The organism is Mycobacterium colombiense (genome assembly GCF_001953985.1).
In the GTDB taxonomy this organism is placed as follows: Bacteria; Actinomycetota; Actinomycetes; order Mycobacteriales; family Mycobacteriaceae; genus Mycobacterium; species Mycobacterium colombiense_B.
On the sequence record NZ_MBEI01000078.1, the window covers coordinates 56,909 to 113,396 of the forward strand.

General features: G+C 68.1%; 57 protein-coding genes and 2 pseudogenes (2 of these 59 cut by a window edge). 23 read left to right on the forward strand and 36 right to left on the reverse strand.

Annotated elements, in window-relative coordinates:
• Together A5732_RS23725 and eccCb are read right to left on the reverse strand one after the other, a co-directional pair.
• Positions 1–192: the 5' end (the start) of a type VII secretion-associated protein gene (locus A5732_RS23725; protein ID WP_076103457.1), read on the reverse strand. It extends 1,050 nt beyond the left edge of the window; the window shows 192 of its 1,242 coding nt (coding positions 1–192); the start codon lies at positions 190–192; its stop codon lies off the left edge, out of view.
• The gene (gene eccCb, locus A5732_RS23730; protein ID WP_076103458.1) at positions 189–3,872 is read right to left on the reverse strand and encodes a type VII secretion protein EccCb; all 3,684 of its coding nucleotides are present in this window, start codon (positions 3,870–3,872) and stop codon (positions 189–191) included. Before eccCb ends, A5732_RS23725 begins: the two co-directional genes overlap by 4 nt.
• 93 nt (positions 3,873–3,965) lie before the next feature.
• Between eccCb and eccD the strand changes: the two genes are divergently transcribed.
• Both eccD and mycP read left to right on the forward strand, forming a co-directional pair.
• Positions 3,966–5,372: a type VII secretion integral membrane protein EccD gene (gene eccD / locus A5732_RS23735; RefSeq protein WP_076103497.1), complete on the forward strand. Its 1,407-nt coding sequence runs from the start codon at positions 3,966–3,968 to the stop codon at positions 5,370–5,372.
• A complete protein-coding gene (mycP, locus tag A5732_RS23740; protein ID WP_076103459.1) occupies positions 5,369–6,682 on the forward strand; it encodes a type VII secretion-associated serine protease mycosin in 1,314 nt (437 codons plus the stop codon). Before eccD ends, mycP begins: the two co-directional genes overlap by 4 nt.
• Here mycP and eccB read toward each other — a convergent pair.
• Positions 6,647–7,993 carry a type VII secretion protein EccB gene (eccB, locus tag A5732_RS23745; protein WP_076103460.1) on the reverse strand — a complete coding sequence of 449 codons (1,347 nt, stop codon included), beginning with the start codon at positions 7,991–7,993 and terminating at the stop codon, positions 6,647–6,649. The genes mycP and eccB overlap by 36 nt on opposite strands.
• 121 nt (positions 7,994–8,114) lie before the next feature.
• Between eccB and A5732_RS23750 the strand changes: the two genes are divergently transcribed.
• Positions 8,115–9,050, forward strand: a complete 936-nt coding sequence (locus A5732_RS23750; protein ID WP_436971838.1) for a cutinase family protein — start codon at positions 8,115–8,117, stop codon at positions 9,048–9,050.
• Positions 9,051–9,092: 42 nt separating this feature from the next.
• Positions 9,093–9,728, forward strand: coding sequence for a cutinase family protein (locus tag A5732_RS23755; RefSeq protein ID WP_065075396.1), 636 nt, complete (start codon positions 9,093–9,095; stop codon positions 9,726–9,728).
• Here the strand turns inward: A5732_RS23755 and truA are convergent.
• From truA to infA, 8 genes are all read right to left on the reverse strand, one after another.
• Positions 9,725–10,609, reverse strand: coding sequence for a tRNA pseudouridine(38-40) synthase TruA (gene truA / locus A5732_RS23760; RefSeq protein WP_076052088.1), 885 nt, complete (start codon positions 10,607–10,609; stop codon positions 9,725–9,727). The two genes, A5732_RS23755 and truA, sit on opposite strands and share 4 nt — an antisense overlap.
• The gene (gene rplQ / locus A5732_RS23765) at positions 10,563–11,195 is read right to left on the reverse strand and encodes a 50S ribosomal protein L17 (RefSeq protein WP_076103462.1); all 633 of its coding nucleotides are present in this window, start codon (positions 11,193–11,195) and stop codon (positions 10,563–10,565) included. The genes truA and rplQ overlap by 47 nt, the downstream gene beginning before the upstream one ends.
• Before the next feature lie 60 nt (positions 11,196–11,255).
• A complete protein-coding gene (locus tag A5732_RS23770) occupies positions 11,256–12,299 on the reverse strand; it encodes a DNA-directed RNA polymerase subunit alpha (protein WP_064883660.1) in 1,044 nt (347 codons plus the stop codon).
• 75 nt (positions 12,300–12,374) lie between these two features.
• On the reverse strand, positions 12,375–12,980 hold the full coding sequence (rpsD, locus tag A5732_RS23775) for a 30S ribosomal protein S4 (protein WP_008260255.1): 606 nt from the start codon (positions 12,978–12,980) through the stop codon (positions 12,375–12,377).
• A gap of 15 nt (positions 12,981–12,995) precedes the next feature.
• Positions 12,996–13,412 carry a 30S ribosomal protein S11 gene (gene rpsK / locus A5732_RS23780; protein WP_008260256.1) on the reverse strand — a complete coding sequence of 139 codons (417 nt, stop codon included), beginning with the start codon at positions 13,410–13,412 and terminating at the stop codon, positions 12,996–12,998.
• 6 nt (positions 13,413–13,418) lie between these two features.
• On the reverse strand, positions 13,419–13,793 hold the full coding sequence (rpsM, locus tag A5732_RS23785) for a 30S ribosomal protein S13 (protein WP_007773477.1): 375 nt from the start codon (positions 13,791–13,793) through the stop codon (positions 13,419–13,421).
• Positions 13,794–13,961: 168 nt separating this feature from the next.
• The gene (gene rpmJ / locus A5732_RS23790; RefSeq protein ID WP_003879483.1) at positions 13,962–14,075 is read right to left on the reverse strand and encodes a 50S ribosomal protein L36; all 114 of its coding nucleotides are present in this window, start codon (positions 14,073–14,075) and stop codon (positions 13,962–13,964) included.
• Positions 14,076–14,128: 53 nt separating this feature from the next.
• Positions 14,129–14,350: a translation initiation factor IF-1 gene (gene infA, locus A5732_RS23795; protein ID WP_003418601.1), complete on the reverse strand. Its 222-nt coding sequence runs from the start codon at positions 14,348–14,350 to the stop codon at positions 14,129–14,131.
• Between the two features lie 251 nt (positions 14,351–14,601).
• On the opposite strand from infA, the gene A5732_RS23800 reads away from it, so the two are divergent.
• The 8 genes and pseudogenes from A5732_RS23800 (at position 14,602) to A5732_RS23835 (ending at position 23,946) form a co-directional block, all read left to right on the forward strand.
• Positions 14,602–16,266 carry an FAD-dependent oxidoreductase gene (locus A5732_RS23800; protein ID WP_076103463.1) on the forward strand — a complete coding sequence of 555 codons (1,665 nt, stop codon included), beginning with the start codon at positions 14,602–14,604 and terminating at the stop codon, positions 16,264–16,266.
• Complete coding sequence (locus A5732_RS23805; protein ID WP_076103464.1) at positions 16,263–17,804, forward strand: ATP-binding protein; 1,542 nt, start codon at positions 16,263–16,265, stop codon at positions 17,802–17,804. Before A5732_RS23800 ends, A5732_RS23805 begins: the two co-directional genes overlap by 4 nt.
• 28 nt (positions 17,805–17,832) lie before the next feature.
• Entirely contained in the window at positions 17,833–18,681 is an 849-nt protein-coding gene (locus A5732_RS23810; protein WP_076103465.1) for an LLM class F420-dependent oxidoreductase, read from the forward strand.
• 20 nt (positions 18,682–18,701) lie between these two features.
• Positions 18,702–19,568: pseudogene (locus A5732_RS23815) on the forward strand (LLM class F420-dependent oxidoreductase).
• 26 nt (positions 19,569–19,594) lie between these two features.
• Positions 19,595–20,590 (forward strand): dTDP-glucose 4,6-dehydratase, encoded by a 996-nt coding sequence (gene rfbB, locus A5732_RS23820; protein WP_076103466.1) that lies wholly within the window; start codon positions 19,595–19,597, stop codon positions 20,588–20,590.
• A 1-nt stretch (position 20,591) separates the two neighbouring features.
• Positions 20,592–21,197 (forward strand): dTDP-4-dehydrorhamnose 3,5-epimerase, encoded by a 606-nt coding sequence (gene rfbC / locus A5732_RS23825; protein WP_064950313.1) that lies wholly within the window; start codon positions 20,592–20,594, stop codon positions 21,195–21,197.
• 330 nt (positions 21,198–21,527) lie between these two features.
• Positions 21,528–22,721: an acyltransferase family protein gene (locus A5732_RS23830; RefSeq protein ID WP_076052028.1), complete on the forward strand. Its 1,194-nt coding sequence runs from the start codon at positions 21,528–21,530 to the stop codon at positions 22,719–22,721.
• 88 nt (positions 22,722–22,809) lie between these two features.
• The gene (locus tag A5732_RS23835) at positions 22,810–23,946 is read left to right on the forward strand and encodes an acyltransferase family protein (protein ID WP_076103498.1); all 1,137 of its coding nucleotides are present in this window, start codon (positions 22,810–22,812) and stop codon (positions 23,944–23,946) included.
• A gap of 70 nt (positions 23,947–24,016) precedes the next feature.
• Here the strand turns inward: A5732_RS23835 and A5732_RS23840 are convergent, their stop codons facing one another.
• The 6 genes and pseudogenes from A5732_RS23840 to A5732_RS23865 form a co-directional block, all read right to left on the reverse strand.
• A complete protein-coding gene (locus A5732_RS23840; RefSeq protein ID WP_076052026.1) occupies positions 24,017–24,421 on the reverse strand; it encodes a hypothetical protein in 405 nt (134 codons plus the stop codon).
• Entirely contained in the window at positions 24,418–25,347 is a 930-nt protein-coding gene (locus A5732_RS23845) for a metallophosphoesterase family protein (protein ID WP_076103467.1), read from the reverse strand. The genes A5732_RS23840 and A5732_RS23845 overlap by 4 nt, the downstream gene beginning before the upstream one ends.
• Complete coding sequence (locus A5732_RS23850; protein WP_076052024.1) at positions 25,344–25,742, reverse strand: cupredoxin domain-containing protein; 399 nt, start codon at positions 25,740–25,742, stop codon at positions 25,344–25,346. The genes A5732_RS23845 and A5732_RS23850 overlap by 4 nt, the downstream gene beginning before the upstream one ends.
• A gap of 30 nt (positions 25,743–25,772) precedes the next feature.
• Positions 25,773–26,480, reverse strand: a complete 708-nt coding sequence (locus A5732_RS23855) for a Rieske (2Fe-2S) protein (RefSeq protein ID WP_076103468.1) — start codon at positions 26,478–26,480, stop codon at positions 25,773–25,775.
• Positions 26,477–27,025 (reverse strand): RNA polymerase sigma factor, encoded by a 549-nt coding sequence (locus A5732_RS23860; RefSeq protein WP_076103469.1) that lies wholly within the window; start codon positions 27,023–27,025, stop codon positions 26,477–26,479. Before A5732_RS23860 ends, A5732_RS23855 begins: the two co-directional genes overlap by 4 nt.
• A gap of 150 nt (positions 27,026–27,175) precedes the next feature.
• Positions 27,176–27,472: pseudogene (locus tag A5732_RS23865) on the reverse strand (NAD(P)-binding protein); the annotation flags it as partial.
• A 103-nt stretch (positions 27,473–27,575) separates the two neighbouring features.
• Here A5732_RS23865 and A5732_RS23870 point away from each other — a divergent pair.
• The 4 genes from A5732_RS23870 to A5732_RS23885 are packed head-to-tail and all read left to right on the forward strand — an operon-like array spanning position 27,576 to position 31,573.
• On the forward strand, positions 27,576–29,096 hold the full coding sequence (locus A5732_RS23870; RefSeq protein ID WP_076052021.1) for a CoA-acylating methylmalonate-semialdehyde dehydrogenase: 1,521 nt from the start codon (positions 27,576–27,578) through the stop codon (positions 29,094–29,096).
• Positions 29,097–29,108: 12 nt separating this feature from the next.
• On the forward strand, positions 29,109–30,275 hold the full coding sequence (locus A5732_RS23875) for an acyl-CoA dehydrogenase family protein (protein WP_076103470.1): 1,167 nt from the start codon (positions 29,109–29,111) through the stop codon (positions 30,273–30,275).
• Between the two features lie 23 nt (positions 30,276–30,298).
• Positions 30,299–31,180 carry a 3-hydroxyisobutyrate dehydrogenase gene (gene mmsB / locus A5732_RS23880; protein ID WP_076052019.1) on the forward strand — a complete coding sequence of 294 codons (882 nt, stop codon included), beginning with the start codon at positions 30,299–30,301 and terminating at the stop codon, positions 31,178–31,180.
• Between the two features lie 24 nt (positions 31,181–31,204).
• Positions 31,205–31,573: an STAS/SEC14 domain-containing protein gene (locus tag A5732_RS23885; RefSeq protein ID WP_076103471.1), complete on the forward strand. Its 369-nt coding sequence runs from the start codon at positions 31,205–31,207 to the stop codon at positions 31,571–31,573.
• Positions 31,574–31,617: 44 nt separating this feature from the next.
• On the opposite strand, the gene A5732_RS23890 is transcribed toward A5732_RS23885, so the two are convergent.
• The 5 genes from A5732_RS23890 to A5732_RS23910 are packed head-to-tail and all read right to left on the reverse strand — an operon-like array spanning position 31,618 to position 36,591.
• Positions 31,618–32,124 (reverse strand): MarR family transcriptional regulator, encoded by a 507-nt coding sequence (locus A5732_RS23890; protein ID WP_064950267.1) that lies wholly within the window; start codon positions 32,122–32,124, stop codon positions 31,618–31,620.
• Between the two features lie 8 nt (positions 32,125–32,132).
• Entirely contained in the window at positions 32,133–33,194 is a 1,062-nt protein-coding gene (locus A5732_RS23895) for a pyridoxal phosphate-dependent aminotransferase (RefSeq protein ID WP_076103472.1), read from the reverse strand.
• Positions 33,194–34,213: a 3-oxoacyl-ACP synthase III family protein gene (locus tag A5732_RS23900; protein ID WP_076103473.1), complete on the reverse strand. Its 1,020-nt coding sequence runs from the start codon at positions 34,211–34,213 to the stop codon at positions 33,194–33,196. Before A5732_RS23900 ends, A5732_RS23895 begins: the two co-directional genes overlap by 1 nt.
• 7 nt (positions 34,214–34,220) lie before the next feature.
• Entirely contained in the window at positions 34,221–34,868 is a 648-nt protein-coding gene (locus tag A5732_RS23905) for an SRPBCC family protein (RefSeq protein WP_076103474.1), read from the reverse strand.
• Complete coding sequence (locus A5732_RS23910) at positions 34,849–36,591, reverse strand: thiamine pyrophosphate-binding protein (RefSeq protein WP_171975090.1); 1,743 nt, start codon at positions 36,589–36,591, stop codon at positions 34,849–34,851. Before A5732_RS23910 ends, A5732_RS23905 begins: the two co-directional genes overlap by 20 nt.
• Before the next feature lie 79 nt (positions 36,592–36,670).
• Between A5732_RS23910 and A5732_RS23915 the strand changes: the two genes are divergently transcribed.
• Positions 36,671–37,366 (forward strand): ABC transporter ATP-binding protein, encoded by a 696-nt coding sequence (locus A5732_RS23915; RefSeq protein WP_076103476.1) that lies wholly within the window; start codon positions 36,671–36,673, stop codon positions 37,364–37,366.
• A complete protein-coding gene (locus A5732_RS23920) occupies positions 37,363–39,879 on the forward strand; it encodes an FtsX-like permease family protein (protein WP_076103477.1) in 2,517 nt (838 codons plus the stop codon). Before A5732_RS23915 ends, A5732_RS23920 begins: the two co-directional genes overlap by 4 nt.
• On the opposite strand, the gene A5732_RS23925 is transcribed toward A5732_RS23920, so the two are convergent.
• From A5732_RS23925 to secY, 8 genes are read right to left on the reverse strand one after another with little or no spacing between them, the layout of a single operon-like run.
• The gene (locus A5732_RS23925) at positions 39,866–40,492 is read right to left on the reverse strand and encodes a class I SAM-dependent methyltransferase (protein ID WP_076052011.1); all 627 of its coding nucleotides are present in this window, start codon (positions 40,490–40,492) and stop codon (positions 39,866–39,868) included. The genes A5732_RS23920 and A5732_RS23925 overlap by 14 nt on opposite strands.
• Positions 40,489–41,055, reverse strand: coding sequence for a DUF4389 domain-containing protein (locus tag A5732_RS23930; protein ID WP_076103499.1), 567 nt, complete (start codon positions 41,053–41,055; stop codon positions 40,489–40,491). Before A5732_RS23930 ends, A5732_RS23925 begins: the two co-directional genes overlap by 4 nt.
• Before the next feature lie 23 nt (positions 41,056–41,078).
• Positions 41,079–42,296, reverse strand: a complete 1,218-nt coding sequence (locus A5732_RS23935) for an FAD-dependent oxidoreductase (protein ID WP_076103478.1) — start codon at positions 42,294–42,296, stop codon at positions 41,079–41,081.
• 14 nt (positions 42,297–42,310) lie between these two features.
• Positions 42,311–43,030: an anti-sigma factor family protein gene (locus A5732_RS23940; protein WP_076103479.1), complete on the reverse strand. Its 720-nt coding sequence runs from the start codon at positions 43,028–43,030 to the stop codon at positions 42,311–42,313.
• Positions 43,031–43,060: 30 nt separating this feature from the next.
• Positions 43,061–43,606, reverse strand: coding sequence for a sigma-70 family RNA polymerase sigma factor (locus tag A5732_RS23945; RefSeq protein WP_076052008.1), 546 nt, complete (start codon positions 43,604–43,606; stop codon positions 43,061–43,063).
• Between the two features lie 59 nt (positions 43,607–43,665).
• On the reverse strand, positions 43,666–44,469 hold the full coding sequence (gene map, locus A5732_RS23950; protein WP_076052007.1) for a type I methionyl aminopeptidase: 804 nt from the start codon (positions 44,467–44,469) through the stop codon (positions 43,666–43,668).
• 2 nt (positions 44,470–44,471) lie between these two features.
• The gene (locus A5732_RS23955) at positions 44,472–45,017 is read right to left on the reverse strand and encodes an adenylate kinase (RefSeq protein WP_076052006.1); all 546 of its coding nucleotides are present in this window, start codon (positions 45,015–45,017) and stop codon (positions 44,472–44,474) included.
• The gene (gene secY / locus A5732_RS23960) at positions 45,014–46,339 is read right to left on the reverse strand and encodes a preprotein translocase subunit SecY (protein ID WP_076052005.1); all 1,326 of its coding nucleotides are present in this window, start codon (positions 46,337–46,339) and stop codon (positions 45,014–45,016) included. Before secY ends, A5732_RS23955 begins: the two co-directional genes overlap by 4 nt.
• Before the next feature lie 279 nt (positions 46,340–46,618).
• Between secY and A5732_RS23965 the strand changes: the two genes are divergently transcribed.
• Both A5732_RS23965 and A5732_RS23970 read left to right on the forward strand, forming a co-directional pair.
• On the forward strand, positions 46,619–47,533 hold the full coding sequence (locus tag A5732_RS23965) for a class I SAM-dependent methyltransferase (RefSeq protein ID WP_076103480.1): 915 nt from the start codon (positions 46,619–46,621) through the stop codon (positions 47,531–47,533).
• 23 nt (positions 47,534–47,556) lie between these two features.
• The gene (locus tag A5732_RS23970) at positions 47,557–48,477 is read left to right on the forward strand and encodes a class I SAM-dependent methyltransferase (RefSeq protein ID WP_076103481.1); all 921 of its coding nucleotides are present in this window, start codon (positions 47,557–47,559) and stop codon (positions 48,475–48,477) included.
• On the opposite strand, the gene A5732_RS23975 is transcribed toward A5732_RS23970, so the two are convergent.
• Complete coding sequence (locus A5732_RS23975) at positions 48,474–49,142, reverse strand: GNAT family N-acetyltransferase (protein ID WP_076052002.1); 669 nt, start codon at positions 49,140–49,142, stop codon at positions 48,474–48,476. The two genes, A5732_RS23970 and A5732_RS23975, sit on opposite strands and share 4 nt — an antisense overlap.
• Before the next feature lie 9 nt (positions 49,143–49,151).
• A complete protein-coding gene (locus A5732_RS23980; RefSeq protein ID WP_076103500.1) occupies positions 49,152–50,513 on the reverse strand; it encodes a xylulokinase in 1,362 nt (453 codons plus the stop codon).
• 30 nt (positions 50,514–50,543) lie between these two features.
• On the opposite strand from A5732_RS23980, the gene A5732_RS23985 reads away from it, so the two are divergent.
• Together A5732_RS23985 and A5732_RS23990 are read left to right on the forward strand one after the other, a co-directional pair.
• On the forward strand, positions 50,544–51,524 hold the full coding sequence (locus A5732_RS23985) for an NAD(P)-dependent oxidoreductase (RefSeq protein WP_076103482.1): 981 nt from the start codon (positions 50,544–50,546) through the stop codon (positions 51,522–51,524).
• On the forward strand, positions 51,521–52,174 hold the full coding sequence (locus A5732_RS23990; RefSeq protein ID WP_076103483.1) for an L-fuculose-phosphate aldolase: 654 nt from the start codon (positions 51,521–51,523) through the stop codon (positions 52,172–52,174). The genes A5732_RS23985 and A5732_RS23990 overlap by 4 nt, the downstream gene beginning before the upstream one ends.
• A gap of 21 nt (positions 52,175–52,195) precedes the next feature.
• On the opposite strand, the gene A5732_RS23995 is transcribed toward A5732_RS23990, so the two are convergent.
• Entirely contained in the window at positions 52,196–53,422 is a 1,227-nt protein-coding gene (locus A5732_RS23995) for a cytochrome P450 (RefSeq protein ID WP_076103484.1), read from the reverse strand.
• Entirely contained in the window at positions 53,419–53,982 is a 564-nt protein-coding gene (locus tag A5732_RS24000) for a TetR/AcrR family transcriptional regulator (protein WP_076103501.1), read from the reverse strand. Before A5732_RS24000 ends, A5732_RS23995 begins: the two co-directional genes overlap by 4 nt.
• 81 nt (positions 53,983–54,063) lie before the next feature.
• Between A5732_RS24000 and A5732_RS24005 the strand changes: the two genes are divergently transcribed.
• Positions 54,064–55,098, forward strand: a complete 1,035-nt coding sequence (locus A5732_RS24005) for an NAD(P)H-dependent amine dehydrogenase family protein (protein WP_076103485.1) — start codon at positions 54,064–54,066, stop codon at positions 55,096–55,098.
• On the opposite strand, the gene A5732_RS24010 is transcribed toward A5732_RS24005, so the two are convergent.
• Positions 55,095–56,327: a zinc-dependent alcohol dehydrogenase gene (locus tag A5732_RS24010; protein ID WP_076103486.1), complete on the reverse strand. Its 1,233-nt coding sequence runs from the start codon at positions 56,325–56,327 to the stop codon at positions 55,095–55,097. The genes A5732_RS24005 and A5732_RS24010 overlap by 4 nt on opposite strands.
• Positions 56,324–56,488: the end of an SDR family NAD(P)-dependent oxidoreductase gene (locus A5732_RS24015; RefSeq protein ID WP_436971839.1), read on the reverse strand. It continues 600 nt past the right edge of the window; 165 of the gene's 765 nt are visible here — the last part of the coding sequence; the start codon falls outside the window, past its right edge; its stop codon occupies positions 56,324–56,326. Before A5732_RS24015 ends, A5732_RS24010 begins: the two co-directional genes overlap by 4 nt.

Sequence of the window (56,488 nt, forward strand, 5' to 3'; positions counted from 1 at the left end):
ACGCAACGCGCCTTCCCACAGTGCATCGACGGTCACCGGCCGTTCCCCTACCAGCGCCACCCGGTCGTCGACCGCGTCCAGCGCCGCCCGAACGATGTCGGCGATCTCGTCGTCGGCGACGGCGCTTGTGGCGCAACATAACCGCCGGATCGTGCCGGGCCCGGCTTCAACGATGGCGGGATGTTCACTCACGGTGGGCTCCAGGCAACCTGGACAAGTTCGTCGTCACCGGTCCGAGTGATCAGGATGCCGCGTCCCGGCGGCAATCGCAGTGGCGCACCCGTACCGAACGATGCGCCCTCTGCCGGGCATCCGCTCATCATCAGCGACGTGCAACCGAGGTCGCGCAGACTCGCCAGCAGTGGCTCGAACATCGCGCGCTCGAGCCCACCGCTGCGGCGTGCGATCACCAGATGCAACCCCAGATCCGCCGCGTACGGCAGGAATTCGACGATCGGCGCCAGCACATTGCCCGCCGGGCCGGCGACAAGGTCGTAGTCATCGACGATGACATGGTGGTCCGGTCCGGACCACCAGGAGCCACTGCGTAACTGGGCCTGGCTTGCGTCGGGCGGCGGCATCCGCGCCTGCAGAGACTCGAGCAGGTCGGGCAGCAACACGGCCAGGGCCGCGGGCGACATGGCGTAACCGCCGAGATGTTCCGACTCGACGACACCGAGCAGCGCGCGCCGGAAGTCGACGATCCACAGCCGGGCTTGGGTGGGCGTCTTGGTGCGGACGATCTCCCGGCATAGGGTCCGCAGGGTCGCGGTCTTTCCGCACTCGTTGTCGCCGAGCACGAGAAGATGGGAATGACGTTCGAAATCGAATGCGATTGGCCGCAGTCCGCGCTCGCCCAGGCCGAGCAGTATCCGCGTGTCCAACTCGGCGCCCGACCGGCGTAGCACGGTCTCGCGGTCGACGTGTATGGGCAGCAGCGGTATCGGCGGCGCGGCCGATTCACCGGCGGGCACCTCGGCGACGGGCAAGGCGATCACCATGTGCAGGCCCTCGTGGGAAAGACCCCGGCCCGGATTGTCACGAGGCACATGCCGCGCGGTCTTTCGATCGATTTCGGAGTCCGCGGGATCGCCCAGCCGCAACTCGATGCGTGTGCCGATCTGGTCTCTCAGCGAGGGCCGCACCTCGGCCCACCGCGACGCCGACAATGCTACGTGCACGCCGTACGAAAGCCCTTGCACCGCAAGCATGCTGATCGACTCTTCCAGAGTGCCGAATTCTTGACGCACGCTTGCCCAGCCGTCAATGACGAGGAACACGTCACCGAACGGATCATCGGCTGCGTCGATGTCCCTGCGCCGCTTGCGGTATTGGACGATCGACGAGATGCCATGCTCTCGGAACAAAGCTTCACGGCGACGAACGACCGACTCGCATTCGGCGACTATCCGGCCGACGAGACGAGGATCCGCTCGGCCGGCGACGGCACCCACATGCGGCAGCGTGCGCATCGTCGACAGCGCCCCACCGCCGAAATCCAGGCAGTAGAACTGCACCTGGCCAGGATCATGCGTGGCCGCCAGGGCGGTGATGAGCGTGCGCAACGCCGTCGACTTTCCCGATTGGGGTGCACCGATGACCGCCAGATTGCCTGCGGCTCCGGACATGTCGACGATCAGCGGCGCCCGGCACTGATCGAGGGGCCGGTCGACGGTGCCGATGGGGACAACCAGGCCCCCCGGCGCGCATGCGACGTCGACCAGCACGGTGCGCAGCGCCGGCGCCGGCCCGAGCGGGGGCAGCCACACCCGATGCGCGGCTGGCCCCTGGCCCGATAGCCGGTCCAGCACAGCGCTCGAGATGGTCCGTTCGGCGGCCCCGCTGTCCTCGACGGCGCGGCTGACCGCCCCCGCGATCCGGGTGTCGAACACGCGGACCGAACCCTCCCCCGCAGTGGCCGCGCGGGCCGGCGAATTCGTCGACAGCGGCGCCGACACCAGCGCCGCTTGGAAGCGAATCGGTTCGCCGCCGCCGATGCGCAAGAAGCCGGCGCCGGGGGTGCTCGGCAATCGATATGCCTCGAGGCTACCGAGTACGGTTTGGGATTCAGTGGCGGACAGCGTTTTCAGGCACATCCGGTACGACAGGTGGGCTTCCAGTCCGCGCAGCCGTCCCTCATCGAGGCGCTGACTGGCCAGCAGCAGGTGCATGCCCAGCGACCGGCCGAGACGGCCGATCGCGACGAACATGTCGGCGAAATCCGGATGCTGGCTGAGCAGTTCGGAGAACTCATCGACGATGATGAACAGGGTGGGCAGCGGGGGCGACGACGCCCCACCCTCGCGCGCCCGTTCGTAGGCCGCGACGCTGACGCAGCCCGCCGTCCGCAGCAGCTGCTGACGACGGTTAATCTCACCGGCCAGGGCATCGCGCATCCGGGCCACCAGCGGCGCATCGTCGGCCAGGTTGGTGATCACCGCGGCTACGTGTGGGGCCCGCGCATAATCAAGAAAGGTTGCGCCGCCTTTGAAGTCGACGAGCAGCAGGTTGAGCGTTTCCGGCGAGTTATGGGCCATCATGCCCAGTGCGATGGTGCGAAGCAGCTCCGACTTGCCCGACCCGGTGGCGCCGACGCACAGCCCATGTGGACCCATCCCGTCCTCGGCCGGCTCTTTGATGTCGAGCTCGAGTGGAACACCATCTAGGGTGGTTCCGATCGGCACGCGGAGTCGGTCGCGGTGTCGTTGGCGACGCCACAAAGCGGCCGGGTCGAAGTGGTCCAGAACGGAAAGCCCGCTCAGCTCCGGCCAATTGGGGTCGGAGCTTCCCGAGCGGTCCGTGTTGGCGTGGTATACGGCCAGCCGGCGCGCGCATGTCAGCGCGTCGATGGAGGTCATCTGGTCTGGACGCCAGCTCGGTACCGTCAGTGCGGGCGTTCGAAATTTCAGCGACGCGCCCCCGCCGGTGCCGGCCCCGATAGTGGTTGCGCCGACTAACGGATCGGCCCCCTCGGAAAGCTCGGTGACCACGACCAGTTGGGGACCTTGCACAGCGGCGAGTGCTCGCTGCGCCTGCGCGGTGCTCGAGTAGATCATCCGCACCGGACCCGCCTCGTCGACATCGACCGGATGTTGGTTGTGCGGAAGCCATTTGAGCCAATCCCAATGGCCACGATTCTCGTCGTCGACGGCGGCCGCGATCAGCATTCGGTCGGGCGCATGCAGCACGGCGAGTTGGCAGATAATGGCGCGCAATAATCCGCGTACCTCGCCCGGATCGCCGTCGATCGTCGCGGGCGTTCCCGCACGCACGTCGATCGTGACCGGGGCCTGGATCGTCGAATGCACCTGCAGGAAGCGCCGCAGTGCCGTGACGGTGACCGGATCGCGGAGCCCCTCCGACGGAAGCTGCGGGGCCACCAGGCGGCGGGCGAGTGGCTGGCTTCCCATGCCGATGCGGGCGAGGCCGAAGTCGGCGTCGGCTGGCCGCCGCTCCCACATTCGTGGGCCGCCGACCAGAGTCCACAGCGTGTCCGGATCGGGGTGCCGGTCGATCGACGACCGGCGCTGTGCCACAGCCATTTCGGACACGGACCGACTGAGGGTGCCGAGATAGTCGAGATATTGATCGCGGTCGGCATCGAGCCCGTCGCCTCGCCGACGAGCACGACCGGCCAGCCCCGTCACCACGGTCGAAACCAGCATCATCGCCGGCAGCGCCAGGAACGCGGGATTGCGGGCCACGCCAGTCCCCGCAGAGAACACGGCCGCCATGGTGCCCATGCACACCAGCGAGAGCGCAACCGGGAGCAACCGTGACAGCGCTCCCAGCGATACCGGCGACGGCAGCTCGGGCGGAGCGTCGACAATGATGTCCCCGCCCGGCGCCGCAGGCATCAAAGCATGCGTCATCTCATACCTCCCGGTCCGACGACGTTAAGTAGCACCGAAATCGGCGACAAGTCACCTGTGCACAATTGGATACCGGGCTGCGTAGACCCGGCTATCTTCTTGGTAATTCGACCGAAGGGTTCGCTGTTGCCTGCATCCGATACCGGGCTGCGGCGCGTCACAGTGCATTGGGGCACCGCGGCCGTCGACGTCACCCTGCCCGCGGGAATCCCTGTCGCTGCGCTGATTCCGGCGGTTGTCGACATCCTCGGGGTTGACCACCCTGACCACGAGGCCTTGCGCTACCGCCTATCGGCACCCGGCGCATCCGGGCTGGATCCGTCAATGACGCTGGCGCAGCAGGATATCGGAGATGGCGCCATCCTGGTGCTGAGCCGGCGCAGCGCCCCATTGCCCGCGCCACGCTACTTCGATGTGGCGGAGGCCGTGTCGGCCACCCTCCACACGGCGACTACGCCCGGCAGCGGCGCTTCACGTGCAGGCGCTGCCCGACTCATCGGCGCGGCGGCGGCAATGCTGTTCGCCGCCGTCGGAGGACTGCTGATCGTGCGCAACGCGTTCGGCAGTAACGCTGACCGAGATGTCACCGCGCTGGTGTCGGCGGGCGCCCTGGCCCTCGGGCTGGCGGCCATCGCGCACCGCGGCTATCGAGATTCGACCGCCGGCCTGGCTATGGGCCTGATCGCCACGGCGTTCGCGGCGGTTGCGGGGTTTGTAGCGGTGCCCGGCGCGCCGGGCGCCCCCAATGTGTTGCTCGCCGCAGCGGTGGCCGGCGTCGCCGCGGTTGTCGCAATGCGCGTATCGGGTTGCGGTGTGATCACATTGACCGCGGTGGCGGGCTGCGCCGTGGTCATCGCTCTGGCGGGGCTGGTCGGTGTGGTCACCGCCGCTCCGCTGCGCGTCGTCGCTTCGGCGGCCGCGCTGGTATCCGTTGGCCTGCTTCCCGTGGCGGCCCGCGCATCGATCGCGCTGGGCGGACTGTCGCCCCGGCTGGAGACGTCGGACGCGGCGGAGATCGAACTGCGCGACGCGGGCACACGTTCCCAGGCGGTCCGCGCCGAGCGGTGGCTGACCAGTCTGCTCGCCGGATTGTCGGTGTCGGCCACGGTGGGGGCGATCGTCACCGTGCTTGCCGGCGCACCGCGCCTGTCGTGCACCGCGTTCGGCACGCTCGCCGGCGCGCTTCTGCTGCTGCGTTCGCGGTGCGCCGACGTCAGAAGAATGCTGGTGCTCGCGGTCGGCGGAATCGCGGTCGCCGCAACGACCTTCGGTGTTTTCGCCTCGCGCGAAACGGTGTCTGGACCCTGGATCGCCGCGGTGACGACACTGGCGGTCACCGTGGCGATGTACCTCGGCTTCATCGGCCCCGCGCGACCCGCCTCGACCGTCCTGCGCCGGGGCGCGGGACTGCTGGAGTGGCTGGCGCTGGCCGCCATGGTTCCGTTGACCTGCTGGATATGTGGACTCTATGGTGCGGTCCGGGGGTTGAACCTCGCATGATGAGCGCACGCGCCGGCCGCGTGTTGGCGGTGTCGGTGCTGACGCTGACTTCGGCGTTCGGAGCGCCGACGGCGCAGGCGTTTTCGCCGCCGGACGTCGACGACAAGTGGTTGCCGCAACCCGCCTTGCCGGCGTCCCCGTGGCCAACCGTGCAACGTGAGATCTGCACGCCGATGACGGTCGACGCGGGGCCGGGCCGCAACCAGCGAACGGGCCTGGGCGACCTGTCGGCGGTCTGGCAACTCAGCCGCGGCGCCGGACAACGGGTCGCGGTCGTCGACACCGGGATCTCACGACACCGTCGGCTGCCCGATGTGGTGCCCGGCGGCGACTACGTGTCCACCGGTGACGGGACGCAGGATTGCGACGCGCACGGCACGCTGGTGGCCGGAATCATCGCGGCCACAGTCGATTCCAAGACCGACGGTTTCAGCGGGGTCGCGCCGGAGGCCACGCTGATCAGCATTCGTCAGTCCAGCGCCAAGTTCGCCCCTGCCGGCGACCGGTCCCGCCTCGGCGTCGGTGACGTCGACACGCTGGCGAAGGCCGTTCGGACGGCCGCCGATCTGGGAGCCTCGGTGATCAACATTTCGTCGGTTGCGTGCGCCCCGGTGGCTTCGGCGCTCGACGACCGCGCGCTGGGTGCGGCGCTGGCCTACGCCGTCGACGTCAAAAATGCCGTCATCGTGGCCGCGGCCGGCAATACCGCTGGCACCGGTCAGTGCCCACCGCAGCGGGCCGACGCGACGTGGCAGACCATCACGGTCGCCGTCAGCCCCGCGTGGTACGACGACTATGTCCTGACGGTCGGCTCGGTGAATGCCCATGGCGCGCCATCGCCATTCACCCTTGCCGGCCCCTGGGTGGATGTCGCCGCGCCCGGTGAGGCGGTGTCGTCGCTCGCGACGGAACCGGTATCCGGCACAAGCTATGCCGCCCCGGTGGTCAGCGGACTGGCCGCGCTGATCCGGGCCCGCTTCCCGGCCCTGACCGCCCGACAGGTGATGCAGCGCATCGAGACGACGGCACATCATCCACCCGCCGGATGGGATCCCCTCGTCGGCAACGGCACCATCGACCCGCTCGCCGCGGTCAGCACCGGCACAAGTCCGGCCGCCGACAACCGCGTCCCACCACCGGCACCGGTGCCGATCGCCACGTCGCCGCCGATCCCGCCGCGCGATTCGCGCGCCCGCGACACCGCGCTCCGGGGTGCCGCTATGTGCCTGGCCGCGTTGACCGTCACTCTGGCGACCGCGGCAATAAGATGTCGCTCACGGCGAGCGCGCGACCACATCCCGGGCGATTGAGGCGTTCTGCCGGCTCAACTCCGGCCCGGCCGGCAACAGCGTGAGAAGCGGCCACGGTGCCAGGCCCGCATCGCCAAGGCCGAGATCGCGCGCGGCGTCGTCGTCATGAATGGCGAACCGGACCCCGGTGTCGGCGATCAGGTAGCGGGTGCCGGCCTCGTCGCCCGCCCGCACGTACGCGCTTGCGCCGGGCGGCACGTACACGGCGTCCAACCCGGGACCGTCGCCGTCGGCCTGCGCCAATGCCACCGGTGCCCGACCGGACGGGATGGGGAGCCCGACGTCCAGGAACGCGACGGCGGTTTTCGCCTCCTCCCAGCCGGCGCACAACGTGCCGGCGGACTGGGAGAGCGCTGGCGCCCGGTCGGGAAAGAGGGCAACCGGCAGCTCGGCGACGACGGGAGCGGCCCGGATGGCATCGGCCGCGACGGTGACGGGGTTGGCCGTTCCCTGCGGGTTGCTGAGGCGCAGCAGGTCGGCGGCCACCTGACCGATGCGCTGCACCCCGGCGGCCAAGACCGCGTAGTACTCGTCGCCGTCGGTCCGTGTGATGCGAAGCACACTGCCGACGGCGAATCCGGGCAGTCCCGGCGTCCTGGCGCCCCGACCGCGGATCCGTGGCGGCGCGATCGGCGCCGCTTCCGGCACGGCATTCAGCAATGCCTGCGAGACGAGCAGCGGCGTGCGGCCCTCGATGCGCAGCGCGCGGACCACGGCGGCATCGTCGAGGTCCACGATCGCCCGGTGGCCGTCGTAGAGCAGGTAGGCCGGCGAACGGGAAGCCGTTGCCACCAGGATCGCGTGCCCGGCGGCGAGGCGGTGCACCGCCGGCGCCTCGGAGCGGCGGCCGAGGATGACCGTCGTGATGCTAGCGCCGGTGCTAGCGCATATCGACCAACTCATATCCCCCGGAGACAGCGGCCTGCCGAGAAATTGCGGGGCGCCCGGAATGCCCAGCAGCGGCCCGCGTTTGGTGGTGCCCAGGTCGGCTTCGGTGACCGGCTGCGGGTCGGCGGCCGTCGCCGCAATGAGCCGGGCAGAGGCCAGGTTGAGCACCGGATGCCAGACATCGCCCACTCGAACGAAGAGGGCACCCGATTCCCGGCTCACCACGATCTGCGCACGATCCAGCGGCACATGCGGTCGCAGCAATCCGAGAACCGCGCAGCCCGCCACGACGATGGCCGTGACGACGCACCCGAGCGCCAGCCCGGATCCCCGGATTTCTTCGCCCAGAAGCGCACGTTCGGTCCGCCGCAGCAAATACCGATACGCGCTGAGGGACAGCCAGGTGGCCGGCTGGCGCGGCACTGAATCTCCCCACCCCGTGAATTCGTCAACGCCCACGGTAAGCCGCCATTTCGGGGCGCAAGAGCGGTTATCCACAGGTCGTGGGAGTTTCGGCAGATAACAATTTGGGTAAAATTGCCCGGTGCAAACTCACCGTGTACGTACCCGTCGGGCGGGCACCGCGCGGTCAGCAGGCCGTTTGATTGGTCTGGGTGCTTCTGCCCTGGTTATCGCTGCTGGCCTGTTCGCCACCCCCTCCGCAGCGCCCAAAGCCTCCGCCGATGACTGCCCGGACGTCGAGGTGATCTTCGCCCGCGGCACCAACGAACCGCCCGGCCTGGGCCGGGTCGGCGACGCGCTCGTGGACTCGCTGCGCCAGCAGACCAACGGCCTGAACATCCTGCCCTACGGGGTGAACTACGCCGCCAGCAAGCTGCAGCTGCACGGGGGCGACGGCGCCAACGACACGATCGACCGCGTCAAGAAGAGCGTGGAGAAGTGCCCCAACACCAAGATCGTGCTGGGCGGCTACTCGCAGGGCGCCTCGGTGATGGACATCGTGGCCGGCGTCCCGATCGGCGGCATCAGCTGGGGCAGCGCGCTGCCCGCGCAATACGCCAGCAACATCGTGGCCGTCACCACCTTCGGCGACGTGGCCGACCGCGCCGGCGGCACCCTGCCCAGCCAGAGCGCGCTGCTGGGTTCCAAGGCCGTCGACTATTGCAACCCTAACGACCCGATCTGCCACGCCGGCCCAGGTAACGAGTGGAGCGGGCACACCGAGGGCTACGTTCCCGTCTACACCACCCAGGCCGCGGCGTTCGTCGCGCAAAAACTGGCGGCCGCCGGTGTCGGCCAGCAGTCACCCGCGTTCGGTCCGCCGCTGGGCCCCGGCTACGGCCCGCAGTCGCCGGGTTACGGCCCGCAGTCACCGGGCTACGGCCAGCAGTCGCCGGTCTACGGGCAGAACCCGCCCGGGTCGGGCCCCTCGATCCACGGCGGCACCGGCACCGCTCCGGCGCCCGCGCCGTCGCTGCCGACCCCGACTACCGGCTCACCGCAAGCACCTCTCGTCTAAATCGTTACCGTCGGGTTACCAACGCCCCCTTAACATCTCTGTGTGAGGCTTATCCCGTTAGGGCTGGGCATCGGAATTGGCGCAACGGGCGCGTTATTGGTTGCCCCCCAATTGGTTCCGCATGCGTCGGCGTCGTGCCCCGGCGTTGAAGTGGTCTTCGCCCGGGGCACCGACGAGCCACCCGGTGTCGGCAAGGTGGGCGGTGCGTTCGTCAGCTCGTTGCGCGAGCAGACCCGCAAAAGCGTTGGCGCATACGCGGTGAACTACCCCGCCAGCAAGGACTTCCTGGCTGCCACCAACGGCGCCAACGACGCCAGCACCCACATCCAGCAGATGGCCGCCAACTGCCCCAACACCAAACTGGTGCTGGGCGGATACTCGCAGGGCGCCGCCGTCGTCGACATCGTCACCGCCGCACCGGTGTCCGGCCTCGGCTACCGCCAGCCGTTGCCACCCGCGGCCGCCGATCACGTCGCCGCCGTCGCCCTGTTCGGCAACCCGTCCGGCCGGGCGGGTCAACTGATGAGCGCACTGTCCCCGAATTTCGAGGGCAAGACCATCGACCTGTGCAACCCGGGTGACCCGATCTGCTCGAGCGGCATGCAGTGGAGCTCGCACCTGAGCTACGTCCCCGGATTGACCAACAAGGCAGCGAATTTCGTGGCGGCCAGGGTCTAGCGCGAGCGGATATCCCGGGTGATCAGGTTGCGTGCGGCCAGCTGGTCGTCGGGCGGGTAGTCGACACCGATCAGCGATAACCCGTGGGCCGGCGCGGCGGCGAAGTCACTGGAACGCTCTGTGGCGCTGAGCAATTCGCGGCAATACGAGACGGGGCGGCGGTGTTCGCCGACCGCCAGCAGCGCGCCGACCAGCGAGCGCACCATCGACCAGCAGAACGCGTCCGCGCTGACCTGCGCGGTGATCAGGTCGCCGTCGCGGGTCCACTCCAGCCGCTGCAGGTCGCGAATGGTGGTCGCGTTCTCGCGGTGACGGCAGAACGCGGCAAAGTCGTGCAATCCCAGCAGGTCTCGCGACGCGGCGGCCATCGCCTCGACGTCCAGCGGACGCGGCCAGGCGGTGACGTAGCGGGCCTGCAGCGGCTGCACGCCCCACGGCGCCGTCGAGATCCGGTACAGATAGTGACGCCGCAACGCCGAGAAGCGGGCGTCGAAACCCGCAGGGGCGCGGCTGATGTCGACGACCCGGACATCGGTGGGCAAAAACCGGCCCAGCCGGCGCAGCAGCGGCAGAAACTCGGGTTCACCGACATGCGGCGCACGCGGGTAGGCGTTCGGCAGCGCCTCCAGCGGCACGTCGACGTGTGCCACCTGCCCGGTGGCGTGGACTCCGGCGTCGGTGCGGCCCGCCGCGCGCAGCCGCACCGGCGTGCGAAAGACCGTCGTCAGCGCCTCGTCGAGAATTCCTGCCACGGTCCGCTGGCCGGCCTGAGCGGCCCAGCCCGCGAAACCTGTTCCGTCGTAGGCGATATCAAGCCGCAGACGGACGTCCTCGCTAACTCTCGTCAGCCTCGTCGTTTGCCTCGGCGGCTTCGGCCTCAGCCCGGGCGGCCACGGCCTTGTCGGCCTTGTCCTCGGCTTCGGCCTGCGCCTTGGTCGGCTCGGCCTCGGTCGTGGTCTCCTCACCCTCGGCGGTGGCCTCCTCGGCCGTCGGGCCGACGGCTTCCTCAGGCTCGACTGCCGCCTGAGGTGCCGCCGCTGCCGCGACAGGGGCGTCAGCCTTCTTGGAAGCCTTCACCCGACGAGCCCGATCCGCTTCGGAGGTGACCGTCTTCTCCCGCACCAGCTCGATCACGACCATGGGCGCGTTGTCGCCCTTGCGCGGCTCGACCTTGATGATGCGGGTGTAGCCGCCGTTGCGGTCGGCGTAGAACGGGCCGATCTCCGCGAACAGGGCGTGCACCACGTCCTTGTCGCGGATCTTCTTCAGCACCTCTCGACGGTTGTGCAGCGCACCCTTTTTCGCGTGGGTGATCAGCTTCTCCGCGTAGGGCCGCAGCGCCCGCGCCTTGGGCTCGGTTGTCTTGATCCGGCCGTGCTCGAACAGGGAGGTGGCCAGGTTGGCGAGAAGCGCCTTCTGGTGCGAAGACGACCCGCCGAGGCGAGGTCCCTTGGTGGGCTTGGGCATTGCGACTATCTCCTATTTGGGGCCGGCCCCCGTATCAGGTAGGGCCGGGACGGAATTCTTTTACAGCTGTTCGGTTTCCGCGTAGTCCTGGTCGTCGTAGGACGCCTCGTTGGACCAGGTGCCGGTGGCGACGTCGTAGCCCGCGACCTGCGAGGGGTCGAAGCTCGGCGGGCTGTCCTTGAGCGACAGGCCCAGCTGGTGCAGCTTGACCTTCACCTCGTCGATGGACTTCTGACCGAAGTTGCGGATGTCGAGCAGGTCGGACTCGGTGCGGCTGACCAGCTCGCCGACGGTGTGCACGCCCTCGCGCTTGAGGCAGTTGTAGGACCGCACCGTCAGATCCAGGTCGTCGATCGGCAGCGCGAACGACGCGATGTGGTCGGCCTCGGCCGGCGACGGCCCGATCTCGATGCCCTCGGCCTCGACGTTGAGTTCGCGTGCCAGACCGAACAATTCGACCAGGGTCTTACCCGCCGACGCCAGCGCGTCGCGGGGGTTGATCGAGCTCTTGGTCTCGACGTCCAGGATCAGCTTGTCGAAGTCGGTGCGCTGCTCGACACGGGTGGCGTCCACCTTGTAGGTGACCTTGAGCACCGGCGAGTAGATGGAATCGACTGGGATACGGCCGATTTCGGCACCCGAAGCGCGGTTCTGCACGGCCGGCACGTAGCCACGGCCGCGCTCGACGACCAGCTCGACCTCGAGCTTGCCCTTGTCGTTCAGCGTCGCGATGTGCAGGTCGGGGTTGTGCACGGTGACACCGGCGGGCGGCACGATGTCCCCCGCGGTGACCTCACCCGGGCCCTGCTTGCGCAGGTACATGGTGACCGGCTCGTCCTCCTCGGAGGACACCACCAGGCTCTTGAGGTTCAAGATGATCGCGGTGACGTCTTCCTTGACACCCGGCACGGTGGTGAACTCGTGCAGCACGCCGTCGATGCGGATGCTGGTGACGGCCGCACCCGGAATCGAGGACAGCAGCGTCCGGCGCAACGAATTGCCCAGGGTGTAACCGAATCCCGGCTCCAGCGGTTCGATGACGAACTGGGAGCGGCTGTCGGTAAGGACTTCCTCCGACAATGTGGGTCGCTGAGAGATCAGCATGGTGTTCTTCTTCTCCTTCTCGGCACCCGCTATTTGATGCCGTCAAGACCTGCGCCAGGTTGCGCGCAGGGGTCTTTACTTCGAGTAGAACTCGACGATGAGCTGCTCGGTGAGCGGCACGTCGATCTGCGCCCGCTCGGGCAGCTGGTGCACGAGGATGCGCTGACGCTCCCCCACCACCTGCAGCCAGCTCGGGATCGGGCGGTCGCCCGCCGTCTCCCGCGCGATCTGGAACGGCACGGTGTTCAGCGAGCCGTCCCGCACGTCGATGATGTCGTACTGCGACACCCGGTAGCTGGGCACGTTGACGTGCACGCCGTTGACGCTGAAGTGTCCGTGGCTGACCAGCTGACGCGCCATCCGGCGGGTACGGGCCAGGCCGGCGCGGTACACGACGTTGTCCAGCCGGCTTTCCAGGATGCGCAGCAGCTCTTCACCCGTCTTACCGGGCTGGCGCACGGCCTCTTCGTAGTAGCGACGGAACTGCTTTTCCATCACGCCGTAGGTGAAGCGGGCCTTCTGCTTCTCCTGCAGCTGCAGCAGGTATTCGCTCTCCTTGATCCGCGCGCGGCCGTGCTGGCCGGGCGGGTAGGGGCGCTTCTCGAACGCTTGGTCGCCGCCGACGAGGTCGGTGCGCAGCCGGCGCGACTTGCGGGTAACGGGTCCGGTGTAACGAGCCATTGGGTTCTTTTCCTCCTAGACCCTGCGTCGCTTCGGGGGGCGAACGCCGTTGTGCGGCTGGGGGGTGACGTCGGAGATCGCGCCGACCTCCAGACCGGCGGCCTGCAGCGACCGGATCGCCGTCTCCCGGCCCGAGCCCGGGCCCTTCACGAACACGTCAACCTTCTTCACGCCGTGCTCCTGCGCCTTGCGGGCCGCGTTCTCGGCGGCCAGCTGCGCGGCGAACGGCGTCGACTTCCGCGAGCCCTTGAACCCGACGTGACCCGACGACGCCCAGGCGATGACATTGCCCTGCGGGTCGGTGATGGTCACGATCGTGTTGTTGAACGTGCTCTTGATGTGGGCGGCACCGTGCGGGACGTTCTTCTTTTCCCGGCGACGGGTCTTCTGCCCCTTCTTGGGAGCAGAGGCTGCCTTCTTGGCTGGTGGCATGGGTGATTACCTGGCCTTCTTCTTGCCGGCGATGGTGCGCTTGGGGCCCTTGCGGGTGCGCGCGTTGGTCTTGGTCCGCTGGCCGCGCACCGGCAGGCCGCGGCGGTGCCGCAGGCCCTGGTAGCAGCCGATCTCGATCTTGCGCCGGATGTCGGCCTGAACCTCGCGGCGCAGGTCACCCTCCACCTTCAGGTTCGCTTCGATGTAGTCACGCAAGTGGGTCAGCTGGTCATCGGTCAGGTCCCGGGTGCGCAGGTTCCGATCGATGCCGGTAGCTGCCAGGATCTCGTTCGACCGGGTGCGGCCGACGCCGAAGATGTAGGTCAGCGCGATCTCCATCCGCTTGTCACGCGGAAGATCGACGCCTACTAATCGAGCCATAGGTGGCGTTTCCTCTTTTTTCTAGGCGGAGGTCTGATCCCAGCCCGTTCCCGACTGATCGGGGCCCGGCCTCCGTCCGGGCGTGGATGAGCTGGCCCATCTCTAAAGATGCGAGCCGCTCAGTGGTGCTGGGAGGTCTGCATTCAGTTGTGTCGGGGCTGGGCCTGATTAGCCCTGGCGCTGCTTGTGGCGCGGATCGGAGCAGATCACCATGACCCGCCCATGCCGACGGATCACCCTGCACTTGTCACAGATTGGCTTGACGCTCGGGTTCACCTTCACGGCTGTTCGATCCTGTTCTGTATTCGTTCGTAGGTTGTTGGAGATCAGGCGCTTTACTTGTACCGGTACACGATGCGGCCGCGGGACAGGTCGTAGGGAGACAACTCCACCACCACCCGGTCCTCGGGCAAGATGCGGATGTAGTGCTGCCGCATCTTGCCGCTGATGTGGGCAAGCACCTTGTGACCGTTCTCCAGCTCAATGCGGAACATCGCATTGGGCAAGGGCTCGACCACCCGGCCTTCCACCTCGATGGCGCCGTCCTTCTTGGCCATAACTAGTTAAAAGTCCTCGTCGTATAGTTTCGTTCTCGTCTGCGCCTAGCCGACGCGACATAACACCGACTTGGAACGTGAGCCGGTGACAGGAAATTCCTAGGGACTTGGCACACAAAAAGTCGGCGCGGATGCCGCACCGTTGTTCCACGATACCTGGTTATCGCCCTCCACCAAAATCGCTGTCGGCGGAACGCGGCCCGCTTGCTCGACCTCCCACACGGCCGCTGACGAGCGCATACTTAACGCCGATGACCAACCCCTCAAGCCCGCGCAAGCCCGTCATGTTGACCGTCGACGACGATCCCTCGGTGTCGCGGGCGGTCGCCCGGTGCCTGCGCCGCCACTACGGCGAGGAGCACCGGATCGTGCGCGCGGAGTCCGGGCCCGACGCCCTCGGCACGCTCAAGGAGCTCAAGCTGCGCGGCGAGACCGTCGCGCTGCTGATCGCCGACTACCGGATGCCGCAGATGAGCGGCATCGAGTTCCTCGAACAGGCGATGGACCTGTATCCGGCGGCCCGCCGCGTGCTGTTGACCGCCTACGCCGACACCCACGCCGCCATCGACGCGATCAACGTCGTCGACCTGGACCACTACCTGCTCAAGCCGTGGGATCCCCCGGAGGAGAAGTTCTACCCCGTCATCGACGGGCTGCTGGATGCCTGGCGTGCCGCACCCGAGCACCCCATCCCGCACACCAAGGTGATCGGGCACCGCTGGTCGGCGCGGTCCTGGCAGGTCCGCGACTTCCTGGCCCGCAACGGCCTCTACTACACCTGGTTCATGGCCGACGAGCCCGCCGGCGAGCGGCTGCTCACCGCGGCCGGCGAGGACGGCAGGCGGCTGCCGGTGGTGGTCACCCAGCGCGGCGACACCCTGGTCGAGCCCACCGACGCCCAGCTGGCCGAGACCCTGGGCCTGACCACCACGCCGTCGCAGGAGTTCTACGACCTGATCGTGGTCGGCGGCGGCCCCGCCGGTCTGGCTGCGGCGGTATACGGCGCCTCCGAGGGGCTGCGCACGGTGCTCATCGAGCACACCGCCACCGGCGGCCAGGCCGGGCAGAGCTCGCGGATCGAGAACTACCTGGGCTTTCCCGACGGCGTCTCGGGCGGGCAGCTGGCCGACCGCGCCCGCCGGCAGGCGGAGAAGTTCGGCGCCGAGCTGATCACCGCCCGCAAGGCCACCGCCCTCGAGGTGAACGGATCCAAGCGCACCGTGCGGTTCGCCGACGGCGGCTCAATCGACGCGCACGCCGTCATCCTGGCCACCGGGGTCTCCTACCGACAGCTGCAGGCCGAGGGTTGCACCGAGCTGACCGGCTGCGGCGTCTACTACGGCGCGGCCATCTCGGTCGCCCCGGACTGCGAAGACGAAGAGGTCTACGTGATCGGCGGGGCCAACTCGGCCGGCCAGGCCGCCATGTACCTGTCGCGGACGGCCAAGTCGGTCAACATCGTGGTGCGCGCCCCGTCACTGGAGGCGTCGATGTCCTACTACCTCATCCAGCAGATCGAGGCGAACCCCAAGATCAACGTGCTGACCTGCACCGAGGTGCAGCGCGCCACCGGCGACGGCCATCTCGAACAGCTGAGGCTGGTCAACAACCGCACCGGCGAAACCGAGGACGTCACCTGCGGGCGGATGTTCATCTTCATCGGCGCCGCCCCGCGCACCGACTGGCTGGACGGGGTGCTGGCCCGCGACGACCATGGCTTCATCCTGACCGGCCCGGACCTGCGCAACGTGTGCGGTTGGACGCTGGACCGCCCGCCGCATCACCTCGAGACCAGCGTGCCGGGAGTGTTCGCCACCGGCGACGTCCGCTCGGCGTCGGCCAAACGGGTCGCCGCCGCGGTCGGTGAGGGTTCGATGGCGGTCATGCTGGTGCACCGATACCTGGCCGAAGCATGAGCGCCGAATCAGTGGCCGCCAAGATGCCCTGCGAGCCCGATGAGCTGCGCAGCCTGTTCCTGTTCGAGGCGCTCTCCGACGAGCAGCTCGCGGTGCTGTGCAGCAACGGGCACATCCAGCACTACGAACCGGGTCCGATCTGCGTCGAGGGCGAACCGGCGACCTGCTTCTACGTCCTGATCGACGGCGAGCTGACCATGACCAAGCTCTCCGGCGGCCAGGACATCGAGACCAACCGCACCTCGCAGCGCGGCGTGTACTGCGGGGCCTGGCGGGCGTTCACCGGCGGCAAGCAGAAGAGCTACGACGCCTCGGTGCACGTGACGAAGCCGTCTCGCTTCTTCGTGATGGACGCGCCGGTGTTCGCGCAGTTCATGAGGGACCAGTTCCCCATGGCGGTGCACCTGCTCGACGGCATCGCCGTTGGCACCGACCGCACCCGTCGGATCATCGACAACCGGGAGAAGCTGCTTGCGCTGGGCCGGCTCTCGGCCGGGCTGACGCACCAGCTGAACAATCCCGCCGCGGCGATCTCGCGGTCCGCGGCGGATCTGCGCGAACGCGTGGCCAACATGCGCCACAAGCTGGCGATGCTCGCCGACGGCACCATCACCCCCGAGGCGTTGAGCGCGTTGGTGCAGCTGCAGGAGCGGGTCGCCGAACAGGTCGCCAAGTCGGCCTCGCAGCATTTGAGCGCGCTGGAGACCTCCGACCGCGAGGACGCCGTCGGCGACTGGCTGGAAGACCACGGCATCGACGGCGGGTGGGACATCGCGCCGACGTTCGTCGAGGGCGGCATCGATACCGATTGGCTGGAGCGGATTTCCGCGGTCAGCGACGAGCTCGCGTCGACATCGCTGGAGCAGGCGATCCGATGGATCAACTACACCATCGAGAGCGAGCTGCTGATGAACCAGATTCTCGAAGCGAGCAAACGGATTTCGGCGCTGGTCGCCGATGCCAAGCAGTATTCGCAGCTGGATCGGGCCCCGTTCCAGGTGACGAACGTGCACGATCTGCTGCGCAGCACGCTGGTGATGTTCGCCGATCGATTGACCAAGGACGCGGGCAGGGACGCCGGCCCGCACCCCGCCGTCACGGTGGTCAAGGAGTTCGACCAAACGTTGCCCGAAATCCCGTGCTATCCAGGCGATCTCAACCAGGTGTGGACCAACATCATCGACAACGCGCTCGCCGCGATGCGCGACACCGGTGGCACGCTGACCATCCGCACCTGCCGGGAAGGCGAGAACCTGGCCCGCATCGAAATCTGCGACACCGGGCCGGGGATACCCGAGGACGTGCGCGAGCACATCTTCGAGCCGTTCTTCACCACCAAGCCCTTCGGTGAGGGCACCGGGCTGGGCCTGGACCTGGCGTTCAACATCGTGGTGAAGAAGCACCGCGGTGACCTGCGGGTGGAATCGAGGCCCGGGGACACCCGGTTCATCGTGCTGCTGCCGCTGGAGCCGCCCGCCGCCGGCGTCGCCGGTGCCGTTCTCGACGATGCCGATGAGGAAGTAGCCGACGCGGAATAGCTTCCACCGGGCACAGGTTGGGAACACCATGACCGATGCAGCGAGCAAACCCAATCTCGGCCGGTTCGGATCGTTCGGACGCGGCGTCACACCCGAACAGGCCAGGGACATCGAAGCGCTGGGCTACGGCGCCGTATGGGTCGGCGGTTCACCGCCCGCCGAGCTGGCCTGGGTCGAGCCCCTCCTGGAGGCGACGACGACGCTGCAGGTGGGCACCGGCATCGTCAACATCTGGACCGCGGCCGCCGAGCCGGTGGCCGAATCCTTCCACCGCATCGACAAGGCCTACCCGGGCCGGTTCCTGCTGGGCATCGGCGTCGGCCATCCCGAGGCGCACACCGAATACCGCAAGCCCTACGACGCCCTGGTCGACTACCTCAAGCAGCTCGACGACTACGGCGTACCCGCCAACCGCCGGGTGGTGGCTGCGCTGGGCCCGCGCGTGCTCAAGCTGTCCGCGGAACGCTCGGCCGGGGCGCACCCCTACCTGACCACCCCGGAACACACCGCGAAGGCCCGCGAACTCATCGGGCCGTCGGCGTTCCTGGCACCCGAGCACAAGGCGATCCTGACCACCGACGCCGAGAAGGCCCGGGCCGTCGGGCGCAAGGCGCTCGACGTCTATTTCAACCTCGCCAACTACCGAAACAACTGGAAGCGGCTGGGTTTCACCGAGGACGAGGTCACCCGGCCGGGCAGCGACCGCCTGGTGGACGCGGTGGTGGCGTATGGCACCGTGGACCAGATCGCGGCGCGCCTCAAAGAACACCTCGACGCCGGCGCCGATCACGTTCCCGTGCAGGTCCTGACGAAGGATGAAAACCTGGTCTCGGCGCTGGCCGAACTGGCGGGGCCACTGGGGTTGAAGCAGTCCTGACATGTCGTAGGGGGAGCCAGATGACCGAGGGAGTTTCACTCAAGCCCGACCTGAGCCGGTTCGGCGTCTGGTTAGCCACCCGATCGATCTCCCCCGAGGTGGCCTCGGGCATCGAATCGCTGGGCTACGGCGCGGCCTGGATCGGTGGATCACCGGACGCCGATCTGTCCTGGGCCGACCCGGCCCTGGCGGGGACGGCGTCGCTGCAGCTGGCCACCGGGATCGTCAACATCTGGACGGCGCCCGCACCGGAAGTCGCCGAGTCCTTCCACCGGATCGAATCAGGCCATCCGGGAAGGTTTTTGCTGGGTGTCGGGGTGGGTCACCCGGAGCACACGCAAGAATACGTGAAGCCCTACGACACCCTGGACTCCTATCTCGACGAACTCGACGCGGCCCTGGTGCCGACCAGCCGGCGGGTGGTCGCGGCGCTCGGGCCGCGGGTGCTGGGCCTCGCCGCGCGGCGCAGCGCCGGTGCGCACCCGTATCTGACCACGCCGGAACACACCGCCAAGGCGCGCGATTTGCTCGGCGGCGCAGTGTATTTGGCGCCCGAGCACAAGGTGGTGCTCACCACCGACGCGGAGGAGGCCCGCGCGATCGGGCGCCAGACCGTCGAGTTCTACCTGGGCCTGAGCAACTACGTGAACAACTAGCTGCGGCTGGGGTTCACCGAAGCCGACGTGCACAAGCCCGGCAGCGACAAGCTGATCGACGCGGTGGTCGCCTACGGCACCCCGGAGGACATCGCGCGTCGGTTGAATGAACATCTGGAGGCCGGAGCCGATCACGTGGCGATCCAGGTGCTGGGCGGCCACGACGAAGAAACGCTGCTACCTGCGCTAAGTGAATTGGCCGGACCTCTGGGGCTAACTCGCGCAAACTGAACGATCGGCTCCGTTAGGGTTTGGGCATGCGGTTACTGGTCACCGGCGGCGCTGGATTCATCGGCGCCAACTTTGTGCACAGCACGGTCCGCGAACACCCCGAGGATTCCGTGACGGTGCTCGACGCCCTGACCTATGCGGGTCGGCGCGAGTCACTGGCCGACCTCGAGGACTCGATAGAGCTGGTCGTCGGTGACATCACCGACGCCGAACTGGTGTCGCGGCTGGTCGCCGAATCCGACGCGGTGGTGCATTTCGCGGCGGAGAGCCACGTCGACAACGCACTGGACAGCCCCGAGCCGTTCCTGCACACCAACGTCGTCGGCACCTTCACCATCCTCGAGGCGGTGCGACGTTACGGCGTGCGGCTGCACCACATCTCGACCGACGAGGTCTACGGCGACCTGGAGCTCGACGACCCGCAGCGGTTCACCGAGGCGACGCCCTATAACCCGTCCAGTCCGTATTCGGCGACCAAAGCCGCCGCCGACATGTTGGTGCGGGCCTGGGTGCGCTCGTATGGGGTGCGCGCGACGATCTCGAACTGTTCCAACAATTACGGGCCGTATCAGCACGTCGAGAAGTTCATCCCGCGCCAGATCACCAATGTGCTCACCGGCCGGCGGCCCAAGCTGTACGGCGCCGGCGCCAACGTCCGCGACTGGATTCACGTCGACGACCACAACAGCGCGGTGCGGCGCATCCTGGACAAGGGCGAGATCGGGCGCACCTACCTGATCAGCTCCGAGGGCGAGCGCGACAACCTGACCGTGCTGCGCACGCTGCTGCAGATGATGGGCCGCGAGCCCGACGATTTCGACCACGTCACCGACCGCGTCGGCCATGATTTGCGTTACGCCATCGACCCGTCGACGCTGTATGACGAATTATGTTGGGCGCCAAAGCATACCGACTTCGAGGAGGGGCTGCGTGCCACCATTGACTGGTATCGCGCAAACGAATCGTGGTGGCGTCCGTTGAAAGACGCCTCGGAAGCCCGCTACGAAGAACGTGGGCAGTAGCGTGGAAGTTCGCGAGCTGAAAGTTCCCGGCGCCTGGGAGATCACCCCTACCGTGCACGGCGATTCGCGCGGCCATTTTTTCGAATGGCTCACCGACAAGGGGTTTCGCTCCTTCGCCGGTCATCGCCTGGACGTCCGGCAGGCCAATTGCTCGGTGTCATCGGCCGGCGTGCTGCGCGGACTGCATTTCGCCCAGGTGCCACCGAGCCAGGCCAAGTACGTGACCTGCGTTCGCGGTTCGGTGTTCGACGTCGTCGTCGACATTCGGGTGGGTTCGCCGACGTTCGGGCAATGGGATTCGGTTCTGCTCGACGACACCGATCACCGGACGATCTACCTGTCCGAAGGCCTGGGGCATGGCTTCCTGGCGCTGCAAGACAATTCGACGGTGATGTATCTGTGCTCGGCGGAATACAACCCGCAGCGCGAACACACGATCTGCGCAACAGATCCGGCGCTGGGCATCGACTGGCCGCTGGTGGACGGCGCGCCGCCCAACCTGTCCGACCGCGACGCGGCGGCGCCCAGCCTCGAGGAAGTGCGCGCCTCCGGACTGCTGCCCACCTGGGACGAGACAACGGCATTCATCGACGGTATGCGCGACTGACGTCGCAATATCGGGCGTAGCCAGACACACTCTTAGCCATCGCAATCGGCTGGACGGCCGGTACCCGGGCCCGCGGCACACACCGATTGCCCAGCGCACGCGTCGACTCACCGCCGCGATGTGCTTTATCCCGCAACAACGTTGGACTCACCGCGTGCAAAAACGCGCCGGCCGCCTCACCACCTCGTTAGGCATACCTAAATCAGCGCTGCGTTTGCGGTCACCTGATCCGTCGGATAACGTGAACGGGCCCTTTTCTCCCTTCGAGGGCGCTAAGATTGCGCCGATGATGATGCCGATGATGCCCGATGCGGGTGGCGGGGGACGCCGATGAAGCTAGGGCAGGTTTTCGATCCGCGAAGAAACGCACTGAACGCATGGCGGTTAGCGCTCGCGGCGGAAGTCATCTTCTGGCACACCTACCCGGTTCACGGCCATCTGCCCTCGCTGCGGGCCGTCCTGCAGCTTCTCCTCTCCGTCGGGGTGGACGGGTTCTTCGCGATCTCGGGGTTCCTCATCACCGCGAGCTGGCTGAGCAACCCGAAGCTGCGCGCCTACCTCGCCGCCCGGGCCCTGCGCATCCTGCCCGGCTTCTACGTCTGCATGATCGTGACGGCCTTCGTGTTCGCCCCGCTCAGTGTGGCGCTCCAGGGCGGGTCGCCGACCAAGCTGCTGTTCTCGTTCGCGCCGTTCGAGTACGTCCTGAAAAACATCGCGGTCCTATGGCTCAAGCCCGACGTGGGCGGCACTCCGTTCGACATCCCCAATGCCGGCATCTGGAACGCTTCGCTGTGGTCGCTGTTCTGGGAAGTGATGTGCTATCTGGTCGTCGCCGTCATCGGCGTGGCCGGCCTGGCCAACCGCAGGTGGGTCTCCCCGGTGATATTGGTGGTGGCCGCCATCGGGGCATCCATGATGCCCCCCGTCACCTTCCCCGAGGTGTTCAACAAGCCCACCGGCAACGTGGGCATCGTCATCGTCTTCCTGGCATGCCGGGCCGCGATCATGTTCGCCGCCGGAGCCCTGCTGTATCAGTGGCGCGACGTGATTCCCGCCCGCTGGTCGCTGGTCGCGGTGAGCGTGGTCATCGTGCTGGTGGCCGGCCAGCTGCCGGACTACCGGGTGGTCGCCGCCGTGCCGCTGGCCTACGCCGTCATCGTCTCCGGGTCGCTGTTGCACAACAAGCGATTGAGGTTGCGCACCGACCTGTCCTACGGCATGTACATCTACGCGTATCCGACCCAGCAACTGCTGGCGGTGCTCGGGCTGCTCAGCATGAATCCGATCGTGTTCTGCCTGTCCGTGGCGCTGGCGACGCTGCCGCTGGCCGCGGCGAGTTGGTTCCTGGTCGAAAAGCCGGCGAGGTCGCTCAAGGCACGAGTGAAACGGAGATCGGTCGACTCCCGCGAGCAAGCGGCCATGGCGATGCCGCCGGAGTTCACGGTGCCGCTTAGCCATGATCGCGGCGATGTGAAGGCTCAAGACGCGGCGCTACCGGCAAAGGATCGCAGGGCGGCGACCTGATCACGGCCACCGCCCGCGTCAGCGCCCGTCGACTTTCGGCCCGTACGATGGCGCCGATGACGAGTGGTGTGCAGTGGGCGGAGGCTGGATGAAGCTAGGGCAGGTATTCGATCCGCGAAGAAACGCGCTCAACGCACTTCGGTTGGCGCTCGCGGCCGAGGTGATGCTCTTCCACTCGTGGCCCATCACCGGCCACATGCCTCCGAAGGCGACCCTGCAGCTGTTCTTCTCGGTGGGTGTCGACGGATTCTTCGCGATCTCGGGCTTCCTCATCACCCGGAGCTGGCTCACCGACCCACGACTGCGCGACTATCTCACCGCCCGCGCGCTGCGCATCCTGCCCGGCTTCTACATCTGCCTGCTCGTGACCGCGTTCGTCTTCGCCCCGCTCAGCATGTTGATCCAAGGCGGTTCGGCCACCAAGCTGCTCGCGTCCACCGCCCCGCTCGTGTACGTCGTGAAAAATAGTGCGATCGCTTATCTGCAGCCCACTATCGACGGAACGCTGCACGGCGTGCCGGGTGGACCCGCCTGGAACGGTTCGATGTGGTCGCTGATCTGGGAACTGCTGTGCTACCTCTTCGTTGCCGCTATCGGCGTGGCGGGACTGGCCAACCGCCGCTGGATATCCCCCGCGGTTCTGATAGTGGCGACACTGGCGGCGTTGGTCGTGCCGCCCCTGACATTCCCCGGGGTATGGACCATTCCGCAGCTTGCCGTGCGCTCGGCCATCATGTTCGCGGCCGGAGCCATCATGTACCAGTGGCGCGACGTCATCCCCGCCCGATGGTCGCTCGTCGCCGTCTGCATCGTCATCGTGGCGGCCGCCGGGGTGCTGCCCGATTACCGCGTGGTCGGTGCGCTTCCGCTGGCCTACGCCGTGGTCGTGTCGGGCTCCCTGCTCAAGAGCGAACGGTTGAGGCTGCGCACCGATCTGTCCTACGGCGTCTACATCTACGCATTCCCGGCCCAGCAATTGCTCGCCGTCAGTGGGCTCGCGACGCGCCTGCACCCGGTGCTGTTCTTCCTCATCTCAGTGGCGACCACCCTGCCGCTTGCCGCGGTGAGCTGGTTCCTCATCGAGAAACCCTCGATGTCCCTCAAGCGCCGGCTTCGGATCAAGTGGTCGGCTCCCGTCGCGTCCAGCTCCGACGAGCCCGGGCCTGTCAGCGCCGCTGACGCCCGGACTGACCAGCCGGCTCCCGAGGCCCCGGGCGCCGCCTAGCTTGCGACGGTAGCCACGCTTCCGGTGGCCGCGTTGAGCTGGCACCTGATCGAGCAGCCCGTGATGTCGCTCAAGTCGCGGCTGTTGAGGAAGTGGTCTGACCGCCTCGAAGCCGAAGGCGTCCCCCAAGCCCCCACAGCACCACCGTGGCCACCTCGGCCGCCACGCTGACGGCCGCGTACGGTGCGGGCTCCCAGCCCCGCTCGGAGAAGCCGGACAGGCCGACGGTGCGCGACAAGACGAACGCGACCAGGGAGCCGGCCGCCACCGCGGCACCGGCCCAGCGCAGCCAGGCGGGACCGCCGAGAAGGATCAGCAGCGCGATCGCGAACGAAAGGCTGGCCTGGGCCATGAATGCGGGACCGATATCCGGAATGTGTTGGTAGCCATGCACATAGAGGTAGGCGTGGCTGGCGGCGCTGATGATCAACGACACGGCCAGGCCGAGCCGGATCAGGATACTCGTCAAAGTCATTGCAGTGCAGTCTCCTTCAAGGCCAGGGCGGCCTCTCCCTTGGTGTAGCTGACCTCGCGGATGCCCAGCGCATCGCGCAGCTTGCCGGCCGGCAGCGTCACCGGCTTGGGCGCGGGACCGTCGCCCGGTCGTGGCAGCGGGTACGCGGTGGTGGTGCCGCTGTAGAACGTGACGTTGTCTTCTGTCTTGGAGAACAGTTGGTGGACATGGCCGTTGAGGCACGTGACCGAGGAGAATCGCCGCAGGTAGCTGAGCGCCTGGGTGGCGTCGTCGGTGCCCCAGCCCCATTGCGGGTACATCGCGAACAGCGGGATGTGACTGAACACGATGACGGGGGTGTCGCTGGAAAGACGCGCGACGTCCTTCTTGACGAACTCCAGCTGATCGGCACCCAGATGCCCGAGCTTGCGCAGATTCAGCGTGTTGACCAACGCGATCAGGTGCACGCCGGCGATGTCAAGGCTGTACCACCCGTCGCCAACGGAGCCGGCGCCGAACGTATTTCGGTACTTCTGACCCGCGTCATCGATCGAGTCGTGCTCCCCTGGCACGGTGAACACGTGCGGCGTCTTGAGGCCGGTCATCATCTGCTTCACCTGGTCGAACTGCTCGGGGCTGGACAGATGGGTGAGGTCTCCGGTGTGGATGACGAAATCCGGTGTGTACCCGAGGTTGTTGACCTGATCGATCGCGTGGCGAAACGTTCCGGCGACGTCCGGGTTGGGCGCCCCGGTGAAACCGATATGGCTGTCGCTGATCTGCGCGAACCGCAGGGCGGGCCGGCCCGCGGCGTGCTGCGCCTTCGCCTGGCCCGCGACATGCGAGATGACCTCGCCGCCGGTCACGGCGAATCCGACCGCCGCTCCGAACCATGCCGTGTGCCGGATGAGCTGGCGGCGGGTCATGCCGTTCGCCTCGGCACTCATCCCGTCACCACCACGGTGCCGCGCATCATCGGGTGGATCGAGCAGACGTAGTCGAAAGTCCCTGCGGTGGAAAAGGTGTGGGTGAAGGTGGCTCCGGTTCCCATGCCGGGTGAATGAAACGAACCGTCGCTGGCGGCCACCGTATGGGGTTCTTCGTCGCGATTGGTCCACGTGACGGTGGTCCCGGCGGGCACGGTCAAGGTCACCGGCGCGAACGCGAAGCCGTCGATGGTGACCTGGTCGCCGCGCACCGGAGCCGCCGGCGCGGTGATCGACATTCCGGTGGTGGGCGCGGGGGTGGTCGCCGCCGGCCGTGACTGGGAGCAGCCGACCAACAGCAGCACACAGGCGGCCGCCATGGCCGCCGAATGCCTTCGAAGCATGGGGATATCCATGCCCAGAGATAGGGCGGTGGGTTACACCCCTCAGGCCGGCCGCTCGGTGTGCGGCGGGGCGAATACCTCGATGACCCCGTTGACCTCGCGAACCATCAATGCGGGCAACGGCTTCGGCACGATCGGCAGCTGGTGGGTGAGCACCTGCCCGCTGGGCGAGAACGACGTGGTGTGGCAGGGGCAGCGCAGCGTGTCGTCGGGGGCGTCGAACCACAGCTTGCAGCCCTGATGGGTACACACCCCAGAGATCGCCTGGATTTTGCCGTCGACGCGGCGGACGAATCCGGTGACCGAGCCGAGGTCGAAGGCGCGCATCGCGCCATCGGGCACATCCGAGCCGGCCGCGACGCGCTGCCAGCTGCCCTCGTTGGGCGTGAGTTGCCCGGCGGCGACCTCGGGGGCCCGACCGTCGCCGGTTCGCCCCGCGATCAGTGTGCGATCGACGGACACCGCGGCGACCGCGGCGGTCGCGGCGGCCGACGTGCCGACGATGACCTGACGGCGCGTGCTGCCGCGCGCCTGCGGCGTTTCCGTTGGCGCGCCGGACATCTGCTCGGCGATACGGCGGTGCAGGTCCGTGACGAATTGCTGGCGCGGCGCGTCACCGCCCTCGCGGGCAGCGCGCAGCTCGATGGCCGTGCGCAGTTGCGCCGCCTCGAAGTCGTCGGGCGCGAACGGCCTGGGCCGGCGCCCCCGCAACAGGTCGTCGACATAACGTCGCAGCCCTCGCGCATTCATGGCTGCCCCCCATCGTTGACCTGCGCCGCCAGCCGCAGGGCACGGTGCTGGAGCACTTTGGCATTGGCCACGCTGATCCCGAGTTCCGCGGCTGACTCCTTGATCGAATTGCCCTGCAGGAAGCGCGATTCCAGGATCTGGCGGTAGCGGTCCGGCAGGCTGTCCAGAACCCGGGCAACTCGCTGCGGCGCGGTGCTGATCGCATCCTGGCTGTCGGCGGGTTGTTCGATGTCCTCGATCGAGGTTATCTCCCGGCCCAGCGTCTCGCGCCAGTGCGCGGCCAGCACCGTCCTGGCCGTCGCCCGCAGGTACGCGCGCACCTCGGCGACGCTCGCGGTCAGCCGCAGCGGCCGCAGCGCGGCGAGGAACACCTCGGCGGTGAGGTCCTCGGCGTCGGTCTGGTTGCCGACGCGCGCGAACAGCGTGCGGTACACCCAGGTCACGTTGTCGGAGTAGACGGCTTCCCAGTTCGGGTAGCCGGCATCGCCATTGTCGGGCACCGCGCGCAGCGGTCGCGGGCCGACGGGTTCGTTTCTTGCCGCCACATGCCTCCTTCACCCGATGAATATCGACTCGGGTTACACGGCCGCCGCGAGTGCGGCTTCGGCCGCCATCAGCTCATCGAGCTTGGTGGCGGTGGCGGAGAAGACGGACTTGGCGATGCCCAGGATCCGCTCCCGCACCCGGGGCTTCGGCATGATGCGGTCGTAGTACGCGCAGATCTCGCCAGCGGTCGCCAGTTCGAAAAGGCCGCGGTTCCAACCCACTTGGTCAATGGCGTCGCTGCCCAGCCGTGACGAGTTGACGCCGTAGAACGCCGAGGGCTGATGCAGCCGCACAAACGGATAGGCCAGGGTCCAGTGCCCACCGGGCGCGTGGTGGCGATCCATCACTACCACGCGGGCCTCCGTCTCGGCGACCAGCGTGTCGATGAACGCCATGCCCATGACGCCCGCACCGACTACCAGGTAGTCGGCCTCGATGGTGTGCATACAGCTGTCAGGCTAGCCCGGTACCCACCTTGCCAAGGGTCGAACAAGGTTACTAGGATATGCAAGTATCCGCTTACGCCCGTCAACCACACTCGAGGGCCCCATGACCACACAGATTCCGCACTTCATCGATGGGCAGCGCACCGCCGGCCAGTCCGGCCGCAGCGCTGACGTCTTCGACCCCAGCACCGGGGGTGTTCAGGCGACGGTGCCCATGGCCGGCCAGGCCGACATCGATGCCGCGGTGGCATCGGCCGTCGAAGCGCAAAAGGGTTGGGCCGCAACAAATCCCCAGCGGCGCGCGCGTGTGATGATGCGCTTCATCGAGCTGGTCAACAAGCACAACGACGAGCTGGCCGAGCTGCTGTCGCGCGAGCACGGCAAGACACTGGCCGACGCCAAGGGTGACATCCAGCGCGGCATCGAGGTCATCGAGTTCTGCATCGGGATCCCCCACCTGCTCAAGGGTGAATACAGCGAGGGCGCCGGCCCGGGCATCGACGTCTACTCGCTGCGCCAGCCCCTGGGCGTGGTCGCCGGCATCACCCCGTTCAACTTCCCTGCGATGATCCCGCTGTGGAAGGCCGGCCCGGCGCTGGCCTGCGGCAACGCGTTCGTGCTCAAGCCCAGCGAGCGGGACCCGTCGGTGCCGGTGCGGCTGGCCGAGCTCTTCGGAGAGGCAGGCCTGCCGCCCGGCGTGTTCCAGGTCGTGCACGGCGACAAGGAGGCCGTCGACGCCATCCTGAACCACCCCGACATCCAGGCGGTCGGGTTCGTCGGCAGCTCCGACATCGCCCAGTACATCTACGCCGGCGCCGCGGCCACGGGCAAGCGCGCGCAGTGCTTCGGCGGCGCCAAGAACCACATGATCGTGATGCCCGATGCCGACCTGGATCAGGCCGTCGACGCCCTGATCGGCGCCGGGTACGGCAGCGCCGGCGAGCGCTGCATGGCGATCAGCGTCGCGGTCCCCGTCGGTGACCAGACGGCCGACCGGCTGCGTGCCCGGCTCATCGAGCGGATCAACAACCTGCGGGTGGGCCACAGCCTCGACCCCAAGGCCGACTACGGTCCGCTGGTGACCGAGGCCGCCGTGGCGCGGGTGCGCGACTACATCACCCAGGGTGTGGACGCGGGAGCCGAGTTGGTCATCGACGGCCGCGAACGGGCCAGCGACGACCTGGCTTTCGGCGACGCCAACCTCGAAGGCGGCTTCTTCATCGGCCCCACCCTGTTCGACCACGTCACCCCTGACATGTCGATCTACACCGACGAGATCTTCGGGCCGGTGTTGTGCATCGTGCGCGCGCACGATTACGAGGAGGCGCTGCGGCTGCCGTCCGAGCACGAATACGGCAACGGCGTGGCGGTTTTCACCCGTGACGGCGACGCGGCCCGCGACTTCGTCTCCCGCGTGCAGGTCGGCATGGTCGGTGTCAACGTGCCGATCCCGGTGCCGGTGGCCTACCACACCTTCGGCGGCTGGAAGCGTTCCGGGTTCGGCGACCTCAACCAGCACGGTCCCTCGTCGATCATCTTCTACACGAAGACCAAGACCGTGACCCAGCGGTGGCCGTCCGGCATCAAAGAAGGTGCCGAATTCGTCATTCCCACAATGGATTAGGTTCGCTGCGTTATGGCTTCATTTACCCTCAACGACGACGAACGGGTGATCACCGAGACGGCCGCCGCGTTCGCCGCCAAGCGCCTCGCCCCGTTCGCCCTGGAATGGGATGCGGCCAAGCATTTCCCGGTCGACGTGCTGCGCGAATCGGCGGAGCTCGGCATGGCGGCGATCTACTGCCGCGAGGACGTCGGCGGCAGCGGACTGCGCCGGCTCGACGGTGTCCGCATCTTCGAGCAGCTGGCCATCGCCGACCCCACCACCGCCGCATTCCTGTCCATTCACAACATGTGCGCGTGGATGATCGACACCTTCGGCACCGCCGAGCAGCGCAAGGACTGGGTCCCGCGGCTGGCGTCGATGGACGTCATCGCCAGCTACTGCCTCACCGAGCCGGGCGCCGGGTCCGACGCCAGCGCGCTGAGCACCCGCGCCGTCAAGCAGGGTGGCGACTATGTGCTGGACGGCGTCAAGCAGTTCATCTCCGGCGCGGGCGCCTCGGACGTCTACGTGGTGATGGCCAGGACCGGCAGCGAGGGGCCGCGGGGTATCTCGGCCTTCGTGGTCGAAAAGGGCACTCCGGGGCTGAGTTTCGGCTCGCTCGAGGAAAAGATGGGCTGGCACGCTCAACCCACCGCGCAGGTGATCCTGGAAGGCGTCCGGGTGCCGGCCGACGCGATGCTGGGCGGCGCCGAGGGCGAGGGCGCCGGATTCGGCATCGCGATGAAGGGCCTCAACGGCGGTCGGCTCAACATCGCCGCGTGCTCACTCGGCGGCGCCCAGGCCGCCGCGGACAAGGCCGGTGCCTATGTTCGCGATCGGCAGGCGTTCGGGTCGTCCCTGCTCGACGAGCCGACCATCCGCTTCACCCTGGCCGACATGGCCACCGGCCTCGAAACCTCGCGAATGATGTTATGGCGGGCGGCCAATGCGCTGGACACTGACGATCCCGACAAGGTCGAGTTGTGTGCGATGGCCAAGCGCTACGTCACCGACACCTGCTTCGAGGTCGCCGACAAAGCCCTGCAGCTGCACGGTGGCTACGGCTACCTGCGCGAGTATGGTCTGGAAAAGATCGTCCGCGACCTGCGGGTGCACCGAATCCTGGAAGGCACCAACGAAATCATGCGGGTGGTCATCGGCCGGGCCGAAGCCGCACGGGTCCGCGCAACCGCATAGACAACCGCATAGAAAGGTCTCCGATGACCGAGCACCTGACGGTGGCCTTCCTGGGCCTGGGCCACATGGGCGGGCCCATGGCGACCAATCTTGTTGCGGCCAAACATGCGGTGCGCGGATTCGATCCCGTCCCCGCGGCGCTGTCCGCGGCGGCCGAGGCCGGCGTCACGGGATTCGACAGCGCCACGGACGCCGTGGCCGGGTCGGACGTGGTGATCACCATGCTGCCCAACGGGGAGCTGGTCAAGCGCTGCTATGCGGAGATCCTGCCCGCCGCGCGGCCCGGCGCGCTGTTCATCGACAGCTCCACGATCTCGGTCAACGACGCCCGCGAGGTACATGCGCTGGCCGAATCGAGCGGCGTCGCGCAGCTGGACGCCCCCGTCTCGGGCGGGGTGAAGGGCGCCGTCGCCGGGACGCTGGCGTTCATGGTGGGCGGCGACGCCGATGCCCTGCAGCGTGCGCGGCCGGTGCTGGAACCCATGGCGGGCAAGGTCATTCACTGCGGCGCGGCCGGAGCCGGACAGGCCGCCAAGGTGTGCAACAACATGGTGCTGGCGGTGCAGCAGATCGCGATCGGCGAGGCCTTCATCCTGGCCGAGAAGCTCGGGTTGTCCGCCCAATCGCTGTTCGACGTCATCACCGGGGCGACCGGCAACTGCTGGGCGGTGCACACCAACTGCCCTGTGCCGGGCCCGGTCCCGACGTCCCCGGCCAACAACGACTTCAAGCCCGGATTTGCCACCGCGCTGATGAACAAGGACCTCGGCCTGGCGATGGATGCGGTGTCGTCCAGCGGTGCTGTGGCGCCGCTGGGCACACACGCGGCCGAGATCTACGCGGAATTCGCCGCCGAGCACGCCGATAAGGACTTCAGCGCCGTCATCGAGATGCTGCGCGGCTGATGCCACGTCACGAAGGAGCATTCGATGATTGAGGTGCTGCCCGATATGCCCGCGGGCGTGGCCGGCATCCGCGTGTCCGGCCGCCTGCGCGGCGAGGATCTAAGGGAATTCAAACCCACGATGGAAGACCTGCTGAAGGGCCGCGAGATCCGGATCGTGGAAGTCATCGCGTCCGATTACGAAGGCTTCGGACCCGGCGGGCTGGTCGAGGACCTCAAGCTGGGGCTCGGCGCCGTTTTCACGCATCACTCGGCGTTCAAACGCATCGCGGTCGTGTCCGACAAGGAATGGGTCGCCCATACCCTGCACGCGCTGGCGTGGATGGCCCCGGGGGAACTCGCCGTGTTCTCACTCGACGAGCTCGAGCGCGCCAAGGAATGGGCCGCCGGCTGAGCTGCTGCGAAACTTACTGAGCCAGAACGTGTTTCACGGCCCGCTCAGAAGTCGCCGGCGTTGCGCCGCAACGTCTCGATCGTCGACGCCAGGTCCTGCGATTCGGCGTCGGTCATGCCGATGTCGGCGAAGACCTGCTTGTTGAGGGTGACGGTGGCGTCCTCGACGGTGGAGCGTCCCAGCTCGGTGATCTGCACCAGCGTGGTGCGCCCGTCGGTGGGGTGCGGCACCCGCTGCACCAGCCCGTCGGCCTCCAGCCGGCGGATTGCGTGGGTCACGCTGGTGACGTGGACCTGCAACCGGTCGGAGGCCTTGGTGATCGGCAGCGCCCCGGTCCGGCTGAAGGCCAGCAGCCGCAGCAATTCGTACCGCGAGAAGCTCAGGTCGTAGGGGCGCAGCGCCGTCTCGACGCGGGCCAGCAGAATCTGGTGCGCGCGCATCACCGAGGTCACCGCGACCATGCCCGGTGCCACGTCGCCCCACCCGGCGCGCTCCCAATTGGCGCGCGCCGCCGCGATCGGATCACGCTTGTCCGGTTGTGATTGCGCCACGCCCCTTCTTACCGCACTTGGCGCCCGAGCGTGGCCTTTCCCAACGCCGACAGCACCGCCGTCGTCGATGCGCGCCCGCCCACGGTGATCCGTGCGCCACCGTCCGCGTAGTACCGCACGCGCGGACCGCTGTCGCCGAAAACCTCACGCCAGGGCCGAGACTGCCGCCCGCTGGACGGCAGATACGTGAAATTCGCATGCGCATCGGTGGTGTAGATCCCCATCGCGCTCAGGTGCATCCGGAGATAGCGGCGTTCGGCGGTGATCAGCCGGATCCGCCGCAGCAGTTCGTCTTCGGCGCCATAAGACGCCGCGACGGCAAGCAGACTGGTGATCGCGATGCCGAACGGCAGCTGCTGGGACCACAGCATCGCGGCCAGCTCGCGCGAGGCCACCGCGTACCCGATCCGCAGCCCGGCCAGACCATAGGCTTTGGAGAAGGTCCGCACCACCACCACATTGGGGAATCGCGCGACCAATGCCGCCACGTCGAAACGGTGCTCGGCGGCGGCGAACTCGATGTAGGCCTCGTCGAGCAGCACGACGGTGTCGCGCGGCACCCGGCGGAGGAACCGGCGGACGGCGGCCGTGGGCTCAAGCGTGCCGGTCGGGTTGTGCGGCCGGCACACCACCACCACGCGGGCCTGCGCGGCCGCCTCGGCCAGCGCGTCGAGATCGTTGTGGCCGCTGTCGTCCAGCGGAACGAGCGACGGATTCAGCCGCGCCATCTGCGCGACGATCGGATAACCGTCGAATGTCGGCGAGGACATCGCCAGCGTGTCCCCCGGCGTGGTCAACGCCTGCAGGGCCTGCAACACCACCCCCGTCGCCCCGGCGCCCAGCACCACCCGGTCGGCGGGCACACCGATATGGGCGGCGATCACCTGGCGCAACCGCTCCGGCAGGAACTCCGGATACCGGTTCGCCGCGCAGACCGACCGAATCAACGCCGAACGCACCGCCGGCAGCGGCGGAAAGGGATTCTCGTTGAGCGACAAGGCGAACGGATCCACCGCATTGGGCAGGGCGTCGCACATCTCGCCGGACATCAGCGGTGGAGCGGGTTGCATCAGCCTCGCCCGCCCCAGCGCACCGCGGCGGCCCCCGCGAAGTCACCGGCGTGCGCGAACGCCGCCATCATGACCACCTGCCCGGCCTCGAGCTGGCCGTCGGATATCGCGCGGTCCAGGTTGATCGGGATCCCGGCGCCGAACAGGTTGCCGCACTCCTCGAAGGTGTCGCGATGGCGGTGCGCGGGCAACTCGAGCGCGTCACGCCAATTGCGCAGAAAGGCCCGGTTCGGCTGGTTGGTGACCAGCAGGTCGATGTCCTTGGCGGCCATACCGATTCGATCGCACACCGCCAGCGCGACCTCGGGGACCTGCCGGTTGCCGCGGGCCAGCACCTTGGTGATCTTGCTTTCGGTGAAGCCGATGCTGCCCTCGCCGGCGCCGGCCTGCCACCACTTGCGCGGCGGGTCGTAGGAAAGCGTCATCTCGCCCGCGTACTCGCCGAAGGTGCGGCACTCGACATCCAGGATGGGCGACTGCTCGCCCACCGTGACCAAGCCCACCGCGGCGCCGTCGCCCGGCACCGCCGACTGCGCCTTGCGGCGAATCGTCGGCTGATCGAAGAATTGGCCGGCCGCGTTCTGCGCGATGGCGATGAGCGCGGTGCGTCCCTCACCCGCCGCCAATAACTTGCGGGCCACGTTGAGCGCCAACACAAATGCCGCGCAGCCGCCGTTATTGAGGTCGAGCACCCAGGACGGCCGCATGCCCAGCCGATGCGCGATGCCACCGCCTTGGCCGTAGAACGCCATGTCGGGTACCTGAGTGTGGGTGATCAGCACGTCGGCGCCCTCGACCACGTCATGTCCGTGCCGCTCGATCAGGCCCTGGGCCGCGCGTTCGATCATGTCGATGGAACTCTCGTCCGCGGCGACGTGATGGCGAAACTTCGGGGCGCGAAACATCACGTTGTCACGCAGGTCATCGGATTCGGCGAATTGCGCGTAGTAGTCGGCCGGGATCGGCTCGCCCGGCAGATACGTGGCGACGTCGATCAGGCTGACGCTCGGCTTACCCATGGTGCGCTCACCTCATCCATACCGGCGTCACGGGCAGCCCGTTGCGGTGGCGGTATTCGGCGATCGCCTTGAGGTTGCGCATCTCCAGCAGGTGACCGGCGCCGAACATGTCCCAGAAGTCGCCGACCCATACCGGTCGCTGGGCGGGCGCGGTCTCCGGGTACGGGTTGTGGTCGTAGAACGGGTGGTGGCAATTGGTCCACAGCACAACCGATCCCGGCGTGTCGAGGACGCTCTGGGCGTCGATGACGCGCATCAGGTAGATCATCCACAGGTGCTTGCCCTGATCCCAGGCGCAGTGGTAATCCACGGTCCGCGCCTGTGCGTTGGCGACGGTACGGGTGTAGATCTCGGTTTCCTTGCCGAGCCGGTCGTGGGCCAGCCACAACCCGGGTTCGTCCGTGGCGGTGAAGCCGCGCAGGCTGTATGTCCACTCCTCCAGGCTGCGGGTGTCGGCCATGTACTCGAACAACTCGTCGGGTGGACAGTCGATGTAATCGTTGACGGTGCAGTACTGTCCGAAGACCTGATCGTGCGGGTACACCGAGCGCATCATGTCCATGATGATCGGCGTGGCCTTCTCCCTGGGGCTGGTTTCGATGCGGATGACCCCGTCGATGAGGACGGGGATGTCCTCAAGCGCTGGCAGCGACATTGTTCTGAATCTCCTTGTTGAATGAAACCTGGTTCACCGCGCCGTCTTTCGATGCCGCAGCGGTGAGAAATGGGGCGAATGGCGGGATCTCGTCAGCGGCGCACTCGACGCTGATCACCGCCGGCCCGTCGATACCGAGTGCGGTGTGCATCGCCGCGGCGAGCCCATCGGCGTCACTGACGTCCACCGACGTCAGGCTCGGGAACATCGCCGCCAGACCCGCGCCGAGCCAGCTCGGGCGAAAACGGTTGTAGCTGTAGATGTCGTCGTAGAACAGTTGCTCGCGGGTCACACACATGGCATGTGCGTTGTTGTTGAACAGTACGAACGTCATCGGTAGCCGGTATTGCAGGGCGGTGTGCACCTCCATGCCGTGCATGAAGAACGCGCCGTCGCCGGCGATCACCACGGTGCGGCCGCCGGGCCGGCCACTGTTGGCGCGCCCGAACGACATTCCGATCCCGGCGCCGAAGCTGTAGCCCATGCCGCCCATGCCGAGTGCGACGACGAACCTGCCGCCGCGGCGCGCCGGGAGGTAGTGGATCGCCGCAGCGCCGGTGTTGCCGGCGTCGACCACGATGTCGGCGCCGTCGGGCAGGACACCGTCCAGCACCGCCATCGCGTCGCGGTACCGCAGACCCGGCCCGGCACAGGGCGGCGGCCTTAATTCGGTCCGCCGCAGCGTGTCCGGCACCCGCACCTTGGCGGGCCGTCCCGGGCCGGACAGCGCCTGGGTCAGCATGCGCAGCGAGCCGCGCAGGTCGTCGGTGTGCACGTGTGGGCAGGGAACATACGGCGGCGCCGACCCGAGCGAGACCGTCGGCACCGCCGCCAGAGCGTCGTCCAGCCCGGTGCGCGCGGTGACCGACAGGCGCGTGCCGACGACCAGGCACACGGCGCTGCCGGCCACCGCTTCAACCACACCCGGGTGACCCATGACGCCGGTCACCCCGAGCGCGGACGACGATCCGAGACCGCGTGTACCGGCGACGTCTTTGGCGTCGGGCACGGTGGCCACCCGCGCCCGCAACACCGCGCGCAGGGCTTCGAGCTCGACGCGGGCGTCGTCGCGGGCGACCTGCTCGCCGACGATGATGGTCACCGGGCCACTGGCCTCGCGCAGCATTTCGGCGATCGCGGCCGGGTTGCCGATGGGACGCAGGCCATCGACCGGCCTCCCGTTCTGGGCACATTCCAAAATCGCCTGCTGAATGTCCTTGGGCAGCAACAACACCGCCGGACCGCCGGTAAGCGCCGCGGCGATGGCCCGGGGCAGAACCGAAACGATGTCGGCCGGCCTGCGCAGCCGCCGGCAGAACACCGATACCGCCGAGAACAGCGCCTCGGCGTTCAGCGATCCGTTCGCGCCGCTGGTGTCCTGGAAGCTGCCCTGGCCGTCCATCGTGATGGCGGGCTGGCCGACCAGCGCCAGCACCGGGACCCGGCTGGTAAACGACTCGCCGAGGCCGGCGACGAGATTCAGCGCTCCCCCACCCGAGGTCGCGGCGACCACACCCAGGCCGGCCCCGCTCCGGCTGTACCCGTCGGCCATGGTGGCCGCGGAAAACTCGTGCTTGGCCAGCACCGCGTTGATGTCGGGGTGAAAGTACGCGGCGTCGTACACGTCCTCGATGTTGGCGCCATCCACACCGAAGACGTGGTCGACTCCGATTGCCGCTAGGTGTTCGACGATATGGTCGACCACCCGGTACTTGCCGGGCATGCCTGAAGAAACGAGGTAGCGGCCCGGTCGGTTCATTGTCGTTCGTGAACCGTTTACCGGTCGCCCTCGTGGTGTCTAGATGACCATCGAACTGCGCGACGTGGTGCGCGAGTACACGGTCGGCGGTCAATCGGTGCGGGCGCTCGACGAGGTCAGCCTGCGGCTCGACGACGGGCAGTTCGTGTCGGTCGTCGGGCCCTCCGGGGCGGGTAAGAGCACGCTGCTGCACCTGCTCGGCGCCTTGGATTCCCCCGATTCCGGGTCGATCGCGTTCGACGGCGAAGAGATCGGCCGGCTGCGCGACGAAGAACAGTCGCGGTTCCGTCATCGCCGGGTGGGTTTCATTTTTCAGTTCTTCAACCTGTTGCCGACGCTGTCGGCGTGGGAGAACGTGGCGATCCCGAAACTGCTCGACGGTGTCCGGCTGGGCAGGGCCAAACCGGACGCCATCCGGCTGCTGGATCGGGTCGGGCTCGGCAACCGGACCCAGCACCGGCCGGCGGAACTGTCCGGCGGCCAGATGCAGCGGGTCGCGGTGGCGCGCGCCCTGATGATGAACCCGCCGCTGATTCTGGCCGACGAGCCCACCGGAAACCTCGATTCCACCACCGGCGCATCCATTTTGGCGTTGCTTGCTGAGGTCGCGCACGAGGACGGTCCGGGCCGGCTGGTGGTGATGGTGACCCACAACTCCGATGCGGCCGCTGCCACCGACCGGGTGATCACGCTGCAGGACGGCCGGATCGGTTCGGACGTCATGGCGGTCGCCGGGTGAAACCCGGGCCCGTGATCACGGCCACGGCGAGCAGGCTGCGGGTGTTCGGCCTGCGTGAGCTCGCCACGCATCGACGCCGCACGTTCGCGTCGATCGCGGTAATGGCCGTCTCCGCAACGTATCTGGTTGCGGTATTCGGAATCTTTGGGTCGATCACCGGGGCGGTCAGCCGGCTGGCCGACGGGATCGCCGGCGTCGCCGCGCTCGAGGTGTCCGGCATCACCGACGCCGGATTCCCCGATTCGATACTGGCCGAGGTGGCCGCGGTCCCGGGCGTCGCCACCGCGGCGCCGATGATTCGGGCATCGGCATCCACCCCCTCGGGGCCGGTGCTGCTGCTGGGCGCGGACGCGAGTACCGTCGCTCTGGGCGGTGCCCTCAAGGACGCGCTACAAAAGGGGGGCGTTCAGCCCGTGCAGACGCCGCCCTCGACGCCGGCCGGAGTTCAGGTCGGACCGCGCGTCGGCTATGCGAAAGGCCAGACCTTCCAACTCGGTTCGGCATCGGTCACGGTCACTGACGTGCTGGCGGGTAAGCAATACTCCGACCTCAACGGCGGGCACTACGTGCTTGCGCCACTTGCCTTGGCGCAGAATGCCATCGGCCGCGCCGGCCAACTCGACTCGATCCTGATCGCCACCAAGCCCGGCGCCGACCTCGGCGCGGTGCGCGCGGCGGTCAGCCACGCCGTGCATGGCCGGGCGATCGTCGCGGCCCCCAGCTTTCGGGCGGCCCGGGCCGGTGACGGTGTCAGACTGATGAACTACATGGCGCTGCTGGGCGCCGCGGTCGCGTTGGTGGTCGGCGCGTTTTTGATCTACACCACGATGACGATGGCCATCACCCAGCGGCGGCCGGTGATCTCGATGCTGCGCGCGATAGGTGGCCGGCGCGTCACCATCGTCGGCGACATGGTCGGCGAGGCCGCGATCCTCGGGCTGATCGGCGGCGCCATCGGGTCCGGCGTGGGAATTGTGGCGGGCCACATCGCGATTGGCCGGCTGCCGCCGGCGGTGACGCAGGGGCTCGAAGCCCGCGTCCAGTATTGGCTGCCCGGTTACGCGATACCGCTGGCGCTGGCGGTGACGGCGCTCACCAGCGTGGCGGCGTCCGCGATGGCGGCACGGCAGGTGTACAAGGTCTCACCGATCGAGGCGCTGGCACCGGTGGGGGCGTCGGCGGCCGACGTGGTGCCCCGCTGGCTGCGCGTCGCCTGTGGCGTCGGGGCGGTCGCGGTGCTGGCGGCGTCGACGTCGATCGTGACCGGCCAGCGCGGCAGCTACGCGGTCGTCGCGATGGCCGCCCTGTTGGGCGCCGAGATCGCCCTGGGCTTCGCGCTCACCGTTCCCATCGTCAAAGCCACCGCGGCGACGGCGCGTGTGTTCGGCTCGGTCGGGGCGCTCGCGGCGGCCACGATCCGGCGCGCGCCGCGCCGGGTGTGGGCGACGGTGATGACCGTCCTCATCGGGGTGCTCACCACCGTCGTGATCACCGGCACGAACGCCGACATGATCCGATCGGCGCGGGACATCTTGTCGCCGGTCGCCGATGCCGACGTCTGGGTGAGCGCGGACCCTCCCGACAGTTACCCCACTGACGCTCTGCCACAAGGACTTTCCGAGAAGGTCGGTGCACTCCCGGGCGTGGCGCGAGTGACCGAGGGCGCGTTCGGGTTCGCCGTCGTCGCCGGTACCCGCGTCCTGCTCGACGGGTTTTCCACCGGCAGCCACGACGCGCTCTTCCGGGCGCTCGACGAGCGAGTGCGCACCGAGGTGCTCGCCGGCCGTGGCGTGGTGCTCACCCAGAATCTGGGCGCGATTCTGCACGTCCGGGCCGGCGAGCAACTGCGGCTGCAGACGCCGCACGGCCCGCGCGAGACGACCGTGCTGGCCCTGGTGCCGTTCTTCTCGACCGTCATCGGCACGGTCGGGATCGACCTAGACCACCTGCGGGCGTGGTTCGATCGCCCGGCGGCAACGACGCTGCAGATCGCCGCTGCGCCCGGGGTGAATCGGCAGCGGCTGCTTGCCGCCGTCCGCGAGGCGGTGCCGGCGCCCAACCATGTCTACGACGGACGCGCGGCGCTGGCGGGGCTGGAAGCTCCGCTGCATCAAAGCATGTTCGTCGCTAACGCGGTGTGGATCATCGTCGTGGCGGTGGCCGGGGTCGCGCTGCTCAACACGCTGACGCTGTCGGTGATCGAACGCCGGCGCGAAATCGGTGTGCTGCGCGCAATGGGGGCCAGCCGGCGCTTCGCATTGCGGATGGTCCTGGCCGAGGCCGCCGGAATCGGCGTTGTCGGTGGCGTTTTGGGGCTCGTCCTGGGCCTGATGGACGAGTGGCTGTTCAGCCGCATCAGCGGGGACGTGATGAATTTCGAGGTCGGCTTTCGACTGAGTCCCCTGGCGCTCGCCTTCACGCTCGGCGCGCTGGCGATCAGCCTGCTCGGCTCCGTGCCTCCGGCACGGCGGGCGGCGCACCTCAACATCATCGAGGCGGTCAGCGTCGAGTAAGTACGGCGAATCCCTGCAGATGGGGTTTGCACGGGAAGGGCACCGGCGTTCGCGGAATGCTGTGCAGCGCGGTGGTATCGAATCCCGCCGCGACAATCGCGTCGAGCGTCCGCCGGTTCGGCTCACAACCAGCGGCCAGCCACGACCACGGCTTGGCGATGAGGTCCTGGAACCGGCCCGTCGCTCCTTCCCCGCGCACGTGCTCGAGGACGACGAGCCTGCCCCCCGGCGTCAGCACCCGCCGGATCTCGCCGAGGGTGGCGGCCACGTCGTCGACCGAGCACAACACCAGACCGATATGCACGGAGTCGAAACGGTTGTCCGGGAAGGGAATCGACTCACCCGTCCCCTCGACGATGTCGACCGCGATGCCGCGGCGGAAAGCGAGCCGGGCGGCCATCCGCCGGAATGACGCGTCGGGTTCCACGGCGGCGACCGACGTCACCGCGGCGGGCAGAAACTTCAGGTCGGTCCCGGGCCCGAGGCCGACCATCAACAGCCGGCCGGTCGCGTTGCTCAGCGCGGCCCGCCGGTACCGGTGGTAGAACAACCGGTCGAAAATCGGCTGGCCGTATCGATAGACGTACGGAAACAGGACATTTCGGAAGTTCATCGGCCACCCAAATCCATGCGGAACGGCGGATATTCGTCGCGCATCAACGACACGTAGGCCGCCACCCGGTATCGCCAGCGCACCATGCCCATCAGCAGATCGAAGATGCCCTGCGGGATCGTTCCGGTGCACAACAACGTCACCGCGGAGATGATGCACAGCACCTGCAGCGGCGCCTCCATCGACCAGCACAGCAGAACCTGGGGGATCGCCAGCAGCCACTTCACCAGCACCGCCCAGTTTTTCAGCCGCTCCGGGTACTCGACCGCGAGATCACCGGGGTAGTCGGGCCGAGGCGCGAGGGTGAACGGCGGGTATTTGTCGGTGCTGTTCATCGGGAACCGGTAGTTCATCACCCGCCAGGACCAGCGCAGCACCCCGACGTTGAAGTCGAACAGCGGCCGCGGATACCGCCCGGTGCACAGGATGGCCACGCCGGCGGCGACGGTCGAGAGTGGATACACCAGATAGAGCAGTATCAGAATCGGGTAGTGCGGCAGCGCCAGCACGCACCACTTCACCAGCCAGAGCCAACGCGAGGGCGCGTCGAAATCGCCTCGCACAGTTACGGATTCGGCCGGGTCGGTCACGGGCTCGATGGGATCTTCGCCACTACCCCCAAATTTCGGCTGATTTGAGCTGACATCCGGCGGTGACTCGTGACGCGCAGAAACGTCGTCAGCGCCGAGGCCTGCACCCGGTCCGAGATCAGTGCGGCCGGCCTCAGCACGGATTCACCATGCGACACCGGCAGCGACGCCACCCACGACACGGCCATGACTTTGCGTCGCCGGGTCTTCTCGTACCACCGCAGCGCGCGCGAAACATCGCTGTCGCGGCCGTTTTTCCCGCGACGCAGGTCCGCCAGTGCCTTGCACAGCACCATCGTGTCGAGCAGGGCCTGGTTGGTCCCCTGCGCCAGGGTGGGCGGCATCGTGTGCGCGGCATCGCCGAGCAACGTGACCGGTCCACGGCCCGCGCGCGGAATCGGATGCCGAAAATGTGGGAACGGCGAGCGGGCCAGATCGTCGTCGGTCAACGTCGCGAGCACCCGATCGACCGCGTCGGACCATCCGGAGAAGTGCGACCGGATCAGCTCGATCGGACGCTGCGGCCTGACGAAGTCATACGACCACGGTAGGTCGAACCACCACTGCACGTCGGTGCCGCCGGCCGGCCACAGGCCGAGGTTGCCGTGCGCACCGATGATCATGAGCGCGGCATCGGAGTCCGCGATCTCCGGGACGGCGGCCAGCCCCTGCCAGCTGCACCAGCCGGTGGGCCGAGCGCCTTGCGCGCCAACACATTCGCGCACCACCGAGTGCAGCCCGTCGGCGCCGATCAGCACGTCGCCCTCGGCGACGGTGCCGTCGCCGAAGTTGACGCGGACGCCGTTGCCGGTGCCGGCCAACGCGATCACCCGGGAGTTGCACCGGATGCGCTCGGCCGGAAACCCGTCGAGCAGCCGGTCCACCAGAACGCGACGCGGAACCATCCGGATAGATGCACCCAATCGCCGCGCCATCGTGGTCACGTCAAGCGTGGCCAGCCTGTGGCCCGAGGACGTCACGGCCCGGACGCTGGCCAGCCGCCGGCCGGCGCCGTCCATGTCGACACCCAGCTGGCTCAGGACCGTCTCGCCGTTGGACCAGATGGTCACCGCACCGCCGGCGGCCCGCAGATCGGGGCGCCGCTCGAACACGGTGACGTCGTGTCCGTCGCGCAGCAACCCGCGGGCAACGGAGATGCCGGCGACGCCGGCGCCCACAACGAGCACCCGAAGCGGACGGGCGTAGCCGGACACGCGGGCTCCGATCCCTACAGCGAGCGTTGCAGCAGCACCTGGCCGCTATCGGCGGCCACCACCTGCACGGCGGCGATCTGATCGACCGGGGTCGAGATCGCGCCCGCGGGCGTCGCGGTATGGCCTGGCACGGCCACCCAGGTCGCCAGCCGGGTCTGGCTGCCGTCGCGCCCCACCACGACCATCGCGAGCGTGTCGTGGTGCGCGGTCAGCGGGGCCAGGCACACGCAGCGCAGATTGATCGATGTCCCCCAGTGCTGGCTGCTGACAGCGACCGACGACGTCAGCAGGCTGGTGCCCACCTGAGCCATCGGCTCCGACGATGCCGTCACCTGCTGGGACGGAGTCGACGACCACCCCTCGAGACCGACGAACACCCCGATGGCCAGCACCTGGGCCGCGGCCGCCGACGCCACCCAGGTCACTACCCGGGTGCGGCGCCGGCGCCAGCGAACCGTCGCCAGCAGGGACGGCAGCAACTTTGGAGACATCTCCGGGGACGGACCGGACTGGTCCATCGCGGCCACTTCGTCACCGTCGAGCTGGGACAGCAGGGCGGGCACCCCACTGAGGTCGGCGACGGCCGCCCGGCAGTCCGGGCAGTGCACCATGTGCGTCTCGAATTCGCGGCGTTGCGCGGCCGGCAGGGAGCCCAGCACGTATGCGGCATCCCACATCGCGTAGCGGTCTTCGGGAGGGCCGAGATCCTGCACCGGCGTCCTCATTTCATCCATTCTTCTCACCCCTCAAGCATTCGGAAACCCTCATCGGGTGACTCCGAGTTCCTGCAGAGTGAGTCGCAACGCCCGCACGGCATAGTGTAGTCGCGACTTCACCGTTCCCTCGGCGATGCCGAGGTCTGCAGCAGTCTGTGTGGTGGTCCAACCGCGGTAGTAGGACCGTTCGATCACCGCTCGGTGCTCGGCGGACAACTGGGCCATCGCGTCCGCTATCAGCAACCGGTCCAGCGCCGCATTGACCTCATCCGGCGTGGACTGTTCGGGTGCCCCCGATACGTCTGTGGAGCCGACGACGTTGCGAAACCGCGCGCTGCGCCGGTCGTCGATGATCATGTTGCGGGCCACGGTGAACAACCACGCCCGCGCCGAGCGCTCGGTGTCGCCGACGACCTCGGGGTGCTGCCAAGCCCGCAGCAGCGTCTCCTGAACCACATCCTCGGACTGGCTCGCGTCCCCCGTCAGCCGCAACGCGTAACGCCACAGGACCGCGGCGTGTTCGTCGTACAGCGCCTTCATCAGAGCGGCCTCGGCAGCCCCGGACGCCCTCCCATTTCCAGCAACCCGAGCCACTCGATCACCTCCGAATACTGAAACGAGGCGAGTGGGCGTTTAGTTCAAGGCTAGCCCTGCTAGGAGGGCAAAGTCAGGACGCGCGGACCGGCGTCGGTGACAGCGACGGTGTGCTCCCAGTGCGCCGCGCGCGACCCGTCGGTGGTGGCGACCGTCCACTGGTCGTCGAGCACCACGGTCTTGCCGGTTCCCAGCGTCAGCATGGGCTCGATGGCCAGCACCGACCCGGCGGCCAGCAGCGGGCCGCGCCCAGGCGAGCCCTCGTTGGGCAGGAACGGGTCCATGTGCATCTGGCGGCCGATGCCGTGGCCGCCGTAGCCCTCGACGATGCCGAAGGCCCGCGAATGGCGGGCCGCGGCGTCGCGCGTGCCCATCTCGATGGCGTGCGACACGTCGGTCAGCCGGTTACCGGGCACCATCGCCGCGATCCCGGCTTCCAGCGATTCCCTGGTCGCCTGCGACAGCGCCTCGTCGGCCACGTCCAGCGTCCCGACCCCGAAGGTGATCGCGGCGTCGCCGTGCCAGCCGTCCAGCACCGCGCCGCAGTCGATCGACACCAGGTCACCGGGCGCCAGGATCTCGGCGGCTGACGGGATCCCGTGCACCACCCGCTCGTTGACCGACGCGCAGATCGACGCGGGATAACCGTGGTAGCCCAGGAATGACGGCACCGCGCCGGCGTCCCGGATCACCGATTCGGCGATTTCGTCCAGGCTCAGCGTCGACACCCCGGAAACCGCGGCCGCGCGGACCGCCTGTAACGCGGCCGCGACCACCGCGCCCGCCGCGGCCATGGCGTCGAGTTCGTCGGCACTGCGCTGCGGCACCACCTTGCGACTCCGCAGCCGCGCCAGCGGGTTCATCCCTACTTGCCCAGCGCCTGCAGCGCGCGGGCGAACACTTCGTCCAAGGTGCCGATGGCGTCGACCGTCTTGAGTTGGTGGCTGTAGTAGTCCAGCAGCGGTGCCGTCTCGCCGCGGTAGATCTTCATCCGGTTCAGGATGACGTCCTCGGTGTCATCGGCGCGGCCGCGACCCTTCAGCCGTTGCAGCAGCTCGTCCTCCGAGACCCGGAATTCCAGCACCGCGTCGATGTCGGTGCCCCGGCGTCCCAGCATCTCGTGCAGCGCCTTGGCCTGCTCGATCGAGCGCGGGTAGCCGTCCAGGATGAAGCCGTTGGCGGCGTCGGGGTCGTTCAGCCGGTCGTCGACGAGCTGGTTGGTCAGCTCCGAGGGCACCAGGTCGCCGGCGTCCAGGTAGCGCTTGGCCTCCAGGCCGAGTTTGGTCCCGTTCTCGATGTTGCTACGGAACAGCTCACCGGTGGAGATTTGCGGGATCCCCAGCTTTTCCGAGAGCTTCTGAGCCTGCGTTCCCTTGCCCGCCCCCGGCGGTCCCAGCAAAACGACTCTCACTTGAGGAACCCTTCATAGTTACGCTGCATGAGCTGACTCTCGATCTGCTTGACCGTATCCAAGCCCACGCCGATCATGATCAACACCGCGGTACCGCCGAACGGCAGATTCTGAACCGCTCCGCTGTTGCCGATCTGCAAGAACAAGTTGGGCAGCACCGAAATTGCACCGAGGTAGATCGAACCCGGCAGGGTGATCCGGCTCAGCACGAAACGTAAATAGTCGGCGGTCGGCTTGCCCGGCCGGATGCCGGGAATGAAGCCGCCGAACTTCTTCATTTCGTCGGCACGCTCGTCGGGATTGAACGTGATCGACACGTAGAAGTACGTGAAGAAGATGATCAGGCCGAAGTAGATGCCGATGTAGACGGGGTCGCTCGGGTCGGACAGGTACGTGCCGACGAACTTGTCCCACCAGCTGTTGCCCACGCCGCCGGCGCCGCTGCGGATCAACTGGGTGATCAGGTGCGGGATGTAGATCAGCGAGGACGCGAAGATCACCGGGATAACGCCGGCCTGGTTGACCTTGAGCGGCAGGTACGTCGACGTTCCGCCGTACATGCGCCGGCCGACCATGCGCTTGGCGTACTGGACCGGGATCCGGCGCTGGCCCTGCTCGACGAAGACCACGCCGACGATGATGACCAGCGCCGCGATCAGGACGGCGGCGAAGATCATCCCGCCGCGGCTGTCCAGGATCGTCTTGCCCTCGGCGGGGATGCGCGCCGCGATGCCGACGAAGATCAGCAAGGACATGCCGTTGCCGATGCCGCGCTCGGTGATCAGCTCCCCCATCCACATCACCAGCGCCGCGCCGCTGGTCATCACCAGCACGATGACGACCAACGTGAAGATGCTCTGGTCGGCGATGATGTCCAGCGAGCAGCCCTGCAGCAGCCCGCCGTTGGCCGCCAGGGCCACGATGCTGGTGGCCTGCAGGACGGCCAGCGCGATGGCCAGATAACGCGTGTACTGCGTCATCTTGGCCTGGCCCGATTGGCCTTCCTTGCGTAGCTCCTCGAACCGCGGGATGACCACCGTGAGCAGCTGCACGATGATGCTGGCGGTGATGTAGGGCATCACCCCCACCGCGAACACGGTGAGCTTGAGCAGCGCGCCACCCGAAAACAGGTTGATCAGCGAGTAGATCTGTCCGGCCGCGCCGCCGCTGGCCTCTTTGATGCACTGCTGGACGTTCGGATAGTTGACGCCAGGGGACGGTAGCGCGGCGCCGACCCGGTACAAGACGACGATGCCAAGCGTGAAGAGGATCTTCCGTCTCAGGTCGACTGTCCGCAGCGATGAGATGAAAGCGGAAAGCAACTCTTCCTCCTGCGCAGCCGGGGGTTTCCTGCATCACGCGCCCAACACCCGCAGGCCAGGACGTACGGCCGCCTTAATTACAGCGCGTCAAACCGTGTACGAGACTAACAGCTGGTACGACCAGGTCTGGTCAGGGCCTTTCCCGCGACCCCTCGCGGCGCCGTTCACCGGGTGTTTGCGCCGCCGCCGCAACGCGCCCCAATAAACACAGGAAGCCGTAAGCCGTGAGGCGTAGAGTTCCCCTGACTCGTTGCATTTGCTAAATAACTTGGGAGCAGCATGACACGCACTGACCAAGACAGCTGGGACTTGGCCTCGAGCGTCGGCGCCACGGCCACGATGGTCGCCGCGGCCCGCGCACTCGCGAGCAAGGCCCCCACCCCCATCATCAACGACCCGTTCGCCGCGCCCCTGGTGCGCGCCGTCGGCCTGGATTTCTTCCGGCGACTGGTCGACGGTGAGGTCGGCGACTCCGAGGGCTACGAGGGCAGCGGCAAGGATCTGGCGCTGGAGACCGACTCCATGGCCGTGCGCACCCGCTTCTTCGACGACTTCTTCCTCAACGCCGCCCGCGACGGCGTTCGGCAGGCGGTGATCCTGGCGGCCGGCCTGGACGCCCGCGCCTACCGGCTGAGCTGGCCGTCCGGAAGCGTGGTCTACGAGGTCGATCAGCCCGCCGTCATCGAGTTCAAGAGCGCCACCATGTCCAGCCTGGCTGCCGCCCCGGCCGCCGAGCGGCGCACGGTCAGCATCGACCTGCGCGAGGACTGGCCGGCCGCGTTGCGCGCCAGCGGCTTTGACGTGACCCAGCCGACGTCGTGGAGCGCCGAGGGCCTGCTGATGTACCTGCCGCCCGACGCCCAGGACCGGCTCTTCGACAACATCACCGAGCTCAGCGCCCCCGGCAGCAAGCTGGCCACCGAGTATCACCCCGACACCGCCGGCACGACCATGTCGCAACGCGCCCAGGAGTTCAACGACCGCTGGGCCAAGGTCGGCTGCGACATCGACCTTTCGGGCCTGTTCTTCGACGGCGAGCGCAGCAACGTCGTCGACTACCTCACCGGTAAGGGCTGGGACGTGGCCTCGCGGCCGCGCCGCGAACTGTTCGGCGACTACGGGCTGCAATTCCGCGACGACGAGGCCATGGCGCAGTTCCGCAACATCGTCGCCGTCACCGCCACCCTGCTCTAGTTAGCTCTAGTTAGGAGACCGCCATGCCGGAGACCGACAGCAAGCGTTCAGACGGCGACAGTTGGGATCTGGCCTCCAGCGTGGGCGCCACCGCCACCGCGGTGGCTGCCCGGCGGGCGCTGGCCTCCAAGGGCCCCGATCCGTTGATCGACGATCCCTTCGCCGAGCCGTTGGTGCGCGCCGTCGGCGTCGAGGCCTTCATCAGGATGATGAACGGCGACATCGAGACACCCGAGGACGATCCGGCGTTCACCCCGCGCCGCCTCGGTGAGGGCATGGCGGTCCGCACCCGATTCTTCGATTCGTTCTTCCTCGACGCCGCCGACTCCGGTATCCGGCAGGCCGTCATCCTGGCCTCGGGGCTGGACACCCGCGCCTACCGGCTGGCCTGGCCGCCCGGGACGGTGGTCTACGAGATCGACCAGCCCCGGGTGATCGAGTTCAAGACCCGCACCCTGGCGGACCTGGGCGCGAAACCGAGCGCCGACCGGCGGGCGGTGGGGGTCGACCTGCGCGACGACTGGCCGGCGGCGTTGGCCGACAATGGATTCGACGCGGGCGCACCCGCGGCGTGGAGCGCCGAAGGGCTGCTGGGTTATCTGCCGCCGGAGGCCCAGGACCGCCTGTTCGACCACATCACCGCGCTGTCCGCCGATGGCAGCAGGATCGGCACCGGCTACGTGCCCGATATCCGCGGCCGCATCGAAAAACGCGGCCGCGAGATCAGCGAACGCTGGCGGCGCATGGGGCTGGACCTCAACTGGGCCGACCTGGTCTACCCCGGCGAACGCAACGACGTGGTGGCCTACCTGTCCGAGCGAGGCTGGCGCTCGTCGGTGTACAGCACCCCGGAACTCTACGCGGCCAACGGTTTTGATTTCCCCGAGCAATCGTCGATGGCCGCCTTCGGCGACATCCGATACGTCACCGCCGTTCTGCGCTAGCGGTCCGGATTGGCGGCCGGTGCGCGCACGACCATCGGCACCGCGGGGAAACACCACGCCATCTCCGAGCGCGACTTGCGCAGCGCGGCGGTCCCGTAACCCCGCTTGCGGTGATCGGGGTGGATCCAGATCCGGACGTCAACCTCGCCACGGACCAGCTCGCCGAACACCATGCCGACCTTCTCGCCGCCGTCGATCGCCACGAACCACGCGGCCTCTTCGTCGTCGACCCGGCCCAGCGCGGCGCTGATCTCGTCGTCGACGCTGCCGGCCGGCCCACCGGAGCCGTCGCCGGCGAAGCCGATGTCCTCGGTGCGCACGGCGAAGATGTCACGGTCGGCCGCGGCGGAGAAGGGCCGCAGCTCCAGCGTCTCCCCCAGGCTCGCGGGACGCTCGCCGAGCGTGAAGCTCAGCTGCTTGTTCAGGTCTTCGAGTTCGGCGAGGATCTTGCGGCGCGAGTCGATGGTGAGCTGATCGAACGACATGCCCATCACCGCTTCGGCGGCGACCTGCGAGGTGTCGAGCAGGCGAACGATCGCCTTCACCGCGGCCGCCTTGTTCTCCGATTCCACCACGGCGTCGGCTATTTCGTGCCGTCGTTCGAGGGCTTTCAACAGAGCGTCGGCGATTTCGCGGCGGGCGGCTTTGCGGTCCTGGTCGGTCATTCCACCAGCCTAGAACGCCGGTGGGGCCACTGCGCTACATCTGCGGTTTCCCAGCTCCTGGAAGCGCTGGTAGCGATCCTCGACCGCGCTCGCCCAGGCCGGGTCGGGCTCGACGATGCGCTCGGTGCGCGCCCATCGGGCGGCGTCGGCGATCGTCGTCTCCAGACCGACCGCCATCCGCGCCAGGAAGGCCGCCCCCAGCGCGGCCCCTTCCGCCACCCCGGACACCTCGACCGGCCGCCCGGTGGCGTCGGCGATGGCCTGCAGCCACGGCCCCACGCGGGTGCCGCCGCCGGTGGCCACGATGCGCGACACCGGCGCCCCGCCGAGTTCGATGAGCCGGCGGACCACGAACCCGGACGCCTCGTAGGCGGCGCGGCGCAGCGCGGCGGCGTCGTGGGTCAGATCCAACGCCTCGAGCACGCCCCGGCGGTCCCGATCGTGGAACGGCGTGCGTTCGCCGCGCAGATAGGGAGCCCACACCGGGACGCGCCCGGGTTCGACGGTGGTCGGGTCTGCCGCTGCCACAACGCGATCCACCCAGCCCAGGAACAGCCCGCCGGCGTTGCTGGCCCCGCCGATCTGGCTCTTGCCGGGCGCGGTGTGCGGAATGGTCCACAGGCCGGGCATCTGGCGGGCCTCGGCGATGGTGGTCCACACGATCAGCGTGGTACCGCACATCACCAGCACATCGCCCTCGCGGTCGGCGCCCGCGACGATCTGTTCGCACAGCGCGTCGATGGCGCCGGTGGCCAGGGCGGCGTCGGTGCCGCGCAACTGCCCGACGACGGCTCCCATGCTCTCCACCCGCGGCATCTGCCCGACGGCCGCGCCGCGCTCGGCGCAGGCCTCGGGATTCCAGCCGGTCCCGTCGAACAAGGGGAACGCGGTGGCGGCGGTGGCGATGTCGATCGCCGCCTGCCCCGACAGCGCGTGGTTGGCCACCGCCGGCGCGGGCCAGTAACCGGCGGCGTCGGGCGCCTGCTCGGCCGTCCAGCGCAAGAATTCGGCGGCCTCGCCGAGCGCGGGCAGCGGCTGCGCGTCCCCGCCGGGCGTGCGGCCCCGGCCGTCGCCGTAGAGCAGTCCCGGCGTGATGGGCGCGCCGGTGTCGTCGACGGCGGTCATCGACGGCACCATCGCCGAGACGGACGCCGCGGCGATGCCGGGTTGGTGGATCAGTTCGTTCAGGGCCGCCGACGGCCCACGCCGCCACGCCGCCTCGGCGTCGTGCTCCAGCCGGTCGGGCGCCGGTACCCGCAGCTCATGGGGGATGCGCACGCGGGCCGTCACGTTGCCGTCGGCGTCGGCGGATATCGCCTTGACCGCGGTGCTGCCGACGTCGATGCCGATTGTGACGTCTTTGCGTGACACGGGCGTCACCGTACGCCAGCATTGGCACTCGTGACGTCCAAACCACGTGCGTTGGTGACCGCCCCGATGCGGGGTCCGGGCTTCGCCAAGCTGCGAGAGCTGGCCGACGTGGTGTACGACCCCTGGATCGAGCAGACCCCGCTGCGCATCTACAGCCCCAAGCAGCTGGCCGAGCGGATCGCCGGTGAAGCCGCCGAAATCGTGGTGGTGGAAAGCGATTCGGTGCGCGGCCCGGTGTTCGAGCAGGGCGTGCGGGTGATCGCGTCCACCCGCGGCGACCCCAACAACGTCGACATCGCCGGGGCCACCGCGGCCGGCATCCCGGTGCTGAACACCCCGGCCCGCAACGCCGACGCCGTCGCCGAGATGACGGTGGCGCTGCTGCTGGCCGCCACCCGTCACGTGCTGACCGCGGATGCGGATGTGCGCAGCGGCAACATCTTTCGCGACGGCAGCATCCCTTATCAGCGGTTCCGCGCCGCCGAGATCGCGGGGCTCACCGCCGGGCTGGTGGGCCTCGGCGCCGTCGGCCGCGCGACGCGGTGGCGGTTGTCCGGGCTGGGGCTGCGGGTCATCGCGCACGACCCCTACAACCCCGACGCGCGGCACAGCCTCGACGAGCTGCTGAGCGAGGCCGACGTGGTCTCGCTGCACGCCCCGGTCACCGACGACACGGCCGGCATGATCGGCGCAGGGGAGTTCGCGGCCATGCGCGACGGCGTGGTCTTCCTCAACACCGCCCGCGCCCAGCTGCACGACACCGACGCCCTGGTCGACGCCCTGCTCACGGGCAAGGTGGGCGCCGCGGGCCTGGACCACTTCGCCGGCGAATGGCTGCCCGCCGATCACCCGCTGGTGGGAATGCGAAACGTCGTGCTGACGCCGCACATCGGGGGCGCAACCTTCGACACCGAGGCGCGGCAGGCGCAGATGGTGGCCGATGACCTGGAGGCGCTGCTGGCCGGCAACGCGCCCGCTCACATCGTCAACCCGGAGGTGCTGGGGCCATGAAGTTCGTCGACGACCCGGAGATCGCGGTGCTGGACGCCGCCAAGGACATGCTGCGCCGCGGCCTGGTGGAGGGGACGGCCGGCAACATCTCGGCGCGGCGCGCCGACGGCAACGTCGTCATCACCCCGTCGTCGGTGGACTACCGCGACATGCAGCTCGACGATCTGGTGCTCCTCGTCGCCGACGGCTCGGTGCTGCAGGCGGGCGAGGGCCGCTCCCCGTCGTCGGAGATGCAGCTGCATCTGGCCTGCTACCGGGCCTTCGACGACGTCGGCAGCGTCATCCACAGCCATCCGGTGTGGGCGACCATGTTCGCCATCGCACACGAATCGATCCCGGCATGCATCGACGAGTTCGCGGTGTACTGCGGCGGCGACGTCCGCTGCACTGAATACGCGGCGTCCGGCACGCCGGAGGTCGGCACCAACGCGGTCGCCGCGCTCGAGGGCCGCGGCGCCGCGCTGATCGCCAACCACGGCCTGGTGGCGGTGGGACCGCGGCCGGACAAGGTCCTGCACATCACCGCGCTGGTGGAGCGGACCGCCCAAATCGTCTGGGGCGCACGCGCTCTCGGCGGCCCGGTGGCGATCCCCGAGGACGTCAACCGCAACTTCGCCTCGGTCTATGGCTACCTGCGGGCCAACACCTAGCGCTGGTTGCCGAGCCCGACGCTACTTCAGAATGACCGGGAGTGACTCGTACACCGTCATGTTGTTGCACAAGTCGGGAAGCGTCATCCTCGGCTCGCCGACTTCGATGGCGCCGGTATTCAGCAGGACCTCGTCGAGGGCGGCCCGGACTTCCGCCCGCGCAAGCATTGCGCCCAGGCAGTGGTGGGCGCCGCCACCCCCGAAGGATTGGTGGGGGTTGGGGTCGCGGCGAATGTCGAACCGGTATGGATCCTCGAAGACGTCTTCGTCGCGGTTGGCCGAGCGCAACATCGTCACCACGCGGGCACCCGCGGGGACCGGGACGTCGCCGAGCATCACATCGTTGATCGCCCCGCGCACCCAGAACATGATCGGCGTGGAATACCGGATCACCTCCTCGACCGCGGTGCGCCTCGCCTCCGGGTCGGATCGGTAGACCGCGATCTGATCGGGATTGGCCGCGAAGGCCCGCATCCCGTCGCACAACGCATTTCGAGTCGTGTCGGCGCCGGCCAACCCGAGGATGAAGAAGAAGATCTCGAGTTCGTTGGACGGCAGCGAGAAGCTCTCCCCCGATTCGCCCGTGATCTCCGCGGTGCACAACGCGCTCCAGATGTCGTCCGCGGGATGCTCACGCTTGTAAGCGGTCAGCGTGCTGGCGTACTCGAACAATTCCATGAAGGGCAACAGGTCATCGCCGTCGGGGAGGGCCATCTGCGCGCCGGCGGTCTTCAACACCCGGTCGATCAGACCGAACACGTGCGGGCGGTCGGCGTCGGGAATCCCGACGATGTCACCGATCACCGAGATCGGCAATCCCGCCGCCAGGTCGACGAACTCGCCCCCACCGGACTCGAGCAGGGCGGCGGCCATCGCCTCGGCCCGATCTCGGATGCCGTCCTCCAGCTTGGCCACCGCGCGTCGTGTGAACGCGCGGGCGATGACTTTGCGGCGAATCGTGTGATCCGGTGGGTCCATGCTGACGATGGCCGGGTACGCGTCGAACATGGGTACGTCTTGAATCAGCGGTCCACGGGTCGCCGTGAACGACTCGTGATCGCGGTGGACTCGCGCGACATCGGCATGCTTGGTGCACACCCAAAATTCGCGGCCCACAGTGGATCTGACGTCATCCGTGAGCTGCTGGTGAAACACCGGCGTGTGGGCGCGCAACTCGGCGAACAGGTCCTCGGGAAAACGAGTAGCCCAGATCGCCGGCTCGGCGAGATCGATCGTCGTCTCCGTCATGACGCGCCTGGACCGTGCTCGAGTTCGTTGCGCAAGCCGGTCAGGATCAGCCGCAAGCCGTAGGCGAACGCTTCGTCGCTTGGGCCGCCGGCGCGGTGCGTGTGCTCGAGCTGCACGGAGCCCAGCAGGTGGATGTACAGCGCGGCGTGCGCCGCGTCGAAATGCTCGGCGCTCAAGCCGGATTCGCGCAGAATCGCGCGGGAGGCGCGGTCCAGCTCGGTCGCCGCGGCGGTGTGCGGATGCTCCTGCAGCAGGGCCGCGATGCCGGGCACGCCGACCAGCACCTTCCGGGCGCCCGTGTAGAGCGCCAGCAAGCGCGTTTCCCAATCGCCCTCCTGCGGAACCTCGATCTGCGCAAGCACCGATTCGATCAGCAGGTCGAGCAGTTCCCGCTTGTCGCGGACGTGGTAGTAGACCGACGAGGCCGCCGTGCCCGCCTCCGCTGCCAGCTCGCGCATCGTGACCCGGCCGACGCCCACGCGTTTGGCCAGTCGCAACAAGTGCTTCGTCAGGTGCGCTCGGTCCAGCGCCCCATAGCGCAGGACCGGCGTGTTGGCCACGGCCTCCACACGCCCCCTTTCGAACGATGTACGAATTCGAACAGTATTCAGATTAGAACAACGTTCGCCTACGCTTGTCAAATGGCGCCATACCGCGTAGTTCAGTGGTCAACCGGCAACATCGGCAGTCGAGCGCTCGGCGTCCTGCTGGACCGCGACGACTTCGACGTGGTGGGCGTGCACGCCTTCGGTTCGGACAAGGTGGGCCGCGACGCGGGTGTGTTGGCAGACCGCCCCCCGATCGGTGTGGCAGCAACCGCAGACGCCGATGCGTTGATCGAGCTTCGGCCGGACTGTGTGAACTACATGCCGCGGGCCATCGACTACGAACTGGTGATCAGGATGCTGCGCTGTGGCATCAACGTCGTCACGACTGGAGATTTCCTGACCGGCACCCATCACCCGGTCGAACTGCCGGCGCTCGACGAGGCGGCCCAACAGGGCGGCGCGACCTTCCTGGGCACCGGATTCGAGCCGGGCTTCATCAACGTCGTCGCCGGGTTCCTCACCGGCGCCTGCCGACGGGTCGACAGCATCAAGCTCGTCGAAACATTGGACTGCACAACCTATCCCGTTCAGGACGTGTGGAAGGTGCTCGGGTTCGGCAAACCACCCCGCGAGCGGGTGACGCACCTCGACCCCGAGGCGCAACGGTACGGAATCGGCTACTTCGAGACGCTGGACATGATCGCCGCCATGCTGGGCACCGAGCTCGACTCCAAGGAGGCGTTCGTCGAGCCCGCGGTGCTGACAAGGGATCTCAATCTGGGCTGGGTGCACTATGCCGCCGGCACCGCCGGGGGGCAACGCCGCACCTATCGCGGATATCGCGGCGGCCGCCCGGTGGTCGAGCTGGCCATCTGCTGGACCATGAGCGACGATGCGCTCGACCCGAAATGGACCGACCCCAAGGGATTCAGTGTGGTGATCGAAGGCGAACCACGTGTCGACGCGACCATCCGGTTCGGCAAACCCGGGGAGGACGTGATGACCGTGTTGATGAATAGCACCGCCGTCGCGGCGGTCAACGCCATCCCGTACCTTTGTGACGCACCGCCGGGTGTCATCACCCCGATCGACCTGCCGATCACCGGATCCCGAGGGGCACTCACCTAGCGCTGGTCGATGCCCACCTTCACCGCGCCGCTGTCGCCCTGGTTGGCGATCGCCAGAAAGGCCTCGCGCCACTGCCCCAATTCGAAGGTGTGGGTGAGCATGGGGCGCAGGTCCATTCGACCCGCGGCGGCCAGGTCGAGGTAGTGGGCGATGGCGTGCTTGCGCTGCCCGTCCACCTCCTCGACGCCGAAGGCGTTCGAGCCGACGAACGAGAGCTCTTTGAAGTAGAGCGGGCTGTCCTCCCACCGGCCCGGGGCGTGAACGCCGGCCTTCACCAACGTCCCTCGCGACCGCAGCACCCGGACGCCGACCTCGAAGGTCTCGGGCTTGCCGACGGTGTCGTAGACGACGTCGACCGCGCCGGGATGAGCCATCGGCAGACCCTGCAGCGGCTGGCGCAGCCGGCCACCGCCCCAGGCGACCAGGTCTTCGATGATGGCCGTACGCGGTTCGTGCGCAGGGATTTTCGTGGCGCCGAACCGTCGGGCCAGCTCGGCCTGCGCGGCGAAGCGCGCCACCACCGCGACGGCCACGTCGGGATACAGCGCCCGCAGGATCGCGACCGCACACAATCCCAGCGAGCCGGCCCCGTACACCAGTGCGGCGCCCGAGCGCGGCGGTGGGTGGCGGGTGATCGAGTGCAGCGACACCGAGAACGGATCGGCGAACACGGCCATCTCGTCCGGGATCGAGTCCGGCACGGCGAACAGCATGCTGTCGTGGGCCGGCATCAGTTCGGCGTAGCCGCCCGTCACGTCGGCCGAGACCCCGGTGTGGATGCCCGGCTTGATGTCGCCGTCGGTGAAGCTCCAGCACAGGCTGTAGTCGCCGGATGCGCATGCGGGACAGGGCGGTTGGATGCCGCGCGGCCCACAGGACAGCCACGGGTTGAGCACCACTCGCTCCCCCACGCTCAGCCCCCGGGCCTTGGGTCCCAGCGCCACCACGTCGGCGACCACCTCGTGGCCCATGACTTGCGGGAACGAACAGAACGCGGCCATGGCGTTGTCGGTGTCGCCCTCGCCGAAGTCCATCAGGATCTGCTTGGAATCCGATCCGCAGATGCCGGTCAGCCGTGGCCGGGTGATTACCCAGTCCTCGTGCGGCAGTTCGGGATCCGGCAGGTCGCGCAGGGCAGTCGGGGTGCGTGCCAGGTTCTGGGTCAACGGGTTGGCGTCGTCGGGGACCTCGACGGGCTCCGGTGGCACGCCGTAGACGAGCGCCTTCATGGCGACGCCATCCCCGCGGCGCCGGCGATGAACGCGTCCAGGTCGGCGTTTTTGGCGTCGATGACGGCTTTCATGTCGGGCAGGTAGTGCTCGAAGCGCTCACCGTCCAGGGCCGCGATGATGCCGTGGGCCACCACGTCCGCGGCCACCTTGGGTCCCCG

Bases quoted from the DNA above. Each gene is read 5' to 3' on its own strand.
- A5732_RS23910 (WP_171975090.1), bottom strand. From the start codon at position 36,591: ATGCCCGGCAAGTACCGGGTGGTCGACCATATCGTCGAACACCTAGCG.
- A5732_RS23900 (WP_076103473.1), bottom strand. From the start codon at position 34,213: ATGGGTAAGCCGAGCGTCAGCCTGATCGACGTCGCCACGTATCTGCCG.
- A5732_RS23800 (WP_076103463.1), top strand. From the start codon at position 14,602: ATGACCAACCCCTCAAGCCCGCGCAAGCCCGTCATGTTGACCGTCGAC.
- A5732_RS23975 (WP_076052002.1), bottom strand. From the start codon at position 49,142: ATGACCGACCAGGACCGCAAAGCCGCCCGCCGCGAAATCGCCGACGCT.
- A5732_RS23845 (WP_076103467.1), bottom strand. From the start codon at position 25,347: ATGAGTGCCGAGGCGAACGGCATGACCCGCCGCCAGCTCATCCGGCAC.
- A5732_RS23870 (WP_076052021.1), top strand. From the start codon at position 27,576: ATGACCACACAGATTCCGCACTTCATCGATGGGCAGCGCACCGCCGGC.
- map (WP_076052007.1), bottom strand. From the start codon at position 44,469: ATGAACCCGCTGGCGCGGCTGCGGAGTCGCAAGGTGGTGCCGCAGCGC.
- A5732_RS23840 (WP_076052026.1), bottom strand. From the start codon at position 24,421: ATGACTTTGACGAGTATCCTGATCCGGCTCGGCCTGGCCGTGTCGTTG.
- A5732_RS23835 (WP_076103498.1), top strand. From the start codon at position 22,810: ATGAAGCTAGGGCAGGTATTCGATCCGCGAAGAAACGCGCTCAACGCA.
- A5732_RS23805 (WP_076103464.1), top strand. From the start codon at position 16,263: ATGAGCGCCGAATCAGTGGCCGCCAAGATGCCCTGCGAGCCCGATGAG.
- A5732_RS23965 (WP_076103480.1), top strand. From the start codon at position 46,619: ATGACACGCACTGACCAAGACAGCTGGGACTTGGCCTCGAGCGTCGGC.
- rfbB (WP_076103466.1), top strand. From the start codon at position 19,595: ATGCGGTTACTGGTCACCGGCGGCGCTGGATTCATCGGCGCCAACTTT.
- A5732_RS23885 (WP_076103471.1), top strand. From the start codon at position 31,205: ATGATTGAGGTGCTGCCCGATATGCCCGCGGGCGTGGCCGGCATCCGC.
- A5732_RS23875 (WP_076103470.1), top strand. From the start codon at position 29,109: ATGGCTTCATTTACCCTCAACGACGACGAACGGGTGATCACCGAGACG.
- rplQ (WP_076103462.1), bottom strand. From the start codon at position 11,195: ATGCCCAAGCCCACCAAGGGACCTCGCCTCGGCGGGTCGTCTTCGCAC.
- A5732_RS23905 (WP_076103474.1), bottom strand. From the start codon at position 34,868: ATGTCGCTGCCAGCGCTTGAGGACATCCCCGTCCTCATCGACGGGGTC.
- A5732_RS23850 (WP_076052024.1), bottom strand. From the start codon at position 25,742: ATGGATATCCCCATGCTTCGAAGGCATTCGGCGGCCATGGCGGCCGCC.
- mmsB (WP_076052019.1), top strand. From the start codon at position 30,299: ATGACCGAGCACCTGACGGTGGCCTTCCTGGGCCTGGGCCACATGGGC.
- A5732_RS23855 (WP_076103468.1), bottom strand. From the start codon at position 26,480: ATGAATGCGCGAGGGCTGCGACGTTATGTCGACGACCTGTTGCGGGGG.
- A5732_RS23830 (WP_076052028.1), top strand. From the start codon at position 21,528: ATGAAGCTAGGGCAGGTTTTCGATCCGCGAAGAAACGCACTGAACGCA.
- mycP (WP_076103459.1), top strand. From the start codon at position 5,369: ATGATGAGCGCACGCGCCGGCCGCGTGTTGGCGGTGTCGGTGCTGACG.
- A5732_RS23895 (WP_076103472.1), bottom strand. From the start codon at position 33,194: ATGCAACCCGCTCCACCGCTGATGTCCGGCGAGATGTGCGACGCCCTG.
- A5732_RS23770 (WP_064883660.1), bottom strand. From the start codon at position 12,299: ATGCTGATCTCTCAGCGACCCACATTGTCGGAGGAAGTCCTTACCGAC.
- rpsM (WP_007773477.1), bottom strand. From the start codon at position 13,793: ATGGCTCGATTAGTAGGCGTCGATCTTCCGCGTGACAAGCGGATGGAG.
- A5732_RS23990 (WP_076103483.1), top strand. From the start codon at position 51,521: ATGAAGTTCGTCGACGACCCGGAGATCGCGGTGCTGGACGCCGCCAAG.
- A5732_RS23925 (WP_076052011.1), bottom strand. From the start codon at position 40,492: ATGAACTTCCGAAATGTCCTGTTTCCGTACGTCTATCGATACGGCCAG.
- A5732_RS24005 (WP_076103485.1), top strand. From the start codon at position 54,064: ATGGCGCCATACCGCGTAGTTCAGTGGTCAACCGGCAACATCGGCAGT.
- A5732_RS23915 (WP_076103476.1), top strand. From the start codon at position 36,671: ATGACCATCGAACTGCGCGACGTGGTGCGCGAGTACACGGTCGGCGGT.
- infA (WP_003418601.1), bottom strand. From the start codon at position 14,350: ATGGCCAAGAAGGACGGCGCCATCGAGGTGGAAGGCCGGGTGGTCGAG.
- eccCb (WP_076103458.1), bottom strand. From the start codon at position 3,872: ATGACGCATGCTTTGATGCCTGCGGCGCCGGGCGGGGACATCATTGTC.
- rpsK (WP_008260256.1), bottom strand. From the start codon at position 13,412: ATGCCACCAGCCAAGAAGGCAGCCTCTGCTCCCAAGAAGGGGCAGAAG.
- A5732_RS23940 (WP_076103479.1), bottom strand. From the start codon at position 43,030: ATGGATGAAATGAGGACGCCGGTGCAGGATCTCGGCCCTCCCGAAGAC.
- A5732_RS23970 (WP_076103481.1), top strand. From the start codon at position 47,557: ATGCCGGAGACCGACAGCAAGCGTTCAGACGGCGACAGTTGGGATCTG.
- A5732_RS24010 (WP_076103486.1), bottom strand. From the start codon at position 56,327: ATGAAGGCGCTCGTCTACGGCGTGCCACCGGAGCCCGTCGAGGTCCCC.
- A5732_RS23810 (WP_076103465.1), top strand. From the start codon at position 17,833: ATGACCGATGCAGCGAGCAAACCCAATCTCGGCCGGTTCGGATCGTTC.
- A5732_RS23995 (WP_076103484.1), bottom strand. From the start codon at position 53,422: ATGACGGAGACGACGATCGATCTCGCCGAGCCGGCGATCTGGGCTACT.
- rpsD (WP_008260255.1), bottom strand. From the start codon at position 12,980: ATGGCTCGTTACACCGGACCCGTTACCCGCAAGTCGCGCCGGCTGCGC.